A 56,221-nucleotide genomic window follows, 5' to 3' on the forward strand; every position below is an offset into this window, starting at 1 on the left:
GGCGCAGGCCAAAGCTGAACAGGCATCCACCGGCAAGTTCGGTGCCCGGCGCGGTCCTCTGAGGGCAGTCAAATGATGGAGTGGACGACCGCATGCCCCGACTGGGAGCAGCGCATAGTTGCACGCCAAAGCCTGATCCCGTTCGAGCCGCTGTTCCCGGCTGAGGCCGAGGAAGCGCTTGATGTGTTCGGCGCCCTGCGAATGGTCGACGCCACTGGCAGCCCGCTGATGTGCGAGACGGTCCGCGACTGGGTGAACCAGTTCGTCGCTGCCATCTTCGGTGCCTATGACCCGGACGAGGGCCGGCGTCTGGTCAGTGAGTTCATGCTGCTGATCAGCAAGAAGAACGGCAAATCGACCATCGCAGCGGGCATCATGCTTACCGCCCTGGTCCTCAACTGGCGACCATCCGGCGAGTTCATCATCCTGGCGCCGACGAAGGAGATCGCCGACAACTCCTACATCCCGATCCGCGACATGGTGCGGGCGGACGAGGAGCTGGACGCCCTGCTCAAGGTTCAGGATCACTTGCGCACGGTCACCCATCGCCAGACCAACGCTACGCTCAAGGTGGTGGCAGCGGACAGCGAGACGGTATCCGGCAAGAAGGCGATCGGTGTTTTCATCGACGAGCTGTGGGTATTCGGCAAGCGCGCCAACGCCGAGGCCATGTTGCGGGAAGCCACCGGCGGCCTGGCCTCTCGTCCCGAGGGCTTCATCATCTGGGCAACCACCCAGTCCGATGCGCCCCCGGCCGGTGTCTTTCGGCAGAAGCTCATGTACGCCCGCAAGGTGCGGGACGGCGAGATCATCGACAAGTCGTTCCTGCCGGTGCTGTACGAGTTCCCGAAGGCGATGCTCGATGCCGGCGCCCACCGGGACTTCGCCAACGCCTACATCACCAACCCCAATCTGGGGCTGTCGGTGGATGAGCCGTTCATCGAGCGGGGCTATGCCCAAGCCCAGATGGACGGCGAGGAGTCTTTCCGTGGCTTCCTGGCCAAGCACCTCAACGTCGAGATCGGCCTGGCCCTGCTGTCGGACCGCTGGGCCGGCGCCGACTACTGGGAGTGTCAGGCCTCTGACAACTGCCGAACCCTGAGCGACCTGCTCGAGCGCTGCGAGGTGATCGATGTTGGTATCGACGGCGGCGGCCTGGATGACTTGCTCGGCTTCGCCGCCGTCGGGCGTGAGCGGGATACTCGACGCTGGCTGGTCTGGACCCACGCTTGGGCGCATCCGTCGGTACTGGAGCGCCGCAAGTCTGAGGCACCACGCATCCGCGACTTTGCCAACGATGGTCACCTGACCCTGGTGGAGCGCATCGGTGATGACGTCGACCAGATTGCTGAGCTGGTTGCCCAGGTCGAGGAGGCCGGCCTGCTTGATCAGGTTGGGCTTGACCCGGTCGGCATCGGCGCAATCCTCGACGCCCTAGAGGCCCGCGGCATTCCTCGCGAGAAGATCGGCGGCGTGAAGCAGGGATACACACTGGGCGGCGCGATCAAGACCGCCGAGCGCAAGCTTGCCGAGGGCGGCCTGTGGCATGGCGGTCAACCCATGATGGCCTGGTGCTGTGGCAACGCTAGGGTAGAGCCCCGCGGCAACGCAATTCTTATCACCAAGCAGGCCAGCGGCTCGGCAAAGATCGACCCGCTGATGGCGCTGTTCAACGCCGTGACGCTCCTAGCTCTCAACCCTGAGGCTCAGGGCGGAATGGCTGACTACCTGGATAACGGGTTCTTCGGACTTATAGGCTGACCATGGCATTCAAATGGTACAACCCCATGACCTGGGGCTTCTTCGGCTACACCGACCCGGCCACGGGCGACTATGTCGAGGTTGACCTTGAGGTTGGCGGCAAGCGCACCAAGGCCGGTGTGCGGGTCACCACCAAGACAGCCTTGTCGATCAGCATGGTTTGGTCCTGCGTCAAGATCCTTTCTGAATCATTGAGCGGTTTGCCGCTCAAGCTCTACGAGGACCATAAGGGCGACCGAACGCTGGTCACTGGTAGCGACCGGATGCTCAAGCTGCTGCGCAAGCCCAACCCCTACATGACCAGGCTGAACTTCCTCAAGTTCGTAGTCGTGAATATGGCGCTGCGCGGCAATGCGTTTGCCCTGATCGAGCGCAACATCCACGGCGAGCCGATAGGTCTGGTGCCGCTGGATGGTAGGGCGGTGAAGATCGATACCGAAGGCGACTTGCTCTATCTGGTCACTCCAAGCGAGGGCGACCCATTCCCGGTGTCCCCGGAGAACATGCTGCACTTCAAGTTATTCAGTCTGGACGGCATCGTCGGGCTATCACCGATCGAGCATCAAGCCGAAACCATGGGGCTGGCCAAGGCCGGCCAGCAGTGGTCGGCGCGCTTCATGCGAAAGGGTGGATTCACCGGCGGTTACGTCATATACGAGCAGTTCCTGACCAGCGCTCAGCAAGCCCGGGTGATGGAGAGGTTTCCCGACGTGCGGAAGGCTGATGCCGACGACATCGGCAAGATGGCCATCCTTCAGGGAAATCCAAAAATAGTCCCGGCTGGCATCAGCCAGAAGGATGCCCAGTTCATTGAGTCGCAGCAGTTCCAGGAGGAAGCCCTGGCGGGTATCTACGGCGTGCCGCTGTGGTTGGCCAATCGTGCGGGCAAGACATCAATCATGGGGTCGAACCTGGAGCAGCAGCTCATCGGGTTCATCACCTTCGGCCTTAAGCCCTACATCGACACCATCGAAGACGAGCTGAACAGCAAACTGTTCGGCAGCACCTCACGCTTCGTGGAGTTCGTGGTCGAGGGGTTGCTGCGTGCCGACAGCGCAGGCCGTGCTACCTATCTGGGGGCTGCCCTCGGCGGCTCAGGTGGCTCTGGCTGGATGACCATCAACGAAGCCCGCGCCAAAGAAAATCTGCCTCTCTTGGAAGGCGAAGAATACAACCGGGTGACCCGGTGGGAGGTACAGAAAAATGGCGACTCTTGAGGTTCCAATCGAGCTCAAGTCGGTTGATGACGCGGGCAACTTCGAAGCCTACGCCGCCGTGTTCAACAACGTGGATCTGGGCGACGACGTGATTATGCCGGGCGCCTTTACCCGCGTGAAAGCAATGCGCAACGGCAAGCTCAAGCTGGCGCTCTACCACGACCTGACCCGCCTAGTCGGAGCCGCCGATTACGTCCAGGACGACCACGGCTTGCTGCTCAAGGGCCAGGTCAATCTCAACGTCAGCTACGCCCGTGATGCCTATGAGCTGATGAAGGCCGACATCCTCGACAGCATGTCGATCGGCTTCAACACCATCAAGGCAGATTTCGAGGAGCGCGCCGGCCGGCGTGTACGCCTCATCAAGGAGGCTGAACTGTGGGAGGCCTCCTTCGTCCCGTTCGGCATGAACCCGGAGGCCCAAGTCCTCAGTGTCAAGTCGGACATCAGGCTTTTCGAGAAGGCGCTACGCGAACGCATGGGCCTCTCGCAGAAGGAGGCGGCTGCGGTCGCTTCGCTCGGCTATACCGCGCTGCGCCGTGATGGTGGCAGCGAGGCCACGGCGATCGTGGATGAGCTGAAAGAAATTCCCAACTTGTTCACCCAATATTTCGGAGTGTCGCTATGAGCGAAGTGAAAGAACTGAAGGATTCCCTGGAGCTGCAGCTGAAGAACGGTTTCACCGGGCTGCAGCAGAAGTACGACGCAGCCATGGCTGAAGTCGAGAAAGGCAACCAGGTTGCCGGTGATCTGAAGAAACAGATCGAAGATCAGAAAGGCGAACTGCAAAAGGTCATCGATCAGGTGCAGGACCTGGAGCAGAAGGGCGTCAAGCTGCGCGGTGGCCCTGGTGAAGGGAAAACCTTCATCGACATGATCAAGGGCGATGAGGCGTACAAAGCGCTCAATCAGAAATCGGCAAGTCGCGCCGAGATCGAGGTCACCAAGTCCGACCTGGCTGCCATGAAAGAAGTGAAGGTCACCAGCGCAGGAATCGTTGCGCCGATCTACGACCCGGTCATCCAGCAGGGTATCCGGCAAGAGCTGCGCATCCGGGATCTGCTGACTGCGATCCCTGTGACCGGACAGCAATACACATACTTCCGTGAGCTGCTGCACACCCGCGGGGCTGCTCCGGTCGCCGAGGGCGGCACCAAGCCAACCAGCAACGTGACCTTCGAGCCCGCTACCGACCGTGTCAAAAAGATCGCAGTATGGATGCCGGTCACCGAAGAAGCGCTGGACGATGTCCCACAGATGCAGGGTTACATCCAGGAACTGCTGCGCTACGACCTGAAGTTGGAAGAAGAAAACCAGATCCTCAAGGGTGACGGAACTGGCGAGAACCTGAATGGCCTCATGACCCAGGCAACGGTCTACAACAACACCCTGACCAAGGCCGGCGACACCTCGATCGACATCGTGCGTCGTGGCATCTACCAGGTGCGCAAGCAGTCGATGCTGTCGGCCGACGGCGTGGTGATGAGCGAACTCGATTGGATGAACATCGAGCTGCAGAAGGATGGTGAAAACCGTTACCTGTTCGCCAACCTGCAAGGCCTGGTGACTCCGGTCCTGTGGGGCCGCCCAGTGATCACCTCCGACAGCATGGATGAAGGCGATGCAGATGCCGGTGGTGAGTTCCTGATCGCGAACTTCGCTCGTGCCGCCATCCTGTATGACCGCATGACCTACCTGTTCAAGATGGGCTTGATCAACGACATGTTCATCAAGAACCAGGTAGCGCTGCTGGCTGAAGAGCGCCTGGGCCTCGGCGTCCGCCGCAAGGAAGCCCTGGTCAAGGGCAACTTCCCCAAATAGTCCTCATGCGAGGTCGATCACGACAGAGCCGGCATAACGCCGGCTCTTTGCTTCTGGAGGCAATATGAAAATCAGAGCACTGTGGGGGTTCACTGGCACCGCTGCGCTGTTGGGTGCCGAGTCAGCCAAGGTCAAGCGTGGGGATGTCTTCGAAGATGCCGACGATGAATATGGCCATACCCTGGTGGGCAAGGGGCTCGTCGAGGAGCTGAGCGACGACGGTAAACCCAAGGTAACCAAGCCCAAGGAATCGAAGCCGGCGGCGCCGAAAGAGAGCAAGTAAATGCTCGATCTTGCCAACGTCAAACTGCACCTGCGCGTCGATGGTGACGACGAGGACACTCTGATCAGTGGTTACATCGAGGCGGCCAAGGCTCACGTCGAGCAACACTGCGACCGGAAGCTGGTCGATGGTGACCCCGCGGAACCCGAGGAGATGGGGCTGACCCGCGATGTCGAGCAGGCGGTCCTGCTGCTGGTCGGGCATTGGTACGCCAATCGTGAGGCTGTGGTCGTGGGCACCATCGCCACCACCATGCCGCTCGCAGTCGAAAGGCTGCTCTGGTACAGGAAGAGATTCTAATGAGAGCCGGACCCATGCGTCACCGCGGACTTCTGAGTAAGGAGGAGCGCATCCAGAACAACTCTGGCGGCTACGACCGGGAGTGGGTCGATGTTGGCAAGGTATGGGCAGAGATCACGATGCCCACCGGCCGCATCATGCCAGTAGCAGAACAGCTTCAAGCGGTGATCAGCGCCGAGATTCGTATCCGGCCTAGGCCTGACGTCGTCGCGGGCTGGCGATTCACTGATCTGCGATCCGGGGCGACCTACACCATCGAGGCTCCCCTGCTCAATAACGAACGGGACCTGCTGCGCCTGCTGTGCTCCAGCGTCCCCAACCCATGAGGTGAAGTATGAAAATTCGTGCATTGGGCGTGCTCTCTGGTGCGTCCGGCGAGCGTGAGAAGGGCGAGGAGTTCGTGGTCGACAAGGAGTATGGCGCCGGACTGATCGCCCGCGGCTACGCCGAGGAGGTCCTTGAGGTGGCATCTGCCGAAAAGGTATCCAGGCCAGGGAAGCCTGAGCAGCAAAAGGAGTAGGCCATGGCTCGCAGATCCAGGATGCGCGGCGATTTCAAGCTGCGCCGAACGCTCCGCAACATACATAAAACGATGGACAACGAGCTGCGGCCAGAGATGGAGAGGGCGGCAAATCGCATTCTGGCGTCAATGCAGGAGTTAATTCCGCGAGACACCGGAGCAGCTGCTTCGGCATTGAAGGTGTATGTCGCTCCAAGCGGCCTGGATGCGCAGATCGGTATCCGCGGCAAGCGTGACAACCGGCGATTCTTCTACATGAGGTTCATTGAGTACGGGACGAAGGGTTACAGCGGCGGAAAACGTGCGGGTGATCGCAATCGTCGTGAGTCCAACAAGTCCGATGGGACGCACTTCTTCGGCAAGTATCCGAAGATTCCGGCACGTCCAGCTCATCCATGGCTGCGTCCTGCAATTCAGGTTAACCGGGAGTTTGTGTTGGAAAACATTAAGGCCGCGGTCAATCGCACCTTACGCCGCGCAAGCCAGGGTGCAGGAAATGACTGATCCATCTGTAGCATTACAGGCCGCGCTGTTCGCCAGGCTTCGGGCCGAGATCAGCTGCCCGATCCACGATGGCGCCGATATCAACACCCCAATGCCCTATGTCTCAATCGACCGAGAGGTCTCGGTGAATGCCAGCCCAATCAGCGGCCGCAAGCGAGAGCAACGCCTGATCTATCTGTCGGTTTGGTCTGATGCTGTAGGCCAGGCCGAGGTCAAGAGGATCAACGGCGAGGTCATTGCAGCCCTGGATGAACGCCCTTTGCCACTCTCTGCAGGCCGTGCCGTCTCCGTCAGGGTCATCCAGGCAGACGCCCAGCGCGATGCTGACGGCGTGACCTACCAGGGCTCAATCACGGTTCGCGTGATCACCACCCACTGAACTACCAACCTGCCGCACTGCGGCGATTATCCAATGCGCCTTTGGAGGAACCCCCATGGCCGACAATCTGAATACAGCCGCTGGCTGCCGCCTCGCAATTGGCGGCAAAACCAGTGCGGACAGCGAAACCGAGTACAAGGCCGATACCTATGTCGACGTCGGCGAGATCGAAGACCTGGGCGAGTTTGGCGACACCTTCAGCTCGGTGAACTTCACCGCTCTGAGCGATGGTCGTGTGCGCAAGTACAAGGGCACCGCCGACGCCGGCAACATGACCCTGACCGTGGGCCTGGACAACGGCGACGCCGGCCAGAAGGCGGTTGCCGTGGCTCACAAGGACCGCACCAAAGGCAACTACAACGTCAAGGTCACCCTCAACGACGGCGACCCGGGGGCAACCCCTGCGATTCTGCCCACGACCTTTTATTTCGGCGTGAAGGTGATGAACAACACGGTGGCGCCTGGATCCGCAGATAACGTTGTGCGCCGCAACATGACCCTGGCCATCAACACCGAAATTCTGGAAATCACCGCCGGCCCAGCCGCCCCGTAAGGGCGGCCTGCTGGATCTAAGCGAGAAGCCCTATGAGCGAAACCTTGCATGGCACCGTCACCCTGGTGATCGGTGCACGCGCCTATACATTGCAGCCCACCCTTGAGGCGGCCCTGCGTATCGAAACCCGTTTCGGAGGTCTGCGGGGCGCGCTGGAGGCTATGCGCATCCTGAGCATTGCCGCATGCGCGGATGTTCTGGTCGCCGGCGCAGGCTTGAAGCCTGAGGAGCACGCGACCATCGCGCATCAGGTCTTTGAGACTGGCGTGGCCAAAGTGTCCGCCGAGCTCACAGAGTTCCTGGCGGTGTTGATGAACCCGGTCCCGCCGAGCGTAGCCGAGCGGGGAAAGCCAGGGGCGGCCAGCACAGCGCCGTAAGGGATGGCAGCTACGTCGACTATCTGTTCGGCGTAGCCACCGGCTGGCTGGGCTGGTCGCCCGATGCTGCATGGCGAACACCTATCCCCCAGATCATGCTCGCCCTCGATGCTCGGCTCGACTGGATGAACCAGGGCAAACCTCAGCAGAAACCTATTCCGCAGAAGCCGAGCTCTGTCGCGGATCGCCTCAAGGCGTTCTTCCGTGGACGCGAAGAGTAGACCCGCCACCGCCATTGGGCGGTTATTGTGCTTGGAGAATTAAATGGCCGACCAACAAGTCGAGGGCATGCTGGTCCAGATTGAGGCCACCACTGCCCAGCTGCGCCGGGAGCTGGCTCAGGCCGACAGCGTAGTCGCGCGGACGACTCGGGAGATCGACAGCAGCCTGGGGCGTGTGGACGATGCTTTCGACAGGACTGCCCAGAACGCACAGCGCGCCGGGGGCCTAATCCGTGGTGCTTTTGCCGCAGTAGCTGGCGCTGGCCTCGTTGGCAGCATCATCCAGCAGGTGGATGCTTACGGACAGATCGCCGACCGCCTGAAGATGGCGACCAGTAGCTCCGAGGAGTACAACGAGGTTCAGCAGCATCTGCTGCGCACTGCGCAAGAGACCTACCGGCCCCTGTCCGAGGCCCAAGAGCTTTACATCCGCACCGCGGATGTTATGCGCTCGCTTGGGCTTGATACCCAGCAAACGCTCGACATTACCGACAGTTTTAGCTTCCTGCTGGTGACCAACGCCGCCTCAGCTGACAAGGCCTCATCGGCCCTTGGCGCCTATTCCAAGGCGCTGCAGACCGGCAAGCTGGACGCTGACGGCTGGGTCTCCATCCAGGAGGCGATGCCGACCATCGTCAACGCCATCTCCAGTTCAACAGGAAAGAGCGCCGAGGAGATCCGCAAGCTGGGTATCCAGGGCAAGCTGTCGCTGGACGACATCAACACCGGCCTGTTGCGCACGGTAGAGGTGAACCGCAAGGCTGCCGCTGATATGTCGGTCAGCGTCCAAGATGCCCTGGTGAACATCCAGAACGCGCTGACCGACCTATTCGGGCGCATGGAGGAGAGCACTGGTGTAGTCGGCGGCCTGGCCAGCGCGATCAGTGTGATCGGCGATAACATCGGCACTGTTGCTGCTGTGATGGCCGGCGCCGGAGTTTCGGCGCTGACGGTTTATACGGCGCGTGGTGCCCTGGCGGTCAAGGCAGCGCTTGCCGATCGTGCTGCTCGCATCGCTCAGGCGCAGGCGGTGCTTCAGGCCGCTATTGCTGATCAACGCAAGGCTGAGACGGTCACCATTCTGGCCGCTCGAGAAGTTGCAGCGGCTCGCGGCACGGCCGTACAGACGCAGATGTCGATTCAGCTCGCTCAGGCCCGGACGCGGGAGGCCGCAGCAACGACGGCCGTTGCGACTGCGCAGACCGGCTTGCGCGCCGCTTCCGCGGGCCTGCTTGGGGTGATGGGCGGCCCGATGGGCCTGGCGCTTTTGGCCGGCACCGCTGCCGCTTCCTTCTTGCTGATGCGGGACAACGCCGACCAGGCTGGAGTGAGTCTCGAAGACCTGCACAAGCCAGTGCAGCAACTGCGAGAGGAGTTCCAGAAACTCAACCGGGACCAGCGTGAAGCCTCCTTGGTGAAGTGGCAGCAAGAGCAAATTGGCGCTACCGATAAGGTGAAGGACGCCTATGGCGATCTCGCTCAGTCCATTCGCTCGGCGGTGATCACTGCGCCGGCCAGGGACTCCGGCGGCAAGTATGGCCAGCAGTTGCGCGAGTACCAGACCCTTATCGATCGCTTGAACGAGGCCAGGATTTCGGGCTCCGATCTGGCGCCAATTCTGCGAGAGGTAGGCGAACGTCTGCAGCTGCCAGCCAATGCCGTGCAGCAATGGGTTGTCCAGGCCGGCGCCGTCAGTGATGCCGATCAGCGCTCGAACTTGATTGCTGAAACTCTGCGGGTGCTCACCGGGGTAACCCAGGAGAACACCGCGGCGACCGCTGCCAACAATGCCGCAAAGGCTGGGATGAGCTCCGCAGGGCAGACCTACCTGGAAACCCTGCAGAAGCAACTGGCTGGCCTTCAGGACAACGGCGACGCAATCAAGATCGCCAATCGCCATATTGCCGAAAATGCCGACCTGACCGAGACGGACAGAAAGGCCATTCTCTCCACGGCCAATGCGATCGAATCGCAGAAGAAGGCCAATAAATCCGCTACGGACAGCAGCAAGGGCAGGGCCAAGGCACTCAAGGACGAGGTTAAGGCGCTCGACGCGATCATCGATAGGGCGCTGCCGGAGAAGAAGCGCCTGGTGGATCTCTCCGAAGGCGTTCAGGGTCTTCGAAAAGCCCAAGCCGCCGGCAAGATCACCGCCGCCGAGATGGAGCTCGGCATCAAGAACCTCAACAAGGCGTATGCAGACGGCACCCTGCACAAGCGTGCTGAGCAGGAGAAGAAACTTGCAGAGCAGCGGCGCAACAGTGCGGAGGCTTATCGCAAGGCCATGGAGGTCGTGCTGCAGGTCCGCCAAGACGCGATCAACATCGATGTGGCGGGCATCGGCCAGGGTGACGATGAGCGCGAGCAAGCATCCCGCGTGAACGCTGTGCGGCAGCGGTACGCAGAGGCTCGCCGCCAGCTTGAAGAGCAACAGGAAGACACTTCTCGCCAGCTCAGCCAGAGCGCCTACCAGCAGCGGCTGGCGGATCTGGCCGAGTTTCAGGCTCGCGAAATCCAGCAGGAGGTGGATGGGTACGAGGCTCGCTTGCGCGCCCAGGGCGACTACCGCAATGGCGCTCGGCGTGCCTGGGCCAACATCCGGGCCGATGCGGCCGACGTCGCCGGCGCAACCGAGAGCATGCTGACGACTGGGTTCGATTCTGCCCGCGACGCGCTGGCGGACTTCGCCATGACTGGCAAAGCCAACTTCCGCGACTTCGCCAATAGCGTGCTTGCGGATATGGCCAGAATTGCCAGCCAGCAGGCTGCCAGTTCGCTGCTCAGCGGATTGATCGGCATGGGGGGTTCAGCCGCTGGTTCGTACTTCGGCGGCGCGGCTTCTGCCGGTTCAACGCAGGCCGGGTATACCGGGGTCGACTTCTCCAGCTACCAAGCCAACGGGGGCGTCTGGAGCGGTGGCGTGCAGATGTTCGCCAAGGGCGGCGCGTTCACGAACAACGTCGTCAGTAAGCCAACAGCTTTCGGAATGGCGGGCGGAAAGGTAGGCCTCGTTGGTGAGGCTGGTCCTGAGGCAATCATGCCCCTCGCGCGCGGCGCCGATGGGTCGCTGGGCGTCCAGATGGTCGGTGGCAACCAGGGCGGCAGCACCGTTGTGCAGGTCAGCGCCCCAATGAGCATCACCGTGCAGGATCGTAGCTCTGAGGGCATGCAACTTGATAGCGCTGCTCTGCAACAGAACGTCGACCAGCAAATGCGGGGAATGATGGACAGAGCCATTGCAGATTCCTGGCGCCCTGGCGGCGTCAGTTTCGCCCAAACCATCAGGAGGGGCTGATGTCGATTGAAACATTTTCCTGGCCTCCCGACGACGAGGCCGCCTCTGACAACAAGTTGAGGGTCAGGAAGTCGCAGTTCGGCGATGGCTACGCCCAAGTCGTCGGCGACGGCCTGAACGGCGAAAGCGATAGCTGGTCGCTGACCTTCGGCGGTGTTGTAGAGGAGACACAGCCCATTCTGGCGTTCATTCGTCGGCACAAGGGCTTCAAGTCGTTCCTCTGGATTCCGCCAGGGGGCGACCTCGGCTTGTATCGCTGCGAGACCTTCGGTATTCAACGCCGCCCCGGAGGCGTTGGCGTTGTCACTGCAACCTTTGAGAGGGCCTACCAACCATGAGCCTGATATCGCAGATCCAGAAGCTCGAAGCCGGGTCGGAGATCATGCTGTTCGAGTTGGACGGCTCCGACTACGGCGCAGACATGCTTAGATTCCACGGGCACGCCATACCGCATACACCGGAAGAACTGGCAGCCGCTGGCGATAATGCCGACCAGTTGCCCGCCAAGTCGATCTGGTGGCAAGGCAACGAGTACGGCGCCTGGCCCATGCAGATTGACGGCATCGAGGCGACCTCGGACGGGGCGGAGGTTCGCCCCACCCTGAGCGTGGGTAACGTGAACGGTCGTATCACTGCGCTCTGCTTGGCCTTCGACAACTTGCTTGAGTTCAAGCTCACGATCCGCCACACCCTTGCCCAATTCCTGGACGCCGAGAACTTCCCTGATGGCAACCCGGAGGCCGACCCGAACGAGGAGAGCGTAGAGGTCTGGTATATCGACCAGAAAGTCTCCGAAAGCGGCGCGGCAGTCTCCTGGGAGCTGGCCAGCCCTGGCAACGTGGGCGGCGAGAGCATAGGCCGGCAGATGACGCAGCTTTGCCACTGGGCCATGACCAATGGCTATCGGGGGCCGAACTGCGGTTACACCGGGCCTTACTTCGACTTTGACGGCAAGCCCACGGATGACCCTGTTAAGGATCAGTGCAACGGCTGTCTTGATAGCGGTTGCGTTGTGCGCTTCGGGGTCGGAAACCCCAACAGTTTCGGTGGTTTTCCTGCCGTCTCCCTCATCGCCCGGAGCTGATCATGCTGAAACACATCTTCTCCGCCGTGCAGCAGCACGCCGCGGAGGAATACCCGCGCGAGTGTTGCGGGCTGATCCTGGCCATGGGCCGCAAGCAGATTTACTTGCCATGCGCGAACGTGGCCACTGAGCCGACAGAGGAGTTTCGCATCGCGCCAGAGCAGTACGCCGAAGCTGAAGATCAGGGCGAGGTGATCGGCATCGTTCATTCGCACCCAGACGCCACCAGCAGGCCTTCGCCGCGTGACCTGGCCATGTGTGAGGCAACTGGTCTGCCGTGGCACATCCTTTCGTGGCCCGAGGGCGACTTGCGGACCGTCATGCCAACCGGTGAAACGCCGCTGTTGGGCCGGCCGTTCGTACACGGCGCCTGGGACTGCTGGCAGGTCTGCGCGGATTGGTACAGGCGCGAGTGGGGGCTGGAGTTCCCTGCGTATACCCGTAATGACGGGTGGTGGGAACAGGCCTCCGGCCCAAGTCTGTACGAGCAGGCCTATGAGGCTGCCGGCTTCTACCATGTCGACCGGCCCGAGCGAGGCGATATGATCGTCATGGCCGTTGGCCGCACTGCGCACCCGAACCATGCCGGAATCTATCTTGGCGGTGACGCCCAGTTGCCGGGTGAGCAAGCCGAGATCTACGGACCTGGGCCTTTTCTGCTGCATCACATGTACGGCAGGCCGTCCGAGATCATCATTTACGGCGGACCCTGGCAGGCCCGCGCCCGTCTGGTGCTGCGCCATCGTGGCGCTAAGTGATACATTCCGGGTTTTCGAAGGAGTGAGGTTATGCGAATTCTTTTTGCAGCCTTGGCGCTTGTAGTGCTGGCGGGGTGCATGGCACCAACCATGAATGAGGCTCGCCAAAATGGCCCTTATAAGGTTCTGAGTTCTAACAAGCCAGACGCTGAAGTAGCAAAGTGCGTCCAATATGAATGGCAGAACCAGCCAATTTTTGGTGCGACCCCAGGAGCAACTATGCAGCCCGGCCGTGGGTCTGGTTACACGGTTTTCACTGTCGCGTCCGAATATTTCGTTGATATTCAGCCAAAGGGTGCTGGTTCTGAGCTGAAATATTACGTTGTGCTCGGAAATTGGATCGCCAATAAACGTCTTGCCGCGCTGCAAAGCTGCCTCTGATTAAGTTAAGAATATTTCGCAAAGCCGCCTTCGGGCGGTTTTTTGTTTCTTGGAGAATTGCATGGCCACGATTGCTCATTACGAGCCAGTTACCCAGATCAAGCTGTCAAGTTCTCTCGCTCGAAAATTTGGACGAGTGCATCGTAGGGTGCTCGACGGAGGCAGTGTTTTTGAGGTTTTCAGGGCTTTGAAAGCCACCATTCCAGGCTTTGAAGAAGAAATTAAGCGTTTGCAAGCAATGGGTGTGCGCTTCGCCATATTTCGTAATCGCAAGAATGTCGGAACTGACGACTTCGCCAGAAGTGGTTGCCGTGAGGTTCGCATTGTTCCTGTCGTTGAAGGCAGCAAAAGGGGCGGGGTATTGCAGACAGTTGTTGGTGCTGTGCTAGTCGTGGCGGGGCTTATCGTCACTGGTGGCTCATTCGGCGCAGCGTCTCCCTTTGGATCGGCAATGATCATGATGGGGGCCTCAATGATCGCTGGTGGCGTTATCCAGATGCTGAGCCCCCAGCCAAAGGGTTTATCAACAAGCGCTGCGTCAGAGAACAGGCCGTCCTACGCCTTCGGCAGCGCGAACAACACCACCGCCAGCGGTAACCCGGTTCCGATCTGCATTGGTGAACGGCGGTGGGGCGGTGCGATCATCTCTGCATCAATCTACGCCGAAGACAAGGCATAGCAGCAAAAACCCTCACTATTCGGGGAAGGAACGGCCTTCCCTGCTTTAGGAGGGCTTGAATGAATATCTGGATACGTCTGTCTTTGCGTTTAATTCCACTGCTTTTTCAGCTGGTCCGTTACTCGATGAAGTTGTACGCGAGCCTTCATGGCTCCTGATCTAACCGCCTCCGGGCGGTTTTTTATTGCCCGGAGGAAAGCATGGGCGACTCACCAGTGTTTGGAATTGCAGGCGCCAAAGGTGGCGAGAAGAAACCGAAGGCGCCCTATGAGGCGCCCGACAGCCTGCGGTCCACCAACATCGCCAAGCTGCTGCTGGCCGTGGGCGAGGGCGAATTCGACGGCGCGCCGACTGACCGCGATATCTACCTCGACAACACGCCAATCAAGGACGCAAGCGGCAACGTGAACTTCCCAGGCGTGAAGTGGGAGTGGCGGCGCGGTACGGTCGAGCAGGAGTACATTCAGGGCATCCCGGCGATCGAGAGCGAAAGGTCGGTGGGCGTGGAGCTGCGCAGCGATGCGCCCTGGACCCGAGCGTTGAGCAACGCCCAGTTGTCGGCTGTGCGCCTGCGTTTCACCTGGCCCCGATTGCTGCAGCAGAACCCCACAAACGGCGACACGACCGGTTACACCGTCGAGTACGCTATCGATATCGCTACCGACGGTGGGGCATTCGTCGAAGCACACCGGAACGCAGTCAGCGGCAAGACCAGCAGCGGCTATCAGCGGTCTGTCCGGGTCGATCTGCCGGCCGCAGCATCGGGCTGGACGCTTCGAGTTCGCCGCCTTACTCCAAACGCCACCAGCGGAACTATCGCTGACACGATGACCATCGCGGCTTATGCCGAGATCATCGACCAGAAGCTGCGCTATCCGAACACCGCTTTGCTCTACATCGAGTTCGACGCGGAGCAGTTCCAGAACATCCCGTCCGTGACAGTGAAGACCAAGGCCAGACGCTGGCCAGTGCCGACCAACTACGACCCAATCAGTCGCACCTACAGTGGCGCCTGGGACGGTACGTTCAAGCAGGCCTGGACCAACAATCCTGCGCTTGTGATGTACGGCCTGTGCGTTGAGGATCGCTTCGGCCTGGGCAAGCGCATTAAGTCCTGGATGGTCGACAAGTGGGAGATGTACCGCATCGCTCAATACTGCGACCAGATGGTGCCGGACGGGGTAGGTGGTCAGGAGCCACGCTTTTTATGCGACATGAACCTGCAGGCCAAGGCCGAGGCCTGGACACTGCTACGCGACCTGTCGGCGATTTACCGGGGAATGGTGTACTGGGCCCAGGGCTCGCTGTTCATGCAGGCCGACATGCCACGGGCGCAGGACTTCGACTATGTTTTCACGCGAGCGAACGTCATCGACGGCGAGTTCACGTATGGCGGCGCAGAGCGCAGCACACACTACAGCCGCGCCCTGGTCAGCTACGACAACCCGGCCAACAACTACGATACCGACGTCATCCCTGTTACCGACCTTGCGTTGCAGCGCCGGTATCAGGACCGTCCGATCGAGATATCGGCTATCGGGTGCACCAGGGCCAGCGAGGCCCAGCGGCGCGGTAAATGGGCGCTGCTGAGCAACAACCAGGACCGTACCGTCACCTTTAAGACAGGGATGGAGGGGCGAATCCCGCTGCCTGGCCACGTCATCCCTGTGGCGGATGAGCTGCTGTCGGGACGCCCGAACGGCGGCCGGATTGCCGGGGCCGCTGGTAGGGTCGTGACCCTGGATCGCGATACCCAGATCAAGGTCGGCGACCGGCTGATCATCAACCTGCCCAACGGCAGTGCCCAGGGCCGCACCGTGCAGTCCGTAGTCGGGCGCGCCGTGACCGTCACAACGGCCTACAGCGTGCAGCCTGAGCCCGAGCTGCAGTGGGCTATCGACGCCGATGATCTGGCCGTCCAGCTGTTCCGCGTGTTGAAGACCTCGCGCACCGCCGATGGCGAGTACGAGATCACCGGCCTAGAGTTCAACCCGAGCAAGTTCGCGGCGATCGATACCGGCGCCAAGCTTGAAGAGCGGCCGATCAGCGTCATTCCGGTTACCACTGTGCCGCCCCCGGCAAGTGTGACGCTTACCTCCGACTACGCGATCGCCCAAGGCTTGGCTGTGAGCACCATGACTATCGCCTGGCCCGCGGTAGAAGGAGCGGTGGCTTACGACGTCGAGTGGCGCAAGGACAGTGGCAACTGGATCCGCCTTCAGCGCACCGGCACTGCATCTGTGGATGTCGTTGGGATCTACGCCGGGGCATACATGGCAAGGGTTCGCGCTGTGAGCGCGTTCGACATCACGTCAACCTGGCGCAGCTCTGCGCTCACCGAACTGAAAGGCAAGGAGGGTGTGCCACCGGCTGTCGCGTATCTAAACACCGCCAGCGAGCTATTCGGCATTGGGTTGAAGTGGGGGTTCCCGGTCGGCGCAGAGGATACCCAGCGCACCGAGATCTGGTATGGCACTGGCGACAGCCTTGAAGACGCCACCAAGCTGACGGATCTGGCACACCCGCAGTCCGACTATGGCCTGCAGGGGCTGGCGGCCGGTGCTCGGTTCTTCTTCTGGGCTCGGCTGGTGGACCGGACCGGCAACGTGGGGCCGTTCTATCCGGCTGCGGGCGGGGTGATGGGTATGGCCAGCGCTGATGCCGGACCAGTCCTTGATCTGATTAAGGGGGAGGTTGACGAAAGCATCATCAGCAAGGAGCTGAACGAGCGAATCGACCTGGTCGATGGTGATGGGCCTGGATCGGTCAACGACCGGATCAATCAGGCGGTCAAGGACATCACGGACGCTCTCGTCTATGACCCGGCCAAGGCCTATGCCAAAGGCGACGTTGTGCGCCTGGGGCAGAAGATCTATCAGGCCCAAGGGCCTGTGGCTGTGGGAGTGGCGCCACCTGCGGAGCCATGGCAAGACATCGCCACCATCCTTGAGGAGGCCGGCGCCCTGGCTGGTGAGGTGCACCAGAACACGCTGGACATTTCGGAACTGGACGGCGTCGTTGCTGCGCAAGCGGAGAAGGTCGAGGGGGTGTTTGTTCAGCTCAACCCGCTGTACTCCGGAGACACCGGCAGCTATGCGGGCGACAACACCACCAGCGTCGGAGTCTGGTCGGTGTGGTCCGCCATCGGCGAGGGGGACTATGCCCAGGGCAAGCGAACTGACCGAGTGGAAGCCAAGGTCGGAGAGAACACTGCGGCCATCACTACCCTGTCGCAGGCCGTCATTGATGGCGACAGCGCCCTTGCTGAGCAAATCGCTACCGTGGGTGTTCGAGTGGGAGAAAACACCGCTGCGGTGCAGGAGGAGCGCCAGGCGCGAATAGATGCCGATGGAGTCCTTTCCCGAGATCTCGAGGTTGTGCAAACGAGTCTCGACGGCGCAACCGCTTCCATCGCGGAGAACAAGGAGGCAATCCAAGATATCGATGGGAAGGTTTCGCTGACCTGGTCGGTGCGCCTGCAGTACACATCAGCCACCGGTGAGTACAAATGGGCAGGTGTCGGGCTTGGTCTCGAAAACGGGCCGGGCGGGCTGCAGTCAAAGTTCGTTATTGATGCCGACCTGTTCGCTATTCAGCAAGGAGGCATCGTGCCGTTCGCTGTTAAGGACGGCCAGGTGTTCATGCGGTCTGCATTTATTCAGGATGGGTCAATCGACATGCTCAAGATCGGCAGCAACTTGCAGTCGAGCAACTACGAGCCGAATGTTTCTGGATGGGCGTTCTTACCTGATGGAACTTTCCAGATGATGGGTAATTCTCAAAATGGGGCAAGACTCATGTTTAACAATAGTGGGCTTTATATCTTCCATCCTAATGGTGTTAAAGGTATTGACCTAAGTTTGGACGCAACATGACGATAGGTCTTATCACCCGTGATAGCAGCGGTGTAATAACCGCTGACATGACCAAAAATCTTAGCCAGATGATTGGTCATGTCATATCGAACAGAGCTAACGGCACTGTGACGTTCACGATTCCTCAAGGGAAGATACCGATAAGCATCGTATCCCCCCTTGAGCCATGCATGAATACAGCGGGAAAGCTGCCTGGCGTTATCATGACGAACACGTCAATGTCATGGACATACAACATTCCTAGCGGCTTTCCGATGAACTGCATCATTTACTACGGGTACTACTAATGGGCCCAGCGCTAATCGTTCGCAAAGAGTCTGGAGAGATTCTTTATGACACGTCTAAGTCGGTATACGGGCTGGTTAAAAGCGGACCAGTTGAGTATCACGGGATTTGGAGGAAGCTCCATCCTGCAGGAGGGCCAAGCCCTTACTACGACAATATTTACAAGTTCACGGTAGAGAACTGCGTGAACCCAATTGTGTACGTAACAGGGACGTGCGGAAAGCCATTCGCGTCAAAGGAGGGTACGTCGAGCGTCTTCTACTTTGCCGGACCTGTTGAGGGTATCAAGGTCTATTGCTTTGATGTAATGGCCCCAATATTCAAAGGGCCAGCACTAAAGACTCGAGATGAAAACGGAGGCTTCACGTTCAACAGCCTGCAGAGGCCTTTAAATATCATCGGTACGTCAACACCACCGCCACCATCGCCACCATACCCAAACGGAAGGGTTGCGCCATTCCTTGGAGGGTATCAAGTGCTAGTGCTTGATCAGCCGCTGCTGCCAAGCAGGGCTGGATTTCGCGGGTACTTCTATACAGTGCCGTTGAATCCCGCGAAAACCTATGCGGCAAATATCCCATGGAGCAGGGGTTGCTGGCTGGCATCTCAGCTGGGTCGTGACGAGGTGTGGCAGACAGGCTCGCAAGAAGGTTGCTCAGGTGACACCGGAAGCATAACCCATAGTTTTTGGACGTCTCCAGAGACGACCCACGGGACCGTACACAGCACGACGCCAACAGGATGGTTCTCGCTCACTGTTAACCCGAGACCGCAATGCACATACATAGACGTTTCTGAGTACCCTTATCCATTCAATCCACAGCAGTAACAACAGTGTGTGAATGCACCCGCCTGGGCGGGTTTTTTATTGCCTGGAGATAAGTAATGGCAAGACAGGAAATCAATCTTGGAGTTCTGCCAAACGGCGTCGGTGGCGATACTCCTCGAGTGGCGAACACCAAAATCAACGACATGACCACCGAGTTGTACGCGGCCATCGCCGAAGGTGGCACCGTCAAAAGCGTGGCTGAAGTCCAGCCCGATGCTGCGGGCGACATCTCCAAGGCAGAGCTTGCGACCGCCATAGGCGTGGACGATAAGGCGGACAAGGCGGCCACGGAGGTCGCCCTAGACCTGAAAGCCGACAAGGCGGCGGTTAACATCGCTCTGAGCGAGAAGGCAGACAAGACCGCGCTGGACAATAAGGTCGACAAATTAGTGGGCAAGGGGCTCTCAGCAAACGACTTTACGACTGCCGAGAAAACCAAACTCGGGGCTCTGACCAACCTCAAAGATCAGGGCATCGGCGGATCTGCGGTTGCGGTTCCGAGTAATGACTGCAACAAAGCGCTGGTTGCGGGCGTCTATGCCGCCAAGCCGACCACGCTAAATGGCATGAACGTTTATGGCACCCTGGAGGTTCTAGACTATGGCGACAATACGTCTACGATTCAGCGGCTTACGACGACTCGCGGCCACCCCGTAGGTGAAATCACTTGGTTCCGGTCGGCGTCGGGCTCTTCTTGGACGCCATGGAACCGGTTTTTTAACGTCGGCAACTTCGGGATTGGTGCGGACCCTAGAGCGGCACTGCCGATTGAATACATCACCAACATGGCAAACCTAAGGCCGAGTGGGAAATACATCATCACCCCCGAAACGGTGGACGGTCCGGGCTTCTACGGGACGCTTGAGATGAGCTGGTATGACCCGACCGGCTGGACCATGCTTGCGCGACCTCTTACCGGTGGCGCTATGGCCACCAAGGCCTCCATTAACGGGGCTGTCGGCCCTTGGCAGTGGTACTACCCTACAAAGCGCTACCAGAGCGCCGGACTCACCTACAGCAACGGCCAGCTTCAGGCTGTTCAGCACGGTCTTGGTGCTATCCCCGCCAGCATGCAGCTTTTTGTCGTTCCCACCGTAGACCAAGCATCATGGTCTGCTGGAATTTATGTACTCCCAGCATCCGGGTACTCAATCGGGGCTAACCCAACGGAGGTGTTCATCAAGGTGGCATCCACCGGGCTAACCGTTCTTGACGCCCAGACAGGTGCGTCAGCCAACCTCACCCCAGCGAATTGGAGGATTGTTATCCGTGCAGCCGCCTAAAATTGAAGACTTGGAAATCAGCCCTCCACCTCAAGAGCCATCAATCCTCTACGTTGACAAGGACGGGGTGCAGATCATAAAGACCAACGGACCTGCGCCGGAAGGCGGAATTGCGGTGGAGGGCACGCCGGAATACTTCGACCAGGTTTGGCTTTTCCCGGGCTGGGGCCCCTCAGCTTACAAGCAGGGCGTAGCGGATGTGGCATGGATAGCTGAGGAGCTGGAAGAGGTGGCCAAGCAGCTTGATCGCCTGGAGGAGGCGGAGGAGGGAATTGAAGTTGCCGACCTGCTGCCTGGTACGCGCAAGCAGTGGCTCACATATCGCGGCCAGCTCAGAACCTGGGCGAAAGGCGGCTCCGACTTCCCTGATCCGGAGCGTCGCCCGCAGCGGCCAGAGTAAGTTTTCGAACCCCGCCAACGAGCGGGATTTTTTTGCCTGGAGAAAACACAATGCCACTCACAGAGCAGCAACTGCTGCAGATCCTCCCTCAAGCCCGCCAAGTCGCGGGCTTTTTTGTGCCTGCACTGAATGCGGCGATGGCGCGCTTCAAGATCAACTCGCCTGTGCGGATGGCCGCGTTCATTGCCCAGGTAGGGCATGAGTCGGGGCAGTTGACGCGCATGGTCGAGAATCTGAACTACAGCGCTGATCGGCTGCGGGCAGTCTGGCCAAACCGCTTCGACGCCTCCCTAGCTGCCCAGGTGGCCCGAAAGCCTGAGCAGATCGCGAACATCGTGTACGCCGGCCGGATGGGAAACACGCTGCCTGGGGATGGCTGGAAGTACCGGGGCCGGGGCCTGATCCAATTGACCGGCGCGAACAATTACCGCGCCGCCGCCGCTGCCCTGGGCCTGGACTTGGTGAATCACCCTGAACTTTTGGAGCAGCCAAAGGCTGCCGCTCTGGTCGCCGGCTGGTTCTGGCAGTCGAATGGGCTCAACGAACTGGCCGACTCGGGTCAGTTCGCGAAGATCACCAGGACAATCAACGGCGGGCTGACTGGCCAGGCCGAACGGGTGGCCCTGCGCGATCTGGCCGCGAAGGTGTTGGCATGAACGCCTTGCTTCTGAAGGCCTGCGGCGCCGCTCTGGTGGCGCTCCTAATGGTCGTGCTGGCGGCCTGGGCACTGTCCAGTGCCTACGACCACGGCCAGGCAGCAAAGGATGCTGAGTGGCAAGCGCGCTGGAATGCCCGGGACGCCGGCGATCAGCAGGCCTGGGGTCTGGCCGAGAAAGCCGAGCGCGACAAAGAGCAGGCCCGACAAACCTCAATCAACAAGGCGGTGCAAAATGGGCAACGGAAAATCGATGATGCAATGGCTGATGCTGTTACCGCTCGCGCTGCTGCTGGGAGCCTGCAGCGGACAGTCGACGATCTCACCGAGCGCCTCAAGCGTACGGCCAGCAGCAATTCCTGCACTGCCGCCGCAAGCGCGGCAGCAACCCGCACAGCCCTGGTGCTTGCCGACCTGCTCAAGCGCGCTGACCAGCGAGCGGGAGACCTGGCAGCAGCTGCTGATCAAAGCCGGAGCAGGGGAGTAACGTGCGAGCAGTCCTATGACGGTATCGCCAAGGGCTCGATCAGTTCCGCCCCGTGATTCCTGACGTTTCCGACGGCGGGGCTCACTTTGAACCACTCGAAGGCCTCGGCGGGCTCGCCCTGGTGTAGGGCCATCTGCTCGGCGCGCTCCTTAGGCGTTGCTGTGTCGAGCCATTCCCTGGCCAGGTCCGGGGCCAGGACCACCGGCCGGCGGTCGTGGATATCGACCATGCCGCCAGCGCTGTCGGCGGTGATGATCACAAAACCGTCGTGCTCCCCGTGACCTTCGTCTGGATCCGGCAGTTGTCCAATTGAGGCGCAGAGGATGGGGGAGCGATCCCGGTGCCGGATGAGGTAGGGCTGCTTCTTCGGTCCGCCTTCATCTACCCACTCAAACCAGTTATCGATTGGGCATATGGCCCGGTGCGGCCAGATCTGGCGGAAGAACGGCCCGTGAGCCACTTTCTCGACCCTGGCATTGATCGGCGCGGCGCGGTCGGTGGCCCAGTGCGGCCGCCACCCCCAGCGCACGGCATCAGCGTGTAACGTGTCGTCGGCGACATGGAAGAGAGCGAGCTGCATCGTCGGCGCGGCGTTGTAGCGCCCCAGAGGCTGATCACCGACGTTATTGATCAGAGCCCCGGGCATGCTCAGGGCTGCGACGAAGTCATGGATGCCGCGGTATTGCGAGAGTCTTCCGCACATAGCTGTGTCCTCGGTTGCTCTCAGCGTAGCTTTCCGCGGGCGCCAGCGGGTATCTGCCGCCGAAGATCCTCGTTCGCCCGGTCCTTGCTCCGAACACTCAGCTCAAGGTCGCTGACTTTCCGGCGCAGATCTGAGGCTTCCCCGGCCTTTTCTCGTAGCCGGGCCAGGGCCTCGTCGCGGTCCCTCTCGGTCTGGGTCTGCATGTTGACCAGCTTGAAGATGTTCTCCCGGGCTGCGCGAAGCTGAAGGTTCAGCTCTGCAACTTCATTTTCCAGCAGCTGGATGTGCTGCTTGCAGGTTTCCAGGGGCGAGGGGATTCCTAGCCAGTCGTCGGCTGTGTCGGTGTCTTCGGTGTGCACGGTACTACCTCGAATCCAATGCTGTATGTGCATACAGTAATCGAGGCTTGAACGGGGCGCGATTTGCGCCGACGAACTGTAGGGGGGGAGGGGGGCAGCTAGGTCGGCAGAACGCCGTAGATGGTGTGCGCAAAACCTACGCTGGAGCCCGCGTATTTTCGTTTGCATAAGCACAGAAATGATGGTTTTTTGTAAGCTGTTGTTTAGTAGTTTTTTCTTTTAAAACAATGATTTATTGATCTATAGGCCCAAGCATGGGGTGCTAGGGGTCGAGTGTTCGAATCACTCCGTCCCGACCATATTTTTCAATGACTTAGCAGCTTTCGAGCGGCTTTGTTGTTTCTGCCATAGTGACTTTACGAGTGACCCTGGCCTTTTTCTTCATGCCTCCCTCCTTTTCAAAATCGTCAGCGCTGGTGCACGTGAGTCAGTTGCTGATACCTTGTTTGCCGCCTCAATGAGCTGATCCAGTTCTCCTGCCGAGTAGTGACTGGTGATGCTTCCGTTCTTGTGGCCGAGCAGTGCTTTCCGATCTTCCTCTGTCACCCCTGCAGCGCGTAGCCTTCTCCCAAAGGTGTGCTTCAGGTCGTGAATGCGGATCCTGGCAAAGCCATCATGCGCCGGCCGCAGGAACTTCTCCTGCCACTTCTTCGCCGCTCTGATCCTGGCCTTCTCCCAGGCCGAGTCATTCATGCGGTGCACCGTCGTTTCATTCCCCACGCCATCAGGCTTGCCAAATGGGAACACGTAGAGTGGGTGCTTTCCGCGCTGCTTCTCGATCACCGACTTGGCCACGTCATTCAAAACGACCAAGCGCTCATCTCGGTTCTTAACGCCAGATCTGGCGCTCCTTCCCCTAAACCCGGCCGGTATCAGAAACACACTGGTTCCAAGTTCCGGCACCGCAATATCCCAATTCCACTGAAGCTTGCAAACCTCCTGCTCCCGGCACCCTGTGTTTACCTTGAACATCGCCATGGTCTGTAGGTGAGCCTAAGCATTGGAATCGTGACTGGCTCGCCTTATGGGAATCACTGAAAGCAGCGATCAAGGAAGTGGATATTCAGGCTCAGCAGCCGATCTGGCAGGTGATTCACTCGGAAAATGATGAAATAGCGGTATAAAGATATTGGCATGGTGGGGTTCTGTGCGTACTTTTCCCATAGTGCACAAGTAACGCGAAACGCACACGAAACCCTGAACCCGGCCAAGCGCCGGGTTTTTATTACTCCGATTTCAGCAGAATGATTTTTGTAGGGGCGGGCAGTAGTATGAAAAAAATACTGTTTGCACGTACAGTATTTTGCTGGGATAGTAATTTCACTCCTCGGGTGTATCAGAAGCGAAACCCACCGCATTGCTGGTGCTTACCTTCTCGACTCGTGTGAAGGCCTTGAGCCCCGAGCAATCGCCCATGAGCGCCATACGCCCGATACAGAGGCCTGAACTTAAATCAGCTCAGTAACGGAGTTTAAAATGGAAAACGCAAACTCAGCCTCTCAAACCTTGCAAGATCTTTGGACTCAATTGGAACCGGTGGATAACACCGGCATGCTCAGGCGCGTGGTTTTTGCGGACGGCAAGTTTTATGCGGCTGGTGGCAACGGTCTTCCCACAACCACTCAGCTTGTCAGCGGAGGCGCGACTGGTACAGCGTGGACCAAGCTTAAGGGCGCCGTCACCTCTGATAGCGGAAAGGTCCTCAACGACCTGTACTGGAACGGTCTTGGGACACAGCTACAAGCCCTTTCTCAATCCGGCAATGTGGTCTATGGCAGCACAGCACGCCCTGAAAGGGCTTGGACAGACATTACGGCAACTGTTCGCGCGTCCGGAGACTTGCAAGGCATTGTGTATTATCAGCCAATTAACGGCAGCAACGCGACCTGGATACTGGTTGGGTCTAACGGTAAAGTCTTTTCCCGTTATGGCGATTGGTCAGGCCAGGTGCAGCGCACTACGACCTTCACTTCTAGCGAGACTGTGTACTGCGTCAATGTCATTGGCGTTTTTGTGTTGGTTGCGGGATCGAATGGGAAGCTGCTTAGCGCTGTGAAGATGGCGACGAATGATTCGCAATCATTCGCGACCAGAACCAGCACCTTCGGCACCAGCACCATCCTTTCCATGAAGCTTTGCAACGGGAAAATGTTTATCGTTGGTGCGGATGGCAAGATGGCATATTCATCCGATGGGCTTACCTGGACTGCTGTTGGAGATACCAGTTTCGGTGGAACCATCATCCGCGACATTGCTTACGGTAATGGCAAGTATGTAGCTGTCGGCGACGGCGGCAAGACAGCTGTTTCCGAGGATGGGATCGGCTGGGTTCAGCAAGCCAACACTTTCGCAGGAACCGATATCCGGAGCGTCGCCTACGGCAACGGCAATTTTGTAGCTGTTGGTGCAGGCGGCATGATTGCTTACTGGACTCCATGATCTTCTATCTCTTTGCGTAATAGAGCCCAGCCGTTGCGCTGGGCTTTTTCATTTCTGATTCAGGCACGCCAAAGCCAGAGTGGCCCTTCGGGGGATGCCTGGACGCGGATACGCCGGGAGTGCCGCGATGCAAGAAAACACCGGCAGCCCAAGCACCCTGACCTCAAACTTGCTTTCGGGGTGGCGCGAGACTGGATCAGCGAGATTGATGCAATGGGGCGTCGGCGCCGGGAGCGTTATCGGTAGAGTGAGATTTGTAGGGATGGGAAATAGCGCATGAAATGCTGGTTGCATGTACAGTATTTTGTTGAGATAGTCATTCCACTCCTCGGACGCACAGGATATGGATATCAGCTCGATATAGGTTCTGATCTACACGTGTCCGAGTGAAGGCCTTAAGCCTCGAACCATCGCCTTTGAGCGACATGAAAGCGGAGCTATCCGCGCCACTCATTTCATTCAAAAGGTATATCTCATGACTCAAGTTACTGTGGGTAGCAAGTTCATCAATCAAGTAGGTTACAGGCAATACGTCAATGCTCTTGTAGAGCCTTCCGCAAACACTACTGGCATCGTCATTCGTACGGTCTCAGCATGCGGTGGCCGTTTGTATGCGGATACCGTGAAGCCGCCTCTCAGCCATCGGATGGATAGCTACCCTGCAATTTTTGCGGCGTCGTCCGGCTCCAACTTCGACACTCTTCCTTATGAGCTGGTGGTTCCCGCTGGGCTTGGTATTTTCTGGGCCCCAGGGAATGACAACTCCAGCGTATGGATGACCTACGACAACCTGTAAGCGTTCATGAGCGTCCGACTTTTGTGCCGGACGCTCTGCTTCCTGCAAAAAAGCATATGAAATCCTCAATCCCATTGTGCTTCCGATGCCCCCTTTTTCTTGAATCATGCCCACGGAGTCGAGCGCATGGAGTTTCTATACCGCCTGCTCGACAGGCTGGATACCTGGTTTACCGCGGGGTTGGTTGGCGCGTTCGCCGCGAGCTGGTGGCACCGCGACGACCTGGTAGACCGAAAGGCCTGGGCCGTCTTCATTTTCTCGGGTGCTGTCTGCGCCCATTACCTGACTGGACTCGTAAGCGCTTACCTGGGAGTGGTCGAGCCCCGTAACCGCAATGCGGGCGCCATTGTGCGGACGGCAGTGCAGCACGTCGCCACCCAGGCGCGCATGGAGACGCTGAAAGAGACCCCCGACGTCGTTCAGGCCGTGGAGTGGGTCAGCACGCTGGATTCGAAGACCACGCCTCAGTGCCGAACGCTCGACAAGCATCGGTTCAGCTGACTGAAGGGCCCAGGCCGCCGGTCCACATCAACTGTCGCTCGACGGTGGTAGCGGTGACCAGGTTCAGCGCGCTGTTCGCTAAGGACGCTACACGGGCATCTGTCGGTGAGAATGGACCGCAGCAGGTGAGGGCCGACCTTAGTTACTACGACTGGCTTAAGCAGCAGCCGGCGGCGTTTCAGGACAAGTCGATAGGCCCTAGCCGCGCCAAGCTGCTGCGTGATGGCGGGTTAAGCGTCGTGCGATTCAACGAGCTTCAGTTGGACCGAAATTTCTCACCCCTAACCCTTGAGCAAATGAAAGCCCTAGAGCCGCTTGCATTTGAAAAGGCAGGGGTGAGATAGCTCGCTTGGCCGGTTAGTCGACGAGTTCAATCGCATTAACGGCGCGGGTAAATACGCCTTCGTAGCGTTGCTTGCAACGGCGAAACTTTCCAGTCGATACCAATGCATCAATCACTTCGGTCGTTGCTTGCATGGTGTTTTTGTAGCGCAGGTCATCAATGAATTCGCGACGGATGATCGGGTCCAGGGTCATGAGCTGGTTCTCCGGATAAGCCGTATAGACCTGAGCTCGTTGGTTGATAGCAAGGTGCTTGATGTCGTGCTTTTGCAAATAGCTCACCAGGTCAGGCACATGCAGATAAGCATTAAGACCGCCATAAGGAAGTTTGATCATGGTTTGATCCTCGTTAACAAGTGGGTGGGTTTGAGCCGCTGGCTCTAAAGCTGACCTACCTGCTACGAGATCCCGATACGCAGCGATTGGCATCACTGCAAAGATCGCTTCGCCGTTTTCACCATGAATGAATTGTACCGAGCTCATTTACCGTTCCTTTTGCTTAGTTGTGATTCCAATGTAATTACAATGAGGGATTAAAGCAAGTTTTTCTTCGCGGGCAGGGCCTGCACCTACGTCTCCGGGAGACACCTCATGCTGAAATTCCAACTGGATACCCTGGAAGGGGTAGACGAATCCGTGCGCGCTTTTTACACCGAGAAGGACGGCAAGTACGTTCTTGGTATTGAAGGCTTGCCTCAACCAGAAGACGTATCCGGCCTGAAGTCCAAAGTTGAAGAACTGCTGGCCGAGAAGAAGTCCGAAGCCGACAAGCGCAAGGCTGCAGAAGAACAGGCTCGCCTGGAGCGCGAAGAAGCGCTGCGCAAGTCCGGCAACGTCGAAGAACTCGAAAAGTCCTGGTCCGAGAAGTACAGCCGCCGCGAAGCAGAACTGGCCGGTCAGCTGGAGTCGGAGCGCAACACCCTGCAAGGCCAGATCAGGGATCTGACCGTAGGGCGTACCGCTACCGAGATTACAACCACCCTGGCTATCCCAGGCAGTGCCAAAGCACTGCTTCCTCATATCGAACGCCGCTTGAGCGTTAAGCAGCGTGACGGCAAGCCAACCGTCGTAATGCTGGACCAAGCCGGCAAGCTTTCCGCAACCACGCTGGAAGAGCTGAAGAGTGAATTCACGAAAGACCCTGTGTTCGGTCCTCTGATCGCAGGTAGCAAGGCATCTGGCGGCGGGGCCGGCGGTGCTGGAAATGGCGGTGGGGCCGCTCTGAAACGTTCCGAAATGTCCTCAGTCGCCAAGCGTGAGTTCATCACTGCAAACGGTCAGGACGCGTACCTGAAATTGCCCAAATGAAGACTCGGCAACGTTCGGCCACGGCCCTTTCCTGCTTCACCACCTGTACAGCAGGCCGTCCGAGATCATCGTCTATGGCGGTCCCTGGCATGACCGAACGCGCCTGATCCTCAGGCACAAAGACGTAAAAAAAACCGACATGACGCGGCACGGCTGCAGGAGTAGAGAATGAGCAGTAATTACGAAAGTTTGGAGAGGGAATTAGAGGTTCTGAAGCGTGAGATTCAGGCGCTGAAGGCCCAGCTCAAACAGGAGTCGAGCCAGCGGGCCTCAGCAGACGAGGTGCTTTCATCTCGAATTGGTATGCTTTCAGCCAGTAACAGTTAGCAGGCGTGCTCTTTCGCTGCCTCCTCCTTGGCCAATTGCTCAATCTCAGCGACGGTCAAGCTTGGGATCGGAGAGGTACGGCAAGCGCCGTGTAGGCGGAGCGATCATTAGCGTCGCCATTTACGCAGAAGACCAGATGTAGTTGTCGCCTGCAGCATCGCAGCCGCCCATGAGGCGGTTTTTTTTGCCTGGAGGAAAGCATGGGCGCAGTAAAAGGTATCGAAGTCCACGGCGCCAAGGGCGGCGAAAAGAAACCCAAGGCCCCGACCGAGGCCCCCAGATAGCCTGCGCTCTGTAGCCATAGCCAAAATGCTGATTGCGGTTGGAGAGGGCGAGTTCGAAGGTGTACCGACTGCGCGATACCGAAGTGGACGTTTTCCCGGATGTCTTTCGGATTCCCTGCAGCGACGGCAGTCCCACGGAAGGCCTTGACTCTGATAAGCCGGCAGGTGCAGTGCAACGGAAAAACACCGGCAGCCCGCGAACCCTTACCTCACCATACTGTCGGGGTGGCGCGAGACTGGGCCTGGCGAGATCGATGCAACGGGGCGTCGACGCTGAGAAGGTCTTTGGCAGACAGCGCAGAAAGACGCGCACACCTTTCAGGCCCTGGCACCCGCCGGGGCTTTTTCATTTGCGCTCCCCGAAAGGGAGGAACAGAGATGGCCCAAATGCCAGAAAAGAAACCCGACCTATGGGCGGCAGCGCTGGCATGGTTTGCGGCCCATCAGCCAAAGATCTATGCAGGAGGTACGGCTGCCATTGTTGCCGTATTCCGTGTGATCTATGGCGGTGGCAGCAGACGCAAGATGGTGCTGGAAGCTGTCATCTGCGGCCTGATCGGTTCCAGCCTTATCCCGTTGCTTGAGTACTTCACGCTCCCGGCCAACCTGGCCACCTTCGCTGGCTGCATGGTCGGCTTTGTTGGAGTAGAGAAGCTGCGGGATTACTCCGATCGCTTCATAAGCCGTGAAGCCGAGGGCTGAGCCGCGCCACGTTTTCGAATGCGCCCAATCGTGGCACGAGTAATGAGGTTGTCATGAGCATCAAAAAGAAACTGGTCCACTTCAACGACATCACGCTGGCCTTGTCTGCGGATGACCTGAAAGCTGCACTGATCGCCAAGTATGGTGATGCTGCTGTGAGGTGCTGGTCGACGGTGTGATCCTTCAGAGCGCCGCCTATTCCACGTACTACCCGGATGATGGTGTGAAGTTCGCCTTTGCTCAGCCGCTGGAAGGGCACGACACGTGAGCAATGTAACCCGTCTGCGCCACGTGCTCCCGATGAGCCAGGACATCAACAAGGCCCTGGCCGATATGGGTACCAGCCTCGCTGATCGGCTGTAAGTTCGCCCATGGCGTGCACGACTGCTTGAGCATCGTCCTCGACTTCTACTGCCGCGAAATGGGCATCGACCTGGGCCAGTGCGAGCGGGAGGACGGGTGGTGGGAGAAGGGCCGGAACCTCTACCTGGAGAACCTGCCCGCGGCCGGGTTCGTTCAAGTCAGCGCCCCTCAGCATGGCGACATGGTGCTGATGCAGACTCGCTCGAAGGTGCCGAACCAGGCCGGGGTATACTTGGCCGACGGCGTCCTGAAGACCGAGCCCGAACACTTCCCGGCGCCGGGGACGATCCTGCATCACCTCTACAGCCGAGACAGCAAGCGGGACATCTATGGTGGTTATTGGCGGGAAGTTACGGTGAGCTACTGGCGGCATAAGTGTGTACAAACAACAGGAGTCGATCTGCTCAAATAAGGCTGCTCGTCAGGTGCAAAGAACCTTAACCTTGCCTTAGAATGAAGCTTTCCCGCCCTTCAAAGGAATGATTACGTGGTGAGCAACAACGCCATCTGCTGTCCGCACTGCCAAGGCCAAAATGTCCAGCTTCTTTCTGTCATCCATGCTGCTGGTACCTCTCATATACAAACAACCCACCAAGCGCAATCCCAATCCGGATTCGGACCAAGCGTGACCGTTGAAACTACAGGTCGGCACCAGACCCATTTGGCGGCAAGCGTCGGCCCACCTCCAGGTAAGCGCTTGCTTGGCCCCGTCATCCTTACGGGGGTTGGCGCCATCATCTTGTACGACGGCCTCAAGCTTATGAACACGTTCTGGGGCGTGGATTGGACGAGGTTTTTCATTGGCGCGATATTTATCACCGTCGGTGTGATCGGATTCGTTCGCCACTGGAAATTCAACGTCGCGCAGTACGACAAACTGGAAGAGTGGCGCCGCACTTGGATGTGTCATGCCTGCGGCACACGATTCCAGCCGTAAACGTTACAGAGAGGGCACCTTCGGGTGCCTTTCTTTTTTGTGGTTCTCAAACGACGCTTGGTGCTTAGCCGAATGCGGTACCGTAGTCGAAGCGAAAGCTTGGTGGTTGATTCGGAATTGCTGCGGTGACTGCTGGCGGCGTTACGCGCTAAACCTCAGTTACACCAAACCATCATCTCGCCTCGACGGAGTGTTGGTGTTGGCATTTTTTCAGGTATCACGTCGATGGTAGAGTTTCTCGTCTTTGAACAGGGATGCTCGCGATGTGAAGACAATGAAGCCGGTTCAGCCTTATTTGCTTGAGCCTCATGACACTGTTAATCCTGCCGATCTAGAGTGCTACCGCTTGACGGCAGGGGACAAGAGGCAAATTGAGGCCGCTATCGAAACGCACGGCGCCCGTTCTCTTGAAAACGTCACCAAGGGTGGGGCGATGCTGTAGCTTCGATTCCCCATGCGCTTCGCCGGAGAGGATGAGGAATATCTTCGCGCCTTATTCGCACCCGAAACTCTTGAGAAAAAGCCTTGAGATGGCCCTGATCACATCGTCATCAATAAACTCGAGCGCGACTCCAAAGGCGTCGTAGTGGTGGAAAGTTACTCCCCATTTCAGGACCGATACTTAAAGTTGCCATATGAGAAAAGGCTTGATGGTTCGAGTGGGATCGTTGCCTACCAGTTCTGTGCAACGCTGCAGGCACGAAACTCACTTCGAGTGCTTCAGCGGCATGGTCGTCTTACTACTGCTGACTTGCGGCTGTCAGTCCTTCTCAACACTGCCGCCTCGGGTGGTAGCAGTGGGGTGTCAGCCACCGCCGGCACCTGCGGCGTGGTTCATGGAAGCGCGCGAGCCGAACTTGCCCCAGCGGTTGCTCAACGAATTGTCGCCATCGCCGGAGACGGTGACCAAGGATTGATCGCCCTGGCGGCCTGCCAGAGCTACGTCAAAGAAATCGTTTCAACGAAGTGAAAAAGAGCGGTCGGGCCAGTTGCGTCAACATCTGACCTCGCCAATATTCTTACCGCAGTAGTGCGCGGGGATGTTGACCTAAACGAACTTGCTCGACTGCATCTGCGGTTCCAACACCAAAGCCGGGGGCCAGCAATCACAAGTTACTCAACTTCAAAACGCTTCATACACAGGTTTGGTGCAGTCTTCGTATACCACCTGGCAAGCCTTGCCTCCCGTGTCTACACACCACTGTTGAGCCACCTTGCGGGCCTCTTCAGGGTCTTTGGCACTGGCCAGACCAGCGCGGGACGGTCCGTCCTTGCTGCTGGGAACTACCCATGCGACACATTGGTTTCGATACGTAAAAATCACCTTGCAATCAGTCGCACCCCGCCTGCTGCAATCCGACAAGGCCGACTTCTCGGCACTCTCCTTGCTGGGCCTGCTAACGGCAACGCCTGCATCTGCGGTTGCTCCAGATGAAGCGATTGCGCCCCAGGTTTTATGCCACTGCCCAGCGGGCTCCTGCTCGCGGGAGCTCCCGCCAGCGCCTGGGATCGGAGCGCAGCCGCCAACCCCTTGATCGCCGATGGATATTGCCCTGCAGGACACCTCCCCTCCGCATGTGCAATTGCCGGAAAGGCAAGAGCCAATAGCAAAAGCAAATTGGCCCCGTGAAGCGGTACCGTGCCCAACATTGACGATTTCATATAAACCTCAGTTTCACGCAGAGCCCATGTTTGCGCACTACTCACCCGATGCGTTCCCTCGTGTTCCGGGATGTATCACCAATCGCTGATCGTCTTGAGGGCTGTTGTCCTCGGCCGCGTAGGGCCGTTCAGAAAAATAGTTTGGGTATGCCAGTTACGGCGGTCAACATAGGACGGATGTGCTAATGGCCCATAGCCGTTATCGATTGGGGCCGCAAACGTTACCTTGAGCTCTCAAAAAGGGCACCACCCCCCGCCCAGGTTTACCCTCGATTACGCATATAGGCTGGGAACACATCAACCTGACTGGCGATTACGTCTGGCGGCAGGCCGCAAGCTGGAAGGCGGGAAGTTCAGGCCGGTACGACAGCTCGGAAAACGTTAGCGTGCGATTTTTTCCGAATTCTGCAGGCTCCCCTAGTCGGGCTTTTTTCATATCCAGTGAGTTAGGGAGCGGTCGCGCTCAAGCTCATGCTCGGTCGATCAGTTCCGGCCCGTGATTCTTGACGTTACCGACGGCGGTGCTCACCTTGAACCATTCGAAGGTCTCGGCGGCTTCTCCCTGCTGTAACGCCATCTGTTCGGCGCGCTCCTTCGGAGTGGCCGGATCGAGCCATTCCCAGGCCAGTTCCGGCCCAAGCACTACCGGCCGGCGGTCGTGGATATCGACCATGCCGCCGGCACTGTCGGCGGTGATGATCACAAAACCGTCGTGCTCCCCGTGACCTTCGTCTGGAGCCGGCAGTTGTCCAATTGAGGCGCAGAGGATGGGGGAGCCGTCCCGGTGCCGGATCAAATAGGGCTGCTTCTTCGGGCCGCCGTCGTCCAGCCATTCAAACCAGTTGTCGATTGGGCATATGGCTCGGTGTGGCCATATCTGGCGGAAGAAAGGCCCATGGGCCACTTTCTCGACACGGGCGTTTATCGCTGTAGCACGGTCGGTAGCCCAATGCGGCCGCCAGCCCCACGTCACAGGGTCTGCATAAAGCTTATCGCCGGCGACATGGAAGAGGGCGAGTTGCATCGTCGGCGCGGCGTTGTAGCGCCCGAGGGGTTGATCACCGACGCTATTGATCAGGGCCCCAGGCATGCCCAGGGCTGCGACGAAGTCGTGGATGTATCGGTACTGGGACAGTCTTCCGCACATGATCGCCCCTGGGGCAGTACGCAACTCTAAGACTATAGATGTCCGCTGCTAAGGTTCTGTAGATATTCAACTCAGGGTGTCTCTATATTCTCTTTGCGGTACTTCTTGCCTGCGACGCACACGTCGGCCACGCTACCGGGCTTCTCAATCAGAATGTCATATTCACTTTCCGGGCGGGCTTCACTGTCGTTTGATTTCGTTAGAAGCCACTGTTCTTTTTTTCCAGCGAGACGGGTGCGGAACAACCTCCACATGCCGGATAGTTTTTCTCCTTTTAAGCGAAAATACAGCTGTCCTTTTGCGTAGCTTTTTTGTGGATCACCTTCGGGAAGCCAAACTCCGTAATCCCAAACGATGACATCACCAGCCCCGTACTGCCCCGCGGGGATGCTCCCTTCAAAGCATAGGTAATCCAGCGAATGATCTTCTACGTGCACTGCCAGTCGTCGCACTCTTGGGTCCAGTGATGGGCCTTTGGGGATTGCCCAGCTTTTTAGCGATCCATCAAGCTCTAAACGAAAGTCATAGTGGAGGTGACTGGCATAGTGTTTCTGTATGCAATATTGGCGGGGACGTTGCATTGGGAGGTCAGGGTCTTTCTCAGGCTCCTTTGCATTCAGTGACGGTTTCATTATGACCTCTTCGCATACTTTATTTGTTCATCTGCCGCTTCTGCAGCCATGTTGTTTGAGAAGGTCAGTCTGCGCGTAAGTTCATCCTTTTTTGACTGTGTCATCACAGATGAATTTCTGGCGACTTGAGAGCTCAAGTCAGCGAAATAACTCGAACAATTGAACGTGTTCCTTTGTCTTTTCGTTATTCGGCTACCAAAGAGGTGGCTCGGAGAAGGTCCTGAGATGAAAGGAGCTCCAGATGATTGGCGTCGTGATCCCGGCGCATAACGAAGAGCGCTTTATCAAAAAATGCCTCCGGTCAGTGATTAAGGCCGGTTGTCATCCATCGCTTCAGGAGGACGTGAGGATACTGGTCGTACTGGATAGCTGTACGGACTCGACTAGCGAGATTGTCGCCAGCTGTGGGGTAATGAGCTTGGTATCGTCAGGGCGCAATGTTGGAAGAGCGAGGTGTGCAGGTGCGCGGCACTTGATTGATTTAGGAGCTCGTTGGATAGCGTTTACTGATGCTGACACCATCGTTGCCCCCGAATGGATTGTTCGCCAGGTGCAGTTTGGTGCCGATGCAGTATGCGGTACCGTCACAGTTGATACCTGGGAAGCTCATCCTGTCAGGGCAAGAGCTAGATATGAGAGCCTTTATCAGCATGTAGAAGGACACAGGCACATTCATGGTGCCAATATGGGCGTCTGTGCAAATGCCTACACCGGGGCTGGCGGCTTCAAGCACCTGGAGGCTCATGAAGACGTGAATCTGATCCGGGATTTGGAGCGCTCGGGAGCTCGCATAGTCTGGACGGCCTCAAATAGTGTAATTACGAGCGCTCGGAAGGAAAGCAGGTGCAGAGATGGGTTTGGAGACTATTTGCTCTCACTCTCCTAAATCAACGGAGGTGTCGCTTTGACCCTCCAGGTATCTGCCTGCGTAGATCCTCATTTGCCCGGTCCTTGCTACGCACCGTCAACTCAAGGTCGCTGACTTTCTTCCGCAACTGCGAAGCTTCACCAGCCTTTTCACGCAGCCTCGCCAGGGCATCGTCGCGGTCCCTCTCGGTCTGCGCTTGCATATTGACCAGCTTGTAGATGTTTTCCCGGGCTGCGCGCAGCTGCAGGTTCAGCTCTGCCACTTCATTTTCAAGCAGCAAGGCATGCTGCCGGGCAGTTTCCAGGAGCGTGGGAATGCCCAGCCAATCGTCTGTGTTGTCTTCGGTATGCACGGTACTACCTCGAATCCAATGCTGTATGTACATGCAGTAATAGAGGCTTAAGCGGCGCGCGATTTGCGCCGACGAGCTGTAGGTGAGGTGGGGGTACTTATTCGGCAGAACGCCGGAGATGGTGTGCGCAAAACCTACGCTGGAGCCCACGTATTTTCGTTTGCATAAGCACAGAAAAGATGGTTTTTTGTCGGGAACTTTTTTGTGGTTATTTATTTTAAAACAATGAGTTATTGATCTATGGGCCCCAGCATGGGGTGCTAGGGGGCGAGTGTTCGAATCACTTCGTCCCGACCATATTTTTCAATGATTTAGCCCAATCTTCACAGGTTGGGCTTTTTCATGTCTGGGACATTTGCAGGGAGGGCCTCGTTTTCCTCCTTGGCACTGCCAGTGCAGGCTCGTGTCAGCATCCTGATCGATGCTTTGTTGATGGCCTCTCTTCCTCTTTCTCGCTTGCTATCGCCTTTTACTTCAGTGTCTGGCAGGACCGGTACAAAGCCAGGCAACAGCGTTAGCAGCTACTTCTCTGGCCAGGGTCGAGTCTCGCTGACCGAGGTTCTTTTCCCTAGCGAATCATTCATACGATCGGCAACCCACTTTGCTGATGCGCTGCAGGGCATTTCAACGAACTTGAATCCGTTGTCTCCACTGGACAGCAACATTCGCTTTTTTTGGGAGAGGCTGGATTCTTTGTCGCTCGCTGACTTGGATGACGAATTCGCCTTGGTCGAGTAACCGCCGCCTCTTGGACTGGCAGAAAAAAGCCCGCAATCGCGGGCCTTTGCAGAGGGCATTCCGATTTATTTGAACAGGCCTCCAATGGCGTTAATCGCATCTGCGGCCTTGTTCATGTTCTGCTGGCGCTGGGAGTTGGTGTCCACCTGAGCCTGAGCGTTGTAGTTGGTACCGCTGCAGCTTTTGTTGGTCTGCGTCAGGGCTGCCTGAAAGGCATTCGCTCGCAAGGTGTCACCCTTGGCATTGGCAGCATTGATGTTTGCCTGCAGGTCGCGGATCTGTTGCTGGCAGGAGGTGTTGTTTGCATTGGCCGTGGTGTTGTTGGCCCCCCCTAGAACCGATCCAAGGGCGCCTGTCAGGGCGCTCAGGTCGGCGGCGTGGGCATTCAGGGCGAACAGGCTGAACAGAGCGGTGACTGGCACGAGTTTGGAGAGACGCATGGCAAACCTCAATGTTTGATTGCCTGCGCACAGAGAGGCCCGAGCTGGCGCAGAACAATATCCGTATTAGAAATGAGCGCTCGGGTGAGAAAAAATATAATTTGGTCAATTATTGACCTTCAACCCTGGCGCTCCATAACTGTGAAGAATTTCACATTGTTTGCCGGATAGGGATGGAGAGGGTTGCTTGGCATTCCAGGCTCCTGAAGCCCTGTACTTGGTCGATCCACCAGCGGTGGAGTCGGCGGCAGATCGATTTCCTGGCGTCTGCTGCGTCGACGAGCAGGGCGAGTGCACAAAGTCCGGGGGCTGGGTTGGGCTTTTGCATTCACTTCAGGTTATTTGGGCCTCGGTAAATGCCGAAGCCTTGAGCTTTCTTGACCGACCTCCACGCCAGGTTGGTGTGCCGTGGCTATTTCAATGGAGTGTCTTGAGCCTGCGGCTTTCGCCAATTCTGATTCGGTCCAGTGCCCTGTTTAACCCATCCAGGGCGTCCAGGAGAGCCTTTGCCTCGACTTCTCGACCGTCCCCCCACAGGCGTTCCGCCATTTTATTGAGGGCTTGAATAGAGCGTTCGATGTCAGCGGCTGTGGCGGCGTTGGTGTCCGCCGGGTGTTTCTTGGTCATCGGAAAAGGCTTCGACAGGTACTGAGGACGGTGTGAATACATTACTACGTGTGTCTTTTTACTTGGGCCCGGACCGCCAAGGATATATCCCTTTTGCGAGCTGACAGTCTTTTCAGGTCGGAGAGTTGGTATTTTTTGCTGAAGTTGGTGTGGATTACGCTGTTGCTAGGTGCCTAAAGATTACAGATGAAAACCCGTCAGAGCGTAGCGTAACCCAAGCAGCAATTTCTATGAGGCCCTTTGGGTGAGCAAGCAACCTTGCTGTTTGTCGCGTTGTTCACGCCTGTTAATCCGAGAGTGAGAGGTTCAGTGGCGTATGTTGATCAGGCTTTAAGCATGGGGGGGGTGGTTGAAGCCGCGTAGTAGAGAGATTTCTAGCAACTGATCCTCTCTCATTGTTACAGCGGAGCAGGCAAAAATCTGGCAGAATACGCGCCGGAAAAAATGCCAAATTTTTATAAAGGCTTTAAGTTGTTGTTTTTTCTAAAGTGTTGTGGTTGTTTTTTTATGGGGTTGTACTGCTATTCAGCGCAAGTTAAGAAGGGGGTTTTTTGAATTATCGTGCCGAAGTTGATGGTTTGAGAGCAATTGCGGTAATTCCAGTTATTTTGTTTCATGCTGGGTTTCCTTTGTTTAGTGGTGGGTTTATAGGGGTTGATATATTCTTTGTTATTAGTGGTTATTTGATAACTACAATAATAAGGAGCGATCTTGAAAGCGGTAAATTCTCTATTCTGGATTTTTATGAGCGTAGAGCTCGTAGAATTTTGCCGGCTTTATTTTTTGTTATGTTTGTTTGTTCGGTGTTGTCATGGTTTATATTGGCGCCTCGTGAGTTGGTAGATTTTGGTGAAAGTCTTGTTTCTGTTGTGGCATTTGTATCAAATATGTTTTTTTGGAGCAAGGCTGGATATTTTGATATAGCTTCTGATTTGAAACCATTGTTGCATACTTGGAGTCTTGCAGTAGAAGAGCAGTATTATTTATTTTTTCCGGTTTTTCTTATTGTTGCTTGGAGGGTTAGTAAAAAGTCCATTGTTTGGCTTTTGATTTTGATGTTGGGGCTTAGTTTTTTTACAGCGCAATGGGGCTCTTTAAATAAGCCAGGTGCTACATTCTACTGGCTTCCAACTAGAGCTTGGGAACTGCTCGTTGGGTCTCTTGCAGCATTCTATTTGTCAAAGGAAGATCGTTTCTTTCTACCTGGATTTCTCTCGGAAATTATGGGGTGTGTTGGTCTTTCTTTTATATTCTATTCCATATTTAAATTCACCGGTGATACTCCGTTTCCTGGAGTCTATGCATTGTTGCCAACCTTTGGTGCGGCAATGATTATTGTATTTTCAACATCTGAAACGTGGGTTGGCAAATTTTTAGGTAATAAGATATTTGTTTTTTTTGGCTTGATAAGCTACAGCGCATACCTGTGGCACCAGCCCATATTAGCGTTTGCAAGGTACGGGGCTGCGGAGGAACCTGGAGCAACTACTTTATTGGCGATCATTCTTGCTACTTTCGTTTGTGCATATTTGAGTTGGAGGTACATTGAAGTCCCATTTAGAAATAGAAATAAAATTAATCGAAGCGGGGTGTTCTTATTCGGTGCAGGAGGTGGTGCAGTTCTCGTTTCGATTGGGCTGCTGATAGTAGTGAATAGCGGATTTCCTGGCCGAGCAGCAGTACCTGAAGAAGTCAAAGATTCATTTGCAAGCAATAGTCCTCGAAAAGATTGCGATGTTGATAGGGATTTAAAAGGTAAAGACGTTGATTTTTGTAAAGTGGGTGACTTGTCTGCAGTCCCTACGATTGCTGTTTTTGGTGATAGCCATTCGGAAACGATGTTGAATCCGTTTAACTCCATTGCTAAGGAGTTGCATTTGGGAGTGGTTCATCTTGGCCTGGGAGGCTGTCCTCCGCTTTTAGGTGTTGATGTCCTAAATGGGAACTTTGCATACGGGGTTTGTGCTGATATTGCCAAACGCCAGATCAAATACGTTAAAGAGAATAATATAAAAAAAGTTTTTTTGGTTTCCAGGTGGACGCTTTATACAGATGGAAGCTATAAAGGCAGTGGCGTTTTCTTTCTGGGCTCAAATAAAACAGGGGCACGCACAAAAAAGGATAGTCGTGAAGAATTTGCTAGGTCAATCGAAAAAACTGTTTCTGAATACAGAAAGCTGGGTGTGGAAGTATTCATAGTCGAACAGGCTCCACAGCAAAAAGTAAACCCGGTAATTGCAACTTACAGGTATTATTCAGGTGACAGGTCTGGTGATCTTGATACGTTTTTTCTGGCGTCGTCAGTGAGGCGCGAAGAACATTTCAGGCTTCAGGGTTTTACAAGGTTTGTGTTTTCTAAACTGGATGGTTTGGCTGGAGTGTCGGTAGTCAATTTGGATAGTGCATTTTGTAATAATGACGTGTGTTACTTGGGGGGTAATTCGAAATCATATTACGAGGATGACAATCATCTGTCGTCAGTTGGCGCGATGATGACGAAGGATATTATTAAGGGCTTCATTGTTAATAAAGGCTAGCCACATGATGAGTATTTTTCATTGTGTGCCGCAGTGGGAGGTGCAGCAATACGGTCGAAGGGCTATGGAGAATCCAGGCCATCAGGGGGATATCCATATAAGCGGATGTGCACTGAAAACAGCAGGGGCGATCATCTATCCAAGCTTCTTTATTCGAGCTATCCAGTATCCGGTGTCATTTCACAACTGCTTGAAGCTAAGGTTGTTGGGATGGCGCAAAGCTACTTGGCGCCGGGTGGACTGGGGTTGATCGCCATTTGTTTACCGTTCTTCGATTTGTTATTGGGCTTGCAGCAACTCGTCGAGCACCCCCATGAAGGCTTCCACCAACTGGCTGCGGCCCTGCTTGCGGGTCAGTACCAGCAACTGGGCGGTGGCGCTGGGGTCGGCGAGGGGGCGGTAAGTCACGCCTTTTTTCGCCAGGGTCTGGGTGCAGCGGGGCACCAGGGCAATGCCCTGGCCGGCGGCGACCAGGGCGATGATCGAGGTGATCTGCCGGCCGCTGGGGCCCGGGCGCAATGGCAGGCCGTTGCGTCGGTAGAGTTGTTCGATGGCTTCGTTGAGCCCCGAGCCGTAGTCGGCGGGAAACAGGATCAGCGGATGCTCGCTAAGCTCGGCCAGAGTCACTTGCGCCTGCGCGGCCAGGGGGCTGTCGCTGGAGATCGCCGCCACCAGCGGTTCGTCCCCCAGGGACAGGGACTGGATATCGCTCTGCTCGCTCGGCGGTTGCATGCGGCTCATGCCGATGTCGATGCGCCCGTCGACAATCTGCGACCACTGGCTGACCGAAGCACCTTCCACCAGGGTCAATTGCACGTCCGGGAAGCGCTGGGCGAAGGCCTGGATCGCCTGGCTGAACAAGTCCGAGAGGGCGATGGAACTGGCGTAGCCCAGGGCCAGTTGCCCGGCGCAACCTGCAGCCAGCTTGCCGGCCATGACCTGGGCCAGGTCCACCTGTTCCAGCACGGCCCGGGCGTACGGCAGGAAATGCCGGCCCTGGGCGGTGAGGGTCACGGTGCGGCTGGTGCGGTCGAACAGGCGAAACCCCAGTTCGGTTTCCAGGGCCGAAATCTGCCGGGTCAGCGGCGGTTGCGCCAGGTGCAGGCGCAGGGCGGCGCGACCAAAATGCAGCTCTTCGGCGACCGTCAGAAAATAACGCAACTTGCGTAGATCGAGCATCCTGTTCCCTGGGTATTGATCGGTCAGAATTCGGTATTGGTCTTGGCTTGGCGACGTATTTTATAAAGGCCTTTGGTCATAAAACGAGAGGTTTCATGAATTCGCGTCAGCATTGTGCGCGCATCGCCCTGTTTCTGTGTGGTTGTGCGGCATTTCTCAACCTGTATGCGACCCAGGGCATTCTCCAGGAATTTGCCCAGAGCTTTCAGGTGAGCATCCGGGAAGCCGGCTGGAGCATCACCGTCACCACCCTGGCGGTGGCCCTCACTGCGCCCTTTGTCAGCCGCTTTACCGGGCGTTTCGATCAGCGCCGGGTGATTGTGGTGGCCGCGCTGTTGCTGGCGGTGCCGGCGGGGCTGGCGGCCTATGCCGGCAGTTTTACCCAGCTGCTGGTCTGGCGCCTGGTGGAGGGCATGCTGATCCCGGTGGTGTTTGCCACCAGCGTGGCCTACATCGGCGACCGCTGGAGCGGCGGCACCGTGACCGAAGTCACCAGCCTGTATGTCGCCGGCACCGTGCTGGGCGGCTTTGCCGGGCGTTTTGTCACCGGTTTCATGACCGAATACGTGGGCTGGCGCGAAGCCTTTGCCTTGCTCGCGGGCCTGAGCCTGCTGATCGGCGTGGCCATTCATTTGCTGCTGCCGGCCAACCCGCCCCTGACCGCGCCCCGGGCATCCGGCGGCCTCAGTGCCCTGCGCGAGCTGTGCCGGCGGCCCTTGCTGGCAGCCTACGGCGTGGGCTTCTGCGTGCTGTTCTCGCAAGTGGCCACCTTTACCTACGCCGGGCTCTACCTGAGCCAGGCGCCGTTCGACCTGGGGGCCGCAGCCCTGGGCGCGATCTACAGCGTGTTCCTGCTGGCCCTGGTGGTGATCCCCATCGCCGGGCGCCTGAGCAAGTCGCGGCCCCAGGCCGAGCTGCTGGTGGCTGCGGCGTTGCTCGGGGTCTGCGGTTCGGCCCTGACCCTGCTGCCGTCGCTGTGGCTGATCGTGCTGGGCCTGGCCCTGAGTTCCACCGGGGTGTTCCTGGCCCAGGCCGCCGCCAACTCCTTTACCACCGCCACCGCCCGCCACAACAAGGCCGGCGCCGTGGGCCTGTACCTGACCTGCTACTACCTGGGCGGCAGTTTTGGCGCCGTGGTCCCGGCCCTGCTCTGGAGCCACTGGGGCTGGCAGGGCTGCGTGGCGCTGATCGTGCTGTTCCAACTGCTGTCGCTGCTGATTGCCTGGGGCGGCTGGAAGCCCCTCGAACCCCAAACCCCGGTCGCGGCTCGCGAACCGTCCAACCCGATAGATTCATCATCCAACAAGGAATACGTGAGGTGACCATGAATAACGTACTGACCCGGCAGAGCCAGTTGCTGAAGATTGTCGAACCTGTGTTGAACGACATGCCGGCCAGTGTCTTGAAGCATGCGCTGTTCGAGGCGTTCTGGAGCGAAGAGGGCGCCCTGGTGGACATCGAGCATGCCTTCGAGAAGCTCACCTCCCGTCGCCACGAGCCGGCGGTGCTGCGCAAGTTCTTCGCCAGCTGGTCGAAGACCAACAACTCCGCCACCAGTGTGTCCGGGCTGGCCAACCGCATCACCTTGCTGGCCCGCTCCGGGCAGGGCTCGGAAGCCGCCGACGGCCTGTACCGGGCCTGCGGCAGCCTGCAGCGGATCACCGATGAAGACCTGGGCGCCCTGGGCAATACCCTGCATTCGGACCTGTTCTACAACATGGCCACGCCGATCTGCGGCGATGACCAGTGGCTGCTCAAGGAAAACTGCCTGCCCTCGGCCCAGGGCTTCAAGGACTGGACGGATTTTCGCCGCCTGCGTGACCGCGACCTGCTGCAGGGCCTGCTGACCACCCTGATCCACGAGGTCTACACCCACGGCGAAGTGGAGTTTATCCACCCGCTGTACAAGCAGTGGTTCGTCCGCGACATGGGGGTGCCGGCAGAGAAGGCGCGCACCACCGTGGCCTGGGTCACGGTGCACACCGGCGGCACCGAGAGCAATCACTTCGCCCATGCGGTGGCGGCGGTCAACGAGTTCGTCGATGCCATGCAGGTGCGGGTCGACCCGCAGGCCGCGCGGGAAATCTTCGCCGAATACCTGCAGCGCAAGGCTCGGGTAATGCGCGACTGTGCCCAGCTGTTGCGTTGATGGCTCCGGCCCGGCCCCGGCAACGGGGCTTGTGGCTGACCCAGGCTCGCCTATCCTGTTGCTGATTGACCCTTCCTTTTCATTTTGCAGCCTGCCTCGACAATGAATGACCTGAAACATCACGCCTCCCCGGAGGCATTGCCGGCGTCCGATGTGTCGGTGCGCCGCCGTTCCCTGGTGGCCGGTTGCGGCGCCCACGCGGTGCATGACGGCCTGACTGACGTGATCTATGTACTGCTGCCGATCTGGCAGGCGCAGTTCGCCATGAGCTACGCCCAGATCGGCCTGCTGCGCGGTGCCTATTCCGGGATGATGGCCGGCTTCCAGTTGCTGGCCAGCCGTGGAGCCAAGCGCTGGGGGCGCGAGCGCCTGCTGGTGGGTGGCACTGCCCTGGCCGGGCTGGCCTACCTGCTGGCGGGGCAGGCCGGGGGGCTGGGGGTGCTGCTCCTGGCGCTGCTGCTGGGCGGCCTGGGGGCCAGTACCCAGCACCCGCTGGCGTCCTCGATCATCACCGACACCCACGAGGCTGGCGGCGGGGTCAAGGAAGCGCTGTCCCAGTACAACTTCGCCGGGGACATCGGCAAGACCCTGATTCCCGGGTTGGTGGGGCTGCTGCTGACCGTGATCAGCTGGCGTGCCAGCGTGACCCTGATCGGCCTCCTGGGGCTGGCCGCTGCGCTGGCGCTGTGGTGGCTGATCCCGTCCCGGGCGGCGACCCTGGCCATGCAGGAAAAGGCGCCGAAGACGGTCAAGGGCCAGGGCTCGGTCGGCGGCCTGCGGGCACTGATCCTCACCGGCACCCTGGACAGTGCGGTACGCATGGGTTTCCTGACCTTCCTGCCGTTCCTGCTCAAGGCCAAGGGCGCCGGCACCGCCGGTATCGGCCTGGCCCTGACCCTGCTGTTCGTCGGTGGCGCTTTCGGCAAGCTGCTGTGCGGTTACCTCGGGGCGCGCATCGGCATGATGAAGACCGTGTGGATCACCGAGTTCACCACCGCCAGCCTGATCGTGCTGGCGGTGTTCCTGCCCTATGTGGGGTTGATGGTGATGCTGCCGCTGCTGGGGCTGGCGCTGAACGGCACCTCGTCGGTGCTCTATGGCGCGGTGCCGGACCTGGCGGGGGCGGGCAAGCGCGAGCAGGCGTTCTCGCTGTTCTACACCGGCACCATCGGCGGCGGGGCACTGGCGCCGGTGCTGTTCGGCAGCCTCGGCGACGTCACCGGGATTCCCCTGGCGGTGATGGCCCTGGCCGCGACCCTGCTGCTGACCCTGCCGCTGTCCTGGTACGTGCAGCGTGGCCTGGACGCCGACGCCCGGTCCTTGCCCAGCCCCGGCTGAGGTCCCGCCAATGCCCTGAAAGCGCAGGCCCGGAGCGGGATTGTCCGGGCCTGCTGCTTGCTGGTGGAGCGCTAGCCGCGCAGGCGCCATTCGGGCCCCGCGGCAGGGGCCGGCAGCGGCGCTGCCAGGGTCCTGGCCAGTTCGACGAAGCGCTCCAGGCAGCGCGACCCCAGGGGCGTGCGCCAACTGACCGTCTGTTCCAGCACATAGGGCTCGGCCAGCGGCACATAGACCACCCCGGGACGCTGCAGGGTCGCGGTGTAGTCGGGCACCACGGCCACCCCGCGCTCCGCCGCCACCAGGGACACCAGGGTGGTCATCTGTGACGCCGTGGGCCCCAGGCGCGGGATGATCCCGCTGTGGGCGCAGAGGTCCTCCAGGGCGGTGTTCAGGGCCGATCCGTAGGCGCTGGGAAAGGTCACGAAGGATTCCCCCGCCAGTTCGCAAAACCCCAGGCTGCTCCTGCCGGCGAAAGCGCTGCGCGACGGTACCGCCACCACCAGGGAATCGCGCGAACTCACCAGCGACTGCAAACCGTGGGCCGGCAAGTTGGGCGCCCCCCAGCCAAAGCCGATATCCAGGCTGCCATCGATCAACTGCTGGCGCTGGCTGGCGGTGGACACCTCGCGAAACGCCAGCTCCACCTCCGGCAGGCTGCGGCTGGTGTTGCGGATCATCTCGGAGAAAGCGTTGGACAGGGGAATCGAGCTGGCATAGCCGATGACGATACGGCCGATGGCGCCATGGGCGATCTTGCGCGCGGTGGCCTCGGCCTCGCCGACGGCACTGATCACCCCCCGGGCCTGCTGCAGGAACAGTTCGCCCTCCGGGGTCAGGCACACGGTGCGGGTCGAGCGTTCGAACAGGCGGATGCCCAGGCGCGCCTCCAGGGCGGCGATATGCCGGGTTAGCGGCGGTTGGGCGATCCGCAGGCGCAGGGCGGCGCGGCCGAAGTGCAATTCATCGGCAACGGTGACGAAATAACGCAGACGACGGAGCTCTAGCATTTCTTGTTTTTCCAGTATCAATCACGACGCAAACAGTATTGGCCGCTATTTGCGACTGTCATCAGAATGTAAGACGACCAGCCTAGACCAGCTTTCCAGGTTGCCGGAGGCGCATGGGTACAGGCTCGGTTCACTCTGTTTTCCGATTGTTTTCGCAGGTACAAAAATGACAAGCAGCGAAGCCACGGCCGTCCGTTTTTCCTTGTCCCAGCGTGCGCTGGGCCTCAGTGCCCCAGGCACCTCGAGCATGCGCAGCAAAGCCAACGCCCTGAAGGAAAGCGGGATCAAGGTGATCAATTTCGCCGCCGGCGAATTGTCCTTCGATGCCTGCGAGGACATGCGCGCCGGGGCCATCGAAGCCATCGCTAATGCGCGCAACCGCTACACCCCGCCCATCGGCCTGCCGGCCCTGCGCGAGAAGCTCGCGCAACGGGTCAGCCAGCGCACCGGGGTGGAGTTCGCCGCCAATGAAGTGGCGGTCACCGCCGGGGCCAAGCAGGCGCTCTACAACGCCTGCATGGTGCTGCTCAACCCCGGGGACGAGGTGATAGTGCCGACCCCGTACTGGGAAACCTTTCCCACCCAGATCCGCCTGGCCGGCGCCACCCCGGTGTGCGTCCAGACCCGCGCCGACCACTACCGGCTGACGGTGGACGCGGTGCGTGGCGCGCTCACCGAGCGCACCCGGATGATCGTCATCAACACCCCCAACAACCCCACCGGCACCGTCTATGAACGCGAGCAACTGCTGGCCATCGCCCAGTTGGCCCAGGAGCGGCAACTGTGGGTGATGTTCGACGAGTGCTATCGCGGCCTGGTGCGCGAAGGCCACGAGCACCACAACATCCTGGCGCTGTGCCCGGCATTGAAAGGGCAGACGGTGCTGATCGATTCCTTCTCCAAGAGCCAGGCGGTGACCGGCTGGCGGGTCGGCTACGCCTGCGCCCCGGCGCCGGTGATCGCGGCCATGCACAACCTGCAGGGGCACACCACCTCAAACCCCAGCAGCCTGTCCCAGTACGCCGCGCTCAATACCCTGAACGCCGATTCGTCGCACTTTGCCGACCTGGTCAACCCGTTCCTGCAACGCCAGCTGCACGCCGCACGCACCTACCTCGACCGCCTGGAAGGGGTGAGCTATGCGCCGCCGGAAGGCGCCTTCTACCTGTATATCGATGTCTCTTCCCGGCTCGGCGGCTACTACCACGGCGAAGCGGTGCGCGATGTGGATCACCTGGCCGACCTGCTGCTGACCGAGGCGCACATCGCGGTGGTGCCCGGCTCCGGTTGTGGCGACCCCCACTGCATCCGCATTTCCTACGCCGTGGAATATGAGGAACTGATCGAGGGCCTGGGCCGTTTCGCCCAGTTCATCTCGGCGATCGTCATCGACTGAAGCGGCTCCCGGCAGCCCAGCCCCCAGGGGGATCAAGCCCGTTCCCGAGCCCGCCGTGGCCCGGGCCGGCGTCGTTCATCTTGTTGTCCGTGAAGTGAAGAACAATTACAGGAGAAAAACATGGAGAGTTCCCGCAAGGAGTTCATCGGCTACGTGCACCAGGCCCTGGTGGATGTCGAGGACCGCAACCTGGTGGAGGCCCTGCTGACGGGCTTTGAAAACCACCCCGACAAGCTGGACGGCTACTGCCTGACCTACCAGCGCATGACCTCGCGCAAGTGGTCCGAGGACTCGCTGTGCACCTTTTTCTGCGGCTGGCGCAGCCCGGATGGCGCGGCCCATGCGGTGTCCAGCATCATCGTGCGGCTGCTGCAGGAGTCCGAGGACCTGCCCGGTGATGACAATAAGCTCAAGCTGCTGGAGGCGGCCCGGCACTGCGGCGAGATCATCGTCGAGGACGTCGGCCTGGGCGAGATGCACGGCCATCCCCACCATTCCAAGCTCTACCACCGCATGGCCTCGGCCATCTGCGGCTCGGACAACTGGCGCCTGCAGGACAAGTACCTGAACCCCATCACCAAGGAGTTCTCCACCTGGGTCGGCGAGAAGCGCCCGCTGGCCCCGAACCTGGTGGAAGCCCTGGAGATGATGGCCCTGACCGAGCTGTTCAACACCGGCGAGTACAACCTGATGACACCGCTGTGGAAGAACTGGCTGCGCGAATCCTGCGGTTACCCCGCCGGGGAAGCCAACCGCATCGCCGGCTTCCTCAGCGTTCACTGCGGCGCCGTCGAGGCCCGGCATTTCCGCCACGCCACCGACGCCCTGAAGCTCTACACCCAGGCCACCGGCCAGCAGGTCAACTACCGGCGCATCGCTGCGCTGTCCGATGAGTACGTGCTGCGCGCCTGCCAGCACCTGGAGAAGATGGCCTCCGTACTCAAGGAATAAGCGCCTGCCAACCAGGCCGGGCAGGGCGCCTGCCCGGCACCGCAGGCCGGACCCTCATTCATTTATTGGAGAACTACCCACATGCGTCTTGAATCCGACTCGATGGGTTCCATTTCGGTACCGTCCAACAAGTACTGGGGAGCCCAGACCGAACGCTCCATCCACAACTTCCCCATCGGCCGTGCACGCTTCCAGTGGGGGGCGCCGATGATCCGCAGCATGGGCATCCTGAAGAAGGCCGCGGCCCTGGCCAACCTCAAGCTCGGCGAGCTGCCGGAAGCCATTGCGCTGCCCATCGTCAAGGCGGCGGATGAGGTGATCAGCGGGCAACTGGACGAGCATTTCCCGCTGGTGGTGTTCCAGACCGGTTCCGGCACCCAGTCCAACATGAACGCCAACGAAGTGATCGCCAACCGGGCCATCGAGATGCTCGGCGGCGAGCTGGGCAGCAAGAAGCCGATCCACCCCAACGACCACGTCAACCGTGGCCAGTCGTCCAACGACACCTTCCCCACGGCGATGTACATGGTGGTGGTGACGGAGATCTTCGAAACCCTGCTGCCGGGCGTCTCGGTGCTGCGCGACACGCTGTTCGAGAAGGCCGAGCAGTACCGCGATGTGGTCAAGGTCGGACGCACCCACTTGCAGGACGCCACCCCCATCACCCTGGGCCAGGAGATCGGTGGCTGGGTCGAGCAGATCGACTACGCCCTGGCGGCCATCCAGCACAACCTCACCGGCCTCTACGACCTGGCCATCGGCGGCACGGCGGTGGGCACCGGGCTCAACTCCCATCCGCAGTTCGGCGACGAGTGCGCACGAATCATCGCCGAGCTCACCGGCTACCCGTTCAAGTCCTGCGCCAACAAGTTCTTCGCCCTGTCGGCCCATGACGCGCTGATCAACACCTCGGCGGCGATCCGCACCCTGGCCATGGCCCTGATGAAGATCGCCAACGACGTGCGCTGGCTGGCCAGCGGGCCGCGCTGCGGCATCGGCGAGATCGACATTCCAGAGAACGAGCCGGGCTCCTCGATCATGCCGGGCAAGGTCAACCCGACCCAGTGCGAGGCGCTGACCATGGTCTGTACCCAGGTCTTCGGCAACGACGCCACCGTGGCCTTCGCCGGCAGCCAGGGCAATTTCCAGCTCAACGTCTACAAGCCGGTGATGGTGCACAACGTGCTGGAAAGCATCACCTTGCTGGCCGAGTCCTGCCGGGCCTTCAACGACCACTGCGCGGTGGGCATCGAGCCGAACCGGGCGCGCATCGAGGCCAATATCGAGAAGAACCTGATGCTGGTGACCGCCCTCAACCGCCACATCGGCTATGACAAGGCCGCGATCATCGCCAAGACCGCCCACCACGAGGGCAAGTCGCTGCGGGAAGTGGCCCAGCAGCTGGGCTATGTCTCGGCGGCGGATTTCGACCGCTACGTGGTGGCCCTGGACATGACCCATCCCTGAGCGAACCCGGTGTTCCCCAACCACAAGAGGCGTGTGAATCCCATGCAGGAAGCTGATATTCGCCGAACCAACCTGAGCCAGTTGCTGCGCCGCAAGCGCTGCCTTCGCGTGCTCGAAGCCCACAGCCCGATCTCCGCCCTGCTGGCGGAGCAATCCAGGCTGGAGCGGGGCAGCGGACCGAGCCTGGTCTACGACGCCATCTGGTCCAGCTCCCTTACCGACTCGACCCACAAGGGCCTGCCGGACATCGAGATCCTCTCGCCGAGCAACCGCTTGCACGGCATCCGCGAGATCTTCGATGTGTGTTCGTTGCCGATGATTTTCGACGGCGATACCGGGGGCAAGGCCGAGCACTTCGCCATCCACGTGAAGATGCTGGACCGGGCCGGGGTCTCGGCGGTGGTGATCGAGGACAAGTGCGGGCTGAAGAAGAACTCGCTGTTCGGCAACGCGGTGAGCCAGCTCCAGGACTCCATCGAGGAGTTCTGCGAAAAGATCCGCGTGGGCTGCGCCAACCGCAGCCACGAGGATCTGCTGATCATCGCCCGTTGTGAAAGCCTGATCCTCGACAAGGGCATGGACGATGCCATCGAGCGCTGCCTGGCCTATGTCGCGGCCGGCGCCGACGGGATCATGATCCACAGCCGCAAGAAGGACGGCCTGGAGATCCTCGAGTTCGCCCGGTTGTTCCGCCGCCACTGCCCGCGGGTGCCGCTGATCTGTGTGCCCACCAGCTACGCTCACTTGAGTTTCGACGAGCTGGAGGGGGCCGGCTTCAACGCGGTGATCTACGCCAACCACATGCTGCGCAGTGCCTACATGGCCATGCGTGATGTGGCGGTGGGGATTCTCGAGCATGGCCGGACCCTGGAGGTGGAGCCGCGGTGCCTGGGCATCGACGAGATCCTCGACCTGGTGCCGGGCACCCGTTAGGCACTCGCGGCCAACCCCCTTCGCAGGGCCGTGGAACGGGCGTGCTTTATCCGATTCCACTCCGAGATTCGGAACGTTCTGAATTCAGAATTTTCCTACAGACGCTGTGGGGGGCGCTGTCTAGACTCGCTCCCCGTTCGCCCGGCCAGCTACCACAGGCAACACGCTGAATGGCGGTGGTTGGTCAGGGCGGGCTGCAACACGGCTGTACCTGCCTGCCCGGTCCATGTTTCGCCTACTGCCCAGGCTGACCGGGTTGGTTCTACAGCGAGGGGCACTCATGGCCCCGGTCCCCGCTTCCCCCAACCTCTCATCGCCCCAGCCCCCTGATACCCGGCCATCGCCAGTGGCTCAGGGCAAGGTCTGGGCGCGGGCCAGGCTCGGTGCCTGCGCGCCATCCTCCCAGGCACCACCCAGGGCCCGGAACAGATTTACCTCGGCCAGCAACTGCGCCAGGCGGTCGTTGATCAGCCCTTGCTGGGCGCTGAACAGCGAGCGCTGGGCATCGAGGAACACCAGGTTGCTGTCGACGCCGATGCGGTAGCGGTGCTCGGCCAGGTTGTAGTAGTCCTGGCTGGCCTGCACCAGGCTGTGCTGGGCACTCAGTTGCTGCTGGAAGGTCTGGCGCGCGGCCAGGCCGTCGGCGACTTCCTGGAAGGCGGTCTGGATGGCCTTTTCATACTGGGCGACGCTGATGTCCTTCTGCAGCCGGGCGTAATCCAGGCTGGCCCGCAGGCTGCCGGCATTGAAGATCGGCAGGTTGATCTGCGGCTGGAAGGTCCAGGCCCCGGCACCACCCTTGAACAGCCCGGACAGCTCCTTGCTGGCGCTGCCGGCGTTGGCGGTCAGGCTGACGCTGGGGAAGAACGCTGCACGGGCCGCGCCTATATTGGCGTTGGCGGCCTGCAACTGGTACTCGGCCTGGAGAATGTCCGGGCGCCGCTGCAACAGGTCCGAGGGCAGGCCCGCGGGCACCTGGGCCAGCATGCCCTCGGCCAGCCCGCGCCGGGGCAGGGCGTCGGGCAGCGGCGCCCCCACCAGCAGCGTCAGGTTGTTCAGGTCCTGGGCCACCTGGCGCTGGTAGCGGGCCAGGCTGGCGCGGGCACTGTCGACGCTGGTGCGGGCCTGGGCCACATCCAGGGCCGAGATCTTGCCGGCGCTGCCATTGCGGGCGGTCAGGCGCAGGCTCTGTTCGTCCGCGGCCAGGGTCTTGCGGGTCAGCTCCAGCAGCTCCTGGTCGGCACACCAGCTCAGGTAGGCCGTGGCGACATTGGCCACCAGGCTCAACTGCGCGCTGCGCCGTGCCTCTTCGCTGGACAGATAGGTCATCAGCGCCTGCTGGCTGAGGCTGCGGATGCGCCCGAAGAAGTCCAGCTCATAGGCACTGATGCCCAGGTTGGCGGAGTAGCTGGAGCTGATCAGTGCCTTGCTGCCGGTCATCTGTTCCGGCAGGCGCTGGCGCTTGCCCGAGGCGCCGGCGCTCACCGCCGGGAACAGGTCGGCACGCTGGATGCGGTACTGGGCCTGGTAGGCCGCGACATTCAGCGCCGCCACCCGCAGGTCGCGGTTGTTCTGCAGGGCGCTGTGAATCAATTGCTGCAGCAACGGGTCCTGGAACAGTCCCTGCCAGTCGGCCCCCGGGTTGCCGGCAGCGGGGGCGAAGGCTGCGCCCTGTGGGTACTGGGGCGCCACGGGAGCGGTCGGGCGCTGGTAGTCCGGGGTCAGGGAGCAGCCGCCGAGGGCCAGGGCCAGGGCCGCCAGGGTCAGTGGGGAATTACGCATTGATCAGCCTCGTGACAAGGACATCCTGATGGCGGACGGCCAGGGGCGTGCGGGCGGTTTCAGGCGCCGACCATCCACTTGGCCAGCCCGTGACGGCCGCTGACCCCGAGCTTGGCGGCGGCGCGCTTGAGGTAGGTTTCCACCGAGCTGTTCTTGACGCTCAGGCGCTGGGCCATTTCCGGCACGGTGCCGCCGGTCAGCAACCCCAGGCAGACTTCCTTTTCCCGCGCCGAGAGGGTGATGTCGCCCAGGGACAGGCGCTCATCGAACTCCCGTTGCAGCGGTGTCTGCTGCAAGGCATCGGCGGGCTTGGCACTCCAGCTGCGCAGGTTCTTCAGGGCCTGTTGCCGGTGCAGCTGGGCGTGGCGTTCCAGCAACGGCAGCAGGGTCTGCGACAGGCTCTTGAGAAACGACAGTTCGGACAGGGAAAAGCCGCCCTGTTCGGGAGCCCGGTAGAGGGCGATGACACAGCGGCGATTGGCTTTGCGCGAGACCAGGTGGCATTGGTGCGCGGTGGTGCGGGAAGGGCCGCTGCGGGCCTGGGCATTCATTTGAATCAGCAGCGAGTCGTCCATTTCCAGCATTTGCTGCAGCAGCGGGTCATGGCGTCGCGGCGGCTCCGGCAGTGGCAGATCCTTGTGCAGCCCGGCGCGCCCCAGCAGGGTAATGGCCAGGGGGCTGGCCTGGCGTTCGTCCAGGGTCCATTCGCTGAGTACCAGTTGGGTCAGAGGCACCAGCTTGTCCACCAGTTGCAGCATTTCGCTGGCGAACTGCGGGTGGCCGGAGCAGGAAATCAACTGCCCCAGTTCGAAGTAGAAGTGCGGGGTTTCCAGGTTCGCAATACTGCTGGTCAGACTCATATCCTTATCATCCTTGATCGAGACAAATCGCTGATCGACGCGCGCTTGCCGCGGCATGCCGTGGCAGATTCCCGATGAACCTGATCCAGTTCCCGGGCGTTGATTTAAGCCTATGGCTTTGCCTGGCGTCTGTAGGGGGGAACCGGGACATCATGGCCCTGCCAGGGCCTCGCCAAGGCTCTGGGTCAAGCCCTTGCGACGGCCCCGTCGCCCCTGCCGGCGGGGTGTTTCCCGGCGTCAAGGTTGCCCGAGGGGCAAGCCTGCGGTGGAACGCAAAAGCCCTCCGCCAGGCCATGAGCGTCGTTCACGCGTAGCCAATTTCCTACAGCCGATTCAGCTGATCAGCAGAGCCGCTGCAACAGCCCGGCGCGGTGCTGCCCGAGATGGCCGACCGGGGCCGGAACTGTCCGGGTTTCGGGTGACATACAGGCCCTGGGGCCGATGCTTAAATCCGCGGACGCCAGTGCCCGGGCCCATCACATGAGAAGGATCTTATGACGCATTTTTCCGCCGCAGCCGTGGGCGCTTTCGTCGCGCCAGTCACCCCAGCCAGCCACTGCCCGCCATGGGCCGGGCACCCCGCCCGGGGGCGCGCATGAACGCCGGCCCGGTACAGGCCCGGGGCCTGCCGCTGACCGCCGGACAGCGCGATATCTGGCTCGACCAACTGAGCCGGGGCGACTCGCCGCTGTACAACATCGGCGGCTATGCCGTGCTCAAGGGGCCGTTCCGGCCCGAGCTGATGCAGCGCACCGTGGAGCTGCTGGTGGACAAGCACGACGTGCTGCGCACCGTGCTGTCCCTGGAGGGCAGCGTCGACGGCCTGCCCTTGCAGCACTTCGACCGGCAGTGGCCGGTGGAGCTGGTGTTCCATGACCTGTCCGCGGCGGCCGATCCGCTGGCGGCGGCCCAGGCGCAGATCCGCCGGCAGATGCAGCAGGCGTTCAAGCTCGACGGCGAACGGCTGTGCCGCTTCTCGCTGTTCCGGGTGGGCCCCGAGCATCACCTGATGGAAGTCGAGGCCCATCACCTGATCCTCGACGGCTGGGGGTTCGCCCAGCTGTCCCAGTCCCTGGGCGGGCTCTACAGCGCCCTGGCCAGCGGCGAGGAGCCCCAGGCCACGGCGCCGTCCTTTGTCGACTTCATCGAGGACGACGCCCGCTACCACCAATCCAGCCGCTATGCCCGGGACCGTGACTACTGGCTGGACAAGTACCAGAGCCTGCCGGAGCCGGTGCTGCGCCCGCGCTACTGGCCCGCCGCCGACGCCGCGACCCCGGGGGCGACCCTGGTCCAGGCGTTCCCCGCGGCCTTGCACGAACGCATGAAGGCCCTGGGCAAGAGCACCGGGGCCTCGGCCTTTCATGTGCTGCTGGCGGCGCTGCATGTGTACTTCACCCGCACCCTGCAACGGGACGAATGGGTCCTGGGCATGCCGGTGCTGAACCGCCCCAATGCGGCCTTCAAGGTGACCCTGGGTTCCTTCACCCAAGTCAGCGCGGTGCGCATGGACTTCGGCCGCGAACTGAGCTTCGAGGCCCTGGTGGGGGCGGTGCGCGATGTACTGAAACAGGACTTCCGCCACCAGCGCTTTCCCCTGAGCGAACTCAACCGCGCCCTCGGCCTGCTGCGCGAAGACCGCGCGCAGCTGTTCGAGCTGTCGCTGTCCTACGAATTGGAAGACCTGGACTACCGCTACGGCGAGGCGGCGGCCTCGTCGGTGAAAGTCTCCAACCGCCACGAGCCCACGCCCCTGGCCATCCACCTGCGCAGCAACAGCTTCGATGACAGCGCCTGGATGCACTACGTCTACGACTCGGCGTATTTCCAGCCCGAGGAAATCGAGGCCCTGGCCGCGCGCCTGCTGCATGTGCTGGAGCAGGGGCTGGACAATGTGCAACTGCCGGTGGCCCGCTTCTCCCTGCTGCCTGCCGCCGAGCTGCGCCGCTTGCAGGCCTGGAACGCCAACGAACAGCCAGCCGCCGCCGAACAGCGGATTCACGCCCGGGTCGCGGCCTGGGCCCGGCGCACGCCCCAGGCCATTGCCCTGGTCGCCCAGGGCCAGGCCCTCAGCTATGAACAGCTCGACCGCCGGGCCAACGCCCTGGCCCTGCACCTGCGCGAGCTGGGAGTGGGGCCGGATGCGCGGGTGGCCATTGTCGCCCGGCGCAGCCCGGAAACCCTGGTGGGGCTGCTGGCGATTCTCAAGGCCGGCGCGGGCTATGTGCCCCTGGACCCGGCCCATCCGGCTGAGCGCCTGGCCTTCCTGCTGCACGACAGCGCACCGCGGGCGGTGTTGACCCAGGGCGCCCTGCGCCAGTGCCTGCCGACGCTGAACGTGCCGCTGATCGACCTCGACAACGGCCAGTGGCTGGACGGCCCGGGCGAGATTGCCGAGGCCGCCGGGCTGACCGCGGAGCACCTGGCCTACGTGATCTACACCTCCGGCTCCACCGGCCAGCCCAAGGGCGTGATGGTGGAGCACCAGAGCCTGTCGAACCTGGTGGACTGGCATGGCCGGGCTTTCGACCTCCAGGCTGGCAGCCACACCTCATGCCTTGCCGGTTTCGGCTTCGATGCCATGGCCTGGGAAGTCTGGCCGGCCCTGTGCGCCGGGGCGACCCTGCACCTGGCGCCGGTCAGCGACGGCCCCGAGGAGCTGGACCGCCTGCTGGCCTGGTGGCGCGCCCAGCCGCTGGAGGTGAGCTTTCTGCCGACCCCGGTGGCCGAGTACGCCCTCAGCCAGCAACTGGGCCACCCGACCCTGCGCACCTTGCTGATCGGCGGCGACCGCCTGCGCCAGTTGCCTGCTGACCCCGGGTTTGCCGTGATCAACAACTACGGCCCCACCGAGGCTACGGTGGTCGCCACTTCCGGTGCCATCGAGGCCGGGCAGGCCCTGCATATCGGCCGGCCCATCGCCAATACCCGGATCTACCTGCTGGATGAACAGCAGCAACTGCTGCCCATCGGCGTGCCCGGCGAGCTCTATGTGGGCGGTGGCGGGGTGGCCCGGGGTTACCTCAACCGCGATGGGATGAATGCCGGACGCTTCCTTGCGGACCCCTTCAGCGACCGTCCCGGCGCGCGCATGTACCGCAGCGGCGACCTGGCTCGCTGGCGGGAGGACGGCAGCCTGGAATACCTG

At 59.9% G+C, this 56,221-nt stretch carries 55 protein-coding genes and 5 pseudogenes (2 of these 60 running past the window's edge); 46 read left to right on the top strand and 14 right to left on the bottom strand.

All coding sequences use genetic code 11. The features are described 5' to 3' along the window. The 25 genes from AC1RGE_RS00365 to AC1RGE_RS00485 all read left to right on the top strand — a co-directional run. A protein-coding gene (locus AC1RGE_RS00365; RefSeq protein WP_492582936.1) for a terminase small subunit crosses the window boundary here: on the top strand, positions 1-76 show its 3' end. 470 nt of this gene lie to the left of the window's left edge; 76 of the gene's 546 nt are visible here — the last part of the coding sequence; its start codon lies off the left edge, out of view; its stop codon occupies positions 74-76. Beyond that, positions 73-1,761 carry a terminase large subunit gene (locus AC1RGE_RS00370; RefSeq protein ID WP_492582937.1) on the top strand — a complete coding sequence of 563 codons (1,689 nt, stop codon included), beginning with the start codon at positions 73-75 and terminating at the stop codon, positions 1,759-1,761. The genes AC1RGE_RS00365 and AC1RGE_RS00370 overlap by 4 nt, the downstream gene beginning before the upstream one ends. Positions 1,762-1,763: 2 nt before the next feature. Further along, positions 1,764-2,978 carry a phage portal protein gene (locus tag AC1RGE_RS00375; protein ID WP_492582938.1) on the top strand — a complete coding sequence of 405 codons (1,215 nt, stop codon included), beginning with the start codon at positions 1,764-1,766 and terminating at the stop codon, positions 2,976-2,978. Beyond that, on the top strand, positions 2,965-3,606 hold the full coding sequence (locus tag AC1RGE_RS00380) for an HK97 family phage prohead protease (protein WP_492582939.1): 642 nt from the start codon (positions 2,965-2,967) through the stop codon (positions 3,604-3,606). Before AC1RGE_RS00375 ends, AC1RGE_RS00380 begins: the two co-directional genes overlap by 14 nt. Next, a complete protein-coding gene (locus AC1RGE_RS00385; RefSeq protein WP_492582940.1) occupies positions 3,603-4,799 on the top strand; it encodes a phage major capsid protein in 1,197 nt (398 codons plus the stop codon). The genes AC1RGE_RS00380 and AC1RGE_RS00385 overlap by 4 nt, the downstream gene beginning before the upstream one ends. Before the next feature lie 64 nt (positions 4,800-4,863). Continuing rightward, on the top strand, positions 4,864-5,082 hold the full coding sequence (locus tag AC1RGE_RS00390) for a hypothetical protein (RefSeq protein WP_492582941.1): 219 nt from the start codon (positions 4,864-4,866) through the stop codon (positions 5,080-5,082). Then, positions 5,083-5,382, top strand: a complete 300-nt coding sequence (locus tag AC1RGE_RS00395) for a head-tail connector protein (protein WP_492582942.1) — start codon at positions 5,083-5,085, stop codon at positions 5,380-5,382. Next, positions 5,382-5,708, top strand: coding sequence for a phage head closure protein (locus AC1RGE_RS00400; protein WP_492582943.1), 327 nt, complete (start codon positions 5,382-5,384; stop codon positions 5,706-5,708). Before AC1RGE_RS00395 ends, AC1RGE_RS00400 begins: the two co-directional genes overlap by 1 nt. An 8-nt stretch (positions 5,709-5,716) precedes the next feature. Beyond that, the gene (locus AC1RGE_RS00405; protein ID WP_492582944.1) at positions 5,717-5,902 is read left to right on the top strand and encodes a hypothetical protein; all 186 of its coding nucleotides are present in this window, start codon (positions 5,717-5,719) and stop codon (positions 5,900-5,902) included. A 3-nt stretch (positions 5,903-5,905) separates the two neighbouring features. Then, positions 5,906-6,406, top strand: a complete 501-nt coding sequence (locus tag AC1RGE_RS00410; protein ID WP_492582945.1) for an HK97-gp10 family putative phage morphogenesis protein — start codon at positions 5,906-5,908, stop codon at positions 6,404-6,406. Beyond that, positions 6,399-6,785, top strand: coding sequence for a DUF3168 domain-containing protein (locus AC1RGE_RS00415; protein WP_492582946.1), 387 nt, complete (start codon positions 6,399-6,401; stop codon positions 6,783-6,785). Before AC1RGE_RS00410 ends, AC1RGE_RS00415 begins: the two co-directional genes overlap by 8 nt. Before the next feature lie 55 nt (positions 6,786-6,840). Further along, positions 6,841-7,338 carry a hypothetical protein gene (locus AC1RGE_RS00420; RefSeq protein WP_492582947.1) on the top strand — a complete coding sequence of 166 codons (498 nt, stop codon included), beginning with the start codon at positions 6,841-6,843 and terminating at the stop codon, positions 7,336-7,338. A 32-nt stretch (positions 7,339-7,370) separates the two neighbouring features. Then, positions 7,371-7,715 (top strand): hypothetical protein, encoded by a 345-nt coding sequence (locus AC1RGE_RS00425; RefSeq protein ID WP_492582948.1) that lies wholly within the window; start codon positions 7,371-7,373, stop codon positions 7,713-7,715. Between the two features lie 23 nt (positions 7,716-7,738). Next, positions 7,739-7,936: a hypothetical protein gene (locus AC1RGE_RS00430; protein ID WP_492584226.1), complete on the top strand. Its 198-nt coding sequence runs from the start codon at positions 7,739-7,741 to the stop codon at positions 7,934-7,936. 43 nt (positions 7,937-7,979) lie between these two features. Further along, entirely contained in the window at positions 7,980-11,231 is a 3,252-nt protein-coding gene (locus AC1RGE_RS00435) for a phage tail tape measure protein (RefSeq protein ID WP_492582949.1), read from the top strand. Then, on the top strand, positions 11,231-11,569 hold the full coding sequence (locus tag AC1RGE_RS00440) for a phage tail protein (RefSeq protein WP_492582950.1): 339 nt from the start codon (positions 11,231-11,233) through the stop codon (positions 11,567-11,569). The genes AC1RGE_RS00435 and AC1RGE_RS00440 overlap by 1 nt, the downstream gene beginning before the upstream one ends. After that, entirely contained in the window at positions 11,566-12,315 is a 750-nt protein-coding gene (locus tag AC1RGE_RS00445) for a phage minor tail protein L (RefSeq protein WP_492582952.1), read from the top strand. Before AC1RGE_RS00440 ends, AC1RGE_RS00445 begins: the two co-directional genes overlap by 4 nt. A 2-nt stretch (positions 12,316-12,317) precedes the next feature. Next, on the top strand, positions 12,318-13,073 hold the full coding sequence (locus tag AC1RGE_RS00450; protein ID WP_492582954.1) for a C40 family peptidase: 756 nt from the start codon (positions 12,318-12,320) through the stop codon (positions 13,071-13,073). Between the two features lie 30 nt (positions 13,074-13,103). Beyond that, the gene (locus AC1RGE_RS00455) at positions 13,104-13,454 is read left to right on the top strand and encodes a hypothetical protein (RefSeq protein ID WP_492582956.1); all 351 of its coding nucleotides are present in this window, start codon (positions 13,104-13,106) and stop codon (positions 13,452-13,454) included. A 61-nt stretch (positions 13,455-13,515) separates the two neighbouring features. Beyond that, complete coding sequence (locus tag AC1RGE_RS00460) at positions 13,516-14,133, top strand: tail assembly protein (protein ID WP_492582958.1); 618 nt, start codon at positions 13,516-13,518, stop codon at positions 14,131-14,133. Positions 14,134-14,333: 200 nt separating this feature from the next. Beyond that, the gene (locus AC1RGE_RS00465) at positions 14,334-18,008 is read left to right on the top strand and encodes a TipJ family phage tail tip protein (protein ID WP_492582960.1); all 3,675 of its coding nucleotides are present in this window, start codon (positions 14,334-14,336) and stop codon (positions 18,006-18,008) included. Between the two features lie 1,170 nt (positions 18,009-19,178). Next, positions 19,179-20,405, top strand: a complete 1,227-nt coding sequence (locus AC1RGE_RS00470; RefSeq protein ID WP_492582962.1) for a pyocin knob domain-containing protein — start codon at positions 19,179-19,181, stop codon at positions 20,403-20,405. Next, positions 20,392-20,805 (top strand): hypothetical protein, encoded by a 414-nt coding sequence (locus AC1RGE_RS00475; RefSeq protein ID WP_492582964.1) that lies wholly within the window; start codon positions 20,392-20,394, stop codon positions 20,803-20,805. The genes AC1RGE_RS00470 and AC1RGE_RS00475 overlap by 14 nt, the downstream gene beginning before the upstream one ends. Before the next feature lie 50 nt (positions 20,806-20,855). Further along, positions 20,856-21,461 (top strand): glycoside hydrolase family 19 protein, encoded by a 606-nt coding sequence (locus tag AC1RGE_RS00480; RefSeq protein WP_492582966.1) that lies wholly within the window; start codon positions 20,856-20,858, stop codon positions 21,459-21,461. Continuing rightward, positions 21,458-22,003: a DUF2514 family protein gene (locus AC1RGE_RS00485; protein ID WP_492582968.1), complete on the top strand. Its 546-nt coding sequence runs from the start codon at positions 21,458-21,460 to the stop codon at positions 22,001-22,003. The genes AC1RGE_RS00480 and AC1RGE_RS00485 overlap by 4 nt, the downstream gene beginning before the upstream one ends. Here AC1RGE_RS00485 and AC1RGE_RS00490 read toward each other — a convergent pair. The 3 genes and pseudogenes from AC1RGE_RS00490 to AC1RGE_RS00500 all read right to left on the bottom strand — a co-directional run. Beyond that, a complete protein-coding gene (locus AC1RGE_RS00490; protein WP_492582970.1) occupies positions 21,961-22,650 on the bottom strand; it encodes an SOS response-associated peptidase family protein in 690 nt (229 codons plus the stop codon). The genes AC1RGE_RS00485 and AC1RGE_RS00490 overlap by 43 nt on opposite strands. 20 nt (positions 22,651-22,670) lie before the next feature. Beyond that, positions 22,671-23,009, bottom strand: coding sequence for a hypothetical protein (locus AC1RGE_RS00495; protein ID WP_492582972.1), 339 nt, complete (start codon positions 23,007-23,009; stop codon positions 22,671-22,673). Positions 23,010-23,390: 381 nt separating this feature from the next. Next, positions 23,391-23,999, bottom strand: a pseudogene (locus AC1RGE_RS00500) (site-specific integrase); the annotation flags it as partial. A gap of 486 nt (positions 24,000-24,485) precedes the next feature. Between AC1RGE_RS00500 and AC1RGE_RS00505 the strand changes: the two are divergent. From AC1RGE_RS00505 to AC1RGE_RS00515, 3 genes and pseudogenes are all read left to right on the top strand, one after another. Then, positions 24,486-25,448, top strand: a complete 963-nt coding sequence (locus tag AC1RGE_RS00505; RefSeq protein ID WP_492582974.1) for a DUF6242 domain-containing protein — start codon at positions 24,486-24,488, stop codon at positions 25,446-25,448. A 475-nt stretch (positions 25,449-25,923) separates the two neighbouring features. Continuing rightward, complete coding sequence (locus AC1RGE_RS00510) at positions 25,924-26,244, top strand: hypothetical protein (protein WP_492582976.1); 321 nt, start codon at positions 25,924-25,926, stop codon at positions 26,242-26,244. Positions 26,245-26,568: 324 nt separating this feature from the next. Next, positions 26,569-27,089 (top strand): annotated as a pseudogene (locus AC1RGE_RS00515) (minor capsid protein); the annotation flags it as partial. Positions 27,090-27,102: 13 nt separating this feature from the next. Here the strand turns inward: AC1RGE_RS00515 and AC1RGE_RS00520 are convergent. After that, positions 27,103-27,570, bottom strand: a complete 468-nt coding sequence (locus tag AC1RGE_RS00520) for a hypothetical protein (RefSeq protein ID WP_492582978.1) — start codon at positions 27,568-27,570, stop codon at positions 27,103-27,105. A gap of 108 nt (positions 27,571-27,678) precedes the next feature. On the opposite strand from AC1RGE_RS00520, the gene AC1RGE_RS00525 reads away from it, so the two are divergent. The 8 genes and pseudogenes from AC1RGE_RS00525 to AC1RGE_RS00560 all read left to right on the top strand — a co-directional run. Then, positions 27,679-28,395, top strand: coding sequence for a hypothetical protein (locus tag AC1RGE_RS00525; protein ID WP_492582980.1), 717 nt, complete (start codon positions 27,679-27,681; stop codon positions 28,393-28,395). Next, positions 28,388-28,567, top strand: a pseudogene (locus AC1RGE_RS00530) (phage tail protein); the annotation flags it as partial. The gene AC1RGE_RS00525 and the pseudogene AC1RGE_RS00530, both read left to right, overlap by 8 nt. Continuing rightward, positions 28,564-28,722 carry a hypothetical protein gene (locus AC1RGE_RS00535; protein ID WP_492582982.1) on the top strand — a complete coding sequence of 53 codons (159 nt, stop codon included), beginning with the start codon at positions 28,564-28,566 and terminating at the stop codon, positions 28,720-28,722. The pseudogene AC1RGE_RS00530 and the gene AC1RGE_RS00535, both read left to right, overlap by 4 nt. Before the next feature lie 662 nt (positions 28,723-29,384). Next, positions 29,385-29,708, top strand: a complete 324-nt coding sequence (locus tag AC1RGE_RS00540; protein ID WP_492582984.1) for a phage holin, lambda family — start codon at positions 29,385-29,387, stop codon at positions 29,706-29,708. Between the two features lie 53 nt (positions 29,709-29,761). Then, a complete protein-coding gene (locus tag AC1RGE_RS00545) occupies positions 29,762-29,887 on the top strand; it encodes a hypothetical protein (protein WP_492582986.1) in 126 nt (41 codons plus the stop codon). 197 nt (positions 29,888-30,084) lie between these two features. Then, complete coding sequence (locus AC1RGE_RS00550; protein WP_492582988.1) at positions 30,085-30,483, top strand: NlpC/P60 family protein; 399 nt, start codon at positions 30,085-30,087, stop codon at positions 30,481-30,483. Between the two features lie 78 nt (positions 30,484-30,561). Beyond that, on the top strand, positions 30,562-31,008 hold the full coding sequence (locus AC1RGE_RS00555; RefSeq protein WP_125062885.1) for a hypothetical protein: 447 nt from the start codon (positions 30,562-30,564) through the stop codon (positions 31,006-31,008). A 733-nt stretch (positions 31,009-31,741) separates the two neighbouring features. Then, positions 31,742-31,978, top strand: a pseudogene (locus tag AC1RGE_RS00560) (lysis protein); the annotation flags it as partial. Between the two features lie 153 nt (positions 31,979-32,131). On the opposite strand, the gene AC1RGE_RS00565 reads toward AC1RGE_RS00560, so the two are convergent. The 3 genes and pseudogenes from AC1RGE_RS00565 to AC1RGE_RS00575 all read right to left on the bottom strand — a co-directional run. Continuing rightward, positions 32,132-32,572 (bottom strand): DUF4189 domain-containing protein, encoded by a 441-nt coding sequence (locus AC1RGE_RS00565; RefSeq protein ID WP_492582990.1) that lies wholly within the window; start codon positions 32,570-32,572, stop codon positions 32,132-32,134. A gap of 567 nt (positions 32,573-33,139) precedes the next feature. Beyond that, positions 33,140-33,817: an SOS response-associated peptidase family protein gene (locus AC1RGE_RS00570; RefSeq protein ID WP_492582992.1), complete on the bottom strand. Its 678-nt coding sequence runs from the start codon at positions 33,815-33,817 to the stop codon at positions 33,140-33,142. Positions 33,818-33,945: 128 nt separating this feature from the next. Further along, positions 33,946-34,449, bottom strand: a pseudogene (locus AC1RGE_RS00575) (DNA polymerase ligase N-terminal domain-containing protein); the annotation flags it as partial. Between the two features lie 241 nt (positions 34,450-34,690). Between AC1RGE_RS00575 and AC1RGE_RS00580 the strand changes: the two are divergent. Continuing rightward, positions 34,691-35,335 (top strand): glycosyltransferase family 2 protein, encoded by a 645-nt coding sequence (locus AC1RGE_RS00580; RefSeq protein WP_492582994.1) that lies wholly within the window; start codon positions 34,691-34,693, stop codon positions 35,333-35,335. A 1-nt stretch (position 35,336) separates the two neighbouring features. Here AC1RGE_RS00580 and AC1RGE_RS00585 read toward each other — a convergent pair whose 3' ends face one another. From AC1RGE_RS00585 to AC1RGE_RS00595, 3 genes are all read right to left on the bottom strand, one after another. Further along, entirely contained in the window at positions 35,337-35,819 is a 483-nt protein-coding gene (locus AC1RGE_RS00585; protein ID WP_492582996.1) for a hypothetical protein, read from the bottom strand. 653 nt (positions 35,820-36,472) lie between these two features. After that, positions 36,473-36,847 carry a DUF1090 family protein gene (locus AC1RGE_RS00590; protein WP_346624437.1) on the bottom strand — a complete coding sequence of 125 codons (375 nt, stop codon included), beginning with the start codon at positions 36,845-36,847 and terminating at the stop codon, positions 36,473-36,475. 417 nt (positions 36,848-37,264) lie between these two features. Beyond that, entirely contained in the window at positions 37,265-37,474 is a 210-nt protein-coding gene (locus tag AC1RGE_RS00595; RefSeq protein ID WP_025130146.1) for a hypothetical protein, read from the bottom strand. A gap of 551 nt (positions 37,475-38,025) precedes the next feature. On the opposite strand from AC1RGE_RS00595, the gene AC1RGE_RS00600 reads away from it, so the two are divergent. Beyond that, entirely contained in the window at positions 38,026-40,011 is a 1,986-nt protein-coding gene (locus AC1RGE_RS00600; protein WP_492582998.1) for an acyltransferase family protein, read from the top strand. A gap of 279 nt (positions 40,012-40,290) precedes the next feature. On the opposite strand, the gene AC1RGE_RS00605 is transcribed toward AC1RGE_RS00600, so the two are convergent. After that, positions 40,291-41,190: a LysR family transcriptional regulator gene (locus AC1RGE_RS00605; protein ID WP_103289804.1), complete on the bottom strand. Its 900-nt coding sequence runs from the start codon at positions 41,188-41,190 to the stop codon at positions 40,291-40,293. Positions 41,191-41,285: 95 nt separating this feature from the next. On the opposite strand from AC1RGE_RS00605, the gene AC1RGE_RS00610 reads away from it, so the two are divergent. From AC1RGE_RS00610 to AC1RGE_RS00620, 3 genes are all read left to right on the top strand, one after another. Further along, on the top strand, positions 41,286-42,512 hold the full coding sequence (locus AC1RGE_RS00610; protein WP_011060435.1) for an MFS transporter: 1,227 nt from the start codon (positions 41,286-41,288) through the stop codon (positions 42,510-42,512). A 2-nt stretch (positions 42,513-42,514) separates the two neighbouring features. Next, a complete protein-coding gene (locus AC1RGE_RS00615) occupies positions 42,515-43,339 on the top strand; it encodes a hypothetical protein (RefSeq protein WP_011060436.1) in 825 nt (274 codons plus the stop codon). Positions 43,340-43,441: 102 nt separating this feature from the next. Further along, entirely contained in the window at positions 43,442-44,677 is a 1,236-nt protein-coding gene (locus AC1RGE_RS00620) for an MFS transporter (protein ID WP_011060437.1), read from the top strand. 71 nt (positions 44,678-44,748) lie between these two features. On the opposite strand, the gene AC1RGE_RS00625 is transcribed toward AC1RGE_RS00620, so the two are convergent. Continuing rightward, complete coding sequence (locus AC1RGE_RS00625; RefSeq protein WP_011060438.1) at positions 44,749-45,684, bottom strand: LysR substrate-binding domain-containing protein; 936 nt, start codon at positions 45,682-45,684, stop codon at positions 44,749-44,751. Between the two features lie 166 nt (positions 45,685-45,850). On the opposite strand from AC1RGE_RS00625, the gene AC1RGE_RS00630 reads away from it, so the two are divergent. From AC1RGE_RS00630 to aepX, 4 genes are all read left to right on the top strand, one after another. Next, positions 45,851-47,080, top strand: coding sequence for a pyridoxal phosphate-dependent aminotransferase (locus AC1RGE_RS00630; RefSeq protein ID WP_019094691.1), 1,230 nt, complete (start codon positions 45,851-45,853; stop codon positions 47,078-47,080). Positions 47,081-47,200: 120 nt separating this feature from the next. Beyond that, on the top strand, positions 47,201-48,031 hold the full coding sequence (locus AC1RGE_RS00635; RefSeq protein ID WP_015634930.1) for a hypothetical protein: 831 nt from the start codon (positions 47,201-47,203) through the stop codon (positions 48,029-48,031). 81 nt (positions 48,032-48,112) lie between these two features. Then, complete coding sequence (fumC, locus tag AC1RGE_RS00640; RefSeq protein ID WP_011060441.1) at positions 48,113-49,498, top strand: class II fumarate hydratase; 1,386 nt, start codon at positions 48,113-48,115, stop codon at positions 49,496-49,498. A gap of 42 nt (positions 49,499-49,540) precedes the next feature. Then, positions 49,541-50,431: a phosphoenolpyruvate mutase gene (gene aepX / locus AC1RGE_RS00645; RefSeq protein WP_011060442.1), complete on the top strand. Its 891-nt coding sequence runs from the start codon at positions 49,541-49,543 to the stop codon at positions 50,429-50,431. 351 nt (positions 50,432-50,782) lie between these two features. Here the strand turns inward: aepX and AC1RGE_RS00650 are convergent, their stop codons facing one another. Together AC1RGE_RS00650 and AC1RGE_RS00655 are read right to left on the bottom strand one after the other, a co-directional pair. Further along, on the bottom strand, positions 50,783-52,213 hold the full coding sequence (locus tag AC1RGE_RS00650; protein ID WP_258611694.1) for an efflux transporter outer membrane subunit: 1,431 nt from the start codon (positions 52,211-52,213) through the stop codon (positions 50,783-50,785). 59 nt (positions 52,214-52,272) lie between these two features. Continuing rightward, a complete protein-coding gene (locus tag AC1RGE_RS00655; RefSeq protein WP_492583000.1) occupies positions 52,273-53,073 on the bottom strand; it encodes a helix-turn-helix transcriptional regulator in 801 nt (266 codons plus the stop codon). 595 nt (positions 53,074-53,668) lie between these two features. On the opposite strand from AC1RGE_RS00655, the gene ofaA reads away from it, so the two are divergent. Further along, a protein-coding gene (gene ofaA, locus AC1RGE_RS00660; protein WP_492583002.1) for an orfamide A non-ribosomal peptide synthetase OfaA crosses the window boundary here: on the top strand, positions 53,669-56,221 show its start. 3,813 nt of this gene lie beyond the right edge of the window; only the first 2,553 of its 6,366 coding nucleotides appear in the window; it begins with the start codon at positions 53,669-53,671; the stop codon falls past the right edge of the window.

The organism is Pseudomonas sp. GW823-FHT02C05, from assembly GCF_058797595.1.

What these genes read in the sequence shown, in the direction of transcription:
- AC1RGE_RS00470 (WP_492582962.1), top strand. Translation starts at nt 19,179, where the DNA reads ATGGCAAGACAGGAAATCAATCTTGGAGTTCTGCCAAACGGCGTCGGT.
- AC1RGE_RS00485 (WP_492582968.1), top strand. Translation starts at nt 21,458, where the DNA reads ATGAACGCCTTGCTTCTGAAGGCCTGCGGCGCCGCTCTGGTGGCGCTC.
- AC1RGE_RS00380 (WP_492582939.1), top strand. Translation starts at nt 2,965, where the DNA reads ATGGCGACTCTTGAGGTTCCAATCGAGCTCAAGTCGGTTGATGACGCG.
- AC1RGE_RS00455 (WP_492582956.1), top strand. Translation starts at nt 13,104, where the DNA reads ATGCGAATTCTTTTTGCAGCCTTGGCGCTTGTAGTGCTGGCGGGGTGC.
- AC1RGE_RS00420 (WP_492582947.1), top strand. Translation starts at nt 6,841, where the DNA reads ATGGCCGACAATCTGAATACAGCCGCTGGCTGCCGCCTCGCAATTGGC.
- AC1RGE_RS00405 (WP_492582944.1), top strand. Translation starts at nt 5,717, where the DNA reads ATGAAAATTCGTGCATTGGGCGTGCTCTCTGGTGCGTCCGGCGAGCGT.
- AC1RGE_RS00415 (WP_492582946.1), top strand. Translation starts at nt 6,399, where the DNA reads ATGACTGATCCATCTGTAGCATTACAGGCCGCGCTGTTCGCCAGGCTT.
- AC1RGE_RS00610 (WP_011060435.1), top strand. Translation starts at nt 41,286, where the DNA reads ATGAATTCGCGTCAGCATTGTGCGCGCATCGCCCTGTTTCTGTGTGGT.
- AC1RGE_RS00370 (WP_492582937.1), top strand. Translation starts at nt 73, where the DNA reads ATGATGGAGTGGACGACCGCATGCCCCGACTGGGAGCAGCGCATAGTT.
- AC1RGE_RS00435 (WP_492582949.1), top strand. Translation starts at nt 7,980, where the DNA reads ATGGCCGACCAACAAGTCGAGGGCATGCTGGTCCAGATTGAGGCCACC.
- AC1RGE_RS00570 (WP_492582992.1), bottom strand. Translation starts at nt 33,817, where the DNA reads ATGTGCGGAAGACTGTCCCAGTACCGATACATCCACGACTTCGTCGCA.
- AC1RGE_RS00385 (WP_492582940.1), top strand. Translation starts at nt 3,603, where the DNA reads ATGAGCGAAGTGAAAGAACTGAAGGATTCCCTGGAGCTGCAGCTGAAG.
- AC1RGE_RS00410 (WP_492582945.1), top strand. Translation starts at nt 5,906, where the DNA reads ATGGCTCGCAGATCCAGGATGCGCGGCGATTTCAAGCTGCGCCGAACG.
- AC1RGE_RS00450 (WP_492582954.1), top strand. Translation starts at nt 12,318, where the DNA reads ATGCTGAAACACATCTTCTCCGCCGTGCAGCAGCACGCCGCGGAGGAA.
- AC1RGE_RS00655 (WP_492583000.1), bottom strand. Translation starts at nt 53,073, where the DNA reads ATGAGTCTGACCAGCAGTATTGCGAACCTGGAAACCCCGCACTTCTAC.
- AC1RGE_RS00395 (WP_492582942.1), top strand. Translation starts at nt 5,083, where the DNA reads ATGCTCGATCTTGCCAACGTCAAACTGCACCTGCGCGTCGATGGTGAC.
- AC1RGE_RS00630 (WP_019094691.1), top strand. Translation starts at nt 45,851, where the DNA reads ATGACAAGCAGCGAAGCCACGGCCGTCCGTTTTTCCTTGTCCCAGCGT.
- AC1RGE_RS00400 (WP_492582943.1), top strand. Translation starts at nt 5,382, where the DNA reads ATGAGAGCCGGACCCATGCGTCACCGCGGACTTCTGAGTAAGGAGGAG.
- AC1RGE_RS00545 (WP_492582986.1), top strand. Translation starts at nt 29,762, where the DNA reads ATGAGCATCAAAAAGAAACTGGTCCACTTCAACGACATCACGCTGGCC.
- AC1RGE_RS00540 (WP_492582984.1), top strand. Translation starts at nt 29,385, where the DNA reads ATGGCCCAAATGCCAGAAAAGAAACCCGACCTATGGGCGGCAGCGCTG.
- AC1RGE_RS00510 (WP_492582976.1), top strand. Translation starts at nt 25,924, where the DNA reads ATGACTCAAGTTACTGTGGGTAGCAAGTTCATCAATCAAGTAGGTTAC.
- AC1RGE_RS00520 (WP_492582978.1), bottom strand. Translation starts at nt 27,570, where the DNA reads ATGAGCTCGGTACAATTCATTCATGGTGAAAACGGCGAAGCGATCTTT.
- AC1RGE_RS00605 (WP_103289804.1), bottom strand. Translation starts at nt 41,190, where the DNA reads ATGCTCGATCTACGCAAGTTGCGTTATTTTCTGACGGTCGCCGAAGAG.
- AC1RGE_RS00535 (WP_492582982.1), top strand. Translation starts at nt 28,564, where the DNA reads ATGAGCAGTAATTACGAAAGTTTGGAGAGGGAATTAGAGGTTCTGAAG.
- AC1RGE_RS00425 (WP_492582948.1), top strand. Translation starts at nt 7,371, where the DNA reads ATGAGCGAAACCTTGCATGGCACCGTCACCCTGGTGATCGGTGCACGC.
- AC1RGE_RS00625 (WP_011060438.1), bottom strand. Translation starts at nt 45,684, where the DNA reads ATGCTAGAGCTCCGTCGTCTGCGTTATTTCGTCACCGTTGCCGATGAA.
- AC1RGE_RS00595 (WP_025130146.1), bottom strand. Translation starts at nt 37,474, where the DNA reads ATGACCAAGAAACACCCGGCGGACACCAACGCCGCCACAGCCGCTGAC.
- AC1RGE_RS00505 (WP_492582974.1), top strand. Translation starts at nt 24,486, where the DNA reads ATGGAAAACGCAAACTCAGCCTCTCAAACCTTGCAAGATCTTTGGACT.
- AC1RGE_RS00490 (WP_492582970.1), bottom strand. Translation starts at nt 22,650, where the DNA reads ATGTGCGGAAGACTCTCGCAATACCGCGGCATCCATGACTTCGTCGCA.
- AC1RGE_RS00525 (WP_492582980.1), top strand. Translation starts at nt 27,679, where the DNA reads ATGCTGAAATTCCAACTGGATACCCTGGAAGGGGTAGACGAATCCGTG.
- AC1RGE_RS00635 (WP_015634930.1), top strand. Translation starts at nt 47,201, where the DNA reads ATGGAGAGTTCCCGCAAGGAGTTCATCGGCTACGTGCACCAGGCCCTG.
- AC1RGE_RS00440 (WP_492582950.1), top strand. Translation starts at nt 11,231, where the DNA reads ATGTCGATTGAAACATTTTCCTGGCCTCCCGACGACGAGGCCGCCTCT.
- AC1RGE_RS00460 (WP_492582958.1), top strand. Translation starts at nt 13,516, where the DNA reads ATGGCCACGATTGCTCATTACGAGCCAGTTACCCAGATCAAGCTGTCA.
- AC1RGE_RS00620 (WP_011060437.1), top strand. Translation starts at nt 43,442, where the DNA reads ATGAATGACCTGAAACATCACGCCTCCCCGGAGGCATTGCCGGCGTCC.
- AC1RGE_RS00615 (WP_011060436.1), top strand. Translation starts at nt 42,515, where the DNA reads ATGAATAACGTACTGACCCGGCAGAGCCAGTTGCTGAAGATTGTCGAA.
- AC1RGE_RS00580 (WP_492582994.1), top strand. Translation starts at nt 34,691, where the DNA reads ATGATTGGCGTCGTGATCCCGGCGCATAACGAAGAGCGCTTTATCAAA.
- AC1RGE_RS00650 (WP_258611694.1), bottom strand. Translation starts at nt 52,213, where the DNA reads ATGCGTAATTCCCCACTGACCCTGGCGGCCCTGGCCCTGGCCCTCGGC.
- AC1RGE_RS00375 (WP_492582938.1), top strand. Translation starts at nt 1,764, where the DNA reads ATGGCATTCAAATGGTACAACCCCATGACCTGGGGCTTCTTCGGCTAC.
- fumC (WP_011060441.1), top strand. Translation starts at nt 48,113, where the DNA reads ATGCGTCTTGAATCCGACTCGATGGGTTCCATTTCGGTACCGTCCAAC.
- AC1RGE_RS00390 (WP_492582941.1), top strand. Translation starts at nt 4,864, where the DNA reads ATGAAAATCAGAGCACTGTGGGGGTTCACTGGCACCGCTGCGCTGTTG.
- AC1RGE_RS00445 (WP_492582952.1), top strand. Translation starts at nt 11,566, where the DNA reads ATGAGCCTGATATCGCAGATCCAGAAGCTCGAAGCCGGGTCGGAGATC.
- aepX (WP_011060442.1), top strand. Translation starts at nt 49,541, where the DNA reads ATGCAGGAAGCTGATATTCGCCGAACCAACCTGAGCCAGTTGCTGCGC.
- AC1RGE_RS00480 (WP_492582966.1), top strand. Translation starts at nt 20,856, where the DNA reads ATGCCACTCACAGAGCAGCAACTGCTGCAGATCCTCCCTCAAGCCCGC.
- AC1RGE_RS00465 (WP_492582960.1), top strand. Translation starts at nt 14,334, where the DNA reads ATGGGCGACTCACCAGTGTTTGGAATTGCAGGCGCCAAAGGTGGCGAG.
- AC1RGE_RS00590 (WP_346624437.1), bottom strand. Translation starts at nt 36,847, where the DNA reads ATGCGTCTCTCCAAACTCGTGCCAGTCACCGCTCTGTTCAGCCTGTTC.